39 protein-coding genes are annotated in these 55737 nt (G+C 71.2%); 26 read left to right on the forward strand and 13 right to left on the reverse strand.

The genetic code is table 11. The features are described 5' to 3' along the window. Window positions 1–85: 85 nt before the first annotated feature. Entirely contained in the window at window positions 86–1333 is a 1248-nt protein-coding gene (locus ABEA87_RS39610) for a cytochrome P450 family protein (RefSeq protein WP_345638711.1), read from the reverse strand. A 239-nt stretch (window positions 1334–1572) separates the two neighbouring features. On the opposite strand from ABEA87_RS39610, the gene ABEA87_RS39615 reads away from it, so the two are divergent. Both ABEA87_RS39615 and ABEA87_RS39620 read left to right on the forward strand, forming a co-directional pair. Continuing rightward, complete coding sequence (locus ABEA87_RS39615) at window positions 1573–2361, forward strand: dienelactone hydrolase family protein (protein WP_345638713.1); 789 nt, start codon at window positions 1573–1575, stop codon at window positions 2359–2361. A 143-nt stretch (window positions 2362–2504) separates the two neighbouring features. After that, complete coding sequence (locus tag ABEA87_RS39620) at window positions 2505–3920, forward strand: pyridoxal phosphate-dependent decarboxylase family protein (RefSeq protein WP_345638715.1); 1416 nt, start codon at window positions 2505–2507, stop codon at window positions 3918–3920. 28 nt (window positions 3921–3948) lie between these two features. Here ABEA87_RS39620 and ABEA87_RS39625 read toward each other — a convergent pair whose 3' ends face one another. Then, the gene (locus ABEA87_RS39625; protein ID WP_345638716.1) at window positions 3949–4482 is read right to left on the reverse strand and encodes a TetR/AcrR family transcriptional regulator; all 534 of its coding nucleotides are present in this window, start codon (window positions 4480–4482) and stop codon (window positions 3949–3951) included. A 287-nt stretch (window positions 4483–4769) separates the two neighbouring features. On the opposite strand from ABEA87_RS39625, the gene ABEA87_RS39630 reads away from it, so the two are divergent. Then, complete coding sequence (locus tag ABEA87_RS39630) at window positions 4770–6272, forward strand: FAD-binding oxidoreductase (RefSeq protein WP_345638718.1); 1503 nt, start codon at window positions 4770–4772, stop codon at window positions 6270–6272. A gap of 50 nt (window positions 6273–6322) precedes the next feature. On the opposite strand, the gene ABEA87_RS39635 is transcribed toward ABEA87_RS39630, so the two are convergent. Together ABEA87_RS39635 and ABEA87_RS39640 are read right to left on the reverse strand one after the other, a co-directional pair. Further along, a complete protein-coding gene (locus ABEA87_RS39635; protein WP_345638720.1) occupies window positions 6323–7549 on the reverse strand; it encodes a cytochrome P450 in 1227 nt (408 codons plus the stop codon). A gap of 168 nt (window positions 7550–7717) precedes the next feature. After that, window positions 7718–9235 carry a hypothetical protein gene (locus ABEA87_RS39640; RefSeq protein ID WP_345638722.1) on the reverse strand — a complete coding sequence of 506 codons (1518 nt, stop codon included), beginning with the start codon at window positions 9233–9235 and terminating at the stop codon, window positions 7718–7720. Window positions 9236–9389: 154 nt separating this feature from the next. On the opposite strand from ABEA87_RS39640, the gene ABEA87_RS39645 reads away from it, so the two are divergent. From ABEA87_RS39645 to ABEA87_RS39655, 3 genes are read left to right on the forward strand one after another with little or no spacing between them, the layout of a single operon-like run. Further along, the gene (locus ABEA87_RS39645) at window positions 9390–10193 is read left to right on the forward strand and encodes an FHA domain-containing protein (protein ID WP_345638723.1); all 804 of its coding nucleotides are present in this window, start codon (window positions 9390–9392) and stop codon (window positions 10191–10193) included. After that, window positions 10190–13849, forward strand: coding sequence for a protein kinase domain-containing protein (locus ABEA87_RS39650; RefSeq protein WP_345638725.1), 3660 nt, complete (start codon window positions 10190–10192; stop codon window positions 13847–13849). The genes ABEA87_RS39645 and ABEA87_RS39650 overlap by 4 nt, the downstream gene beginning before the upstream one ends. Before the next feature lie 37 nt (window positions 13850–13886). After that, a complete protein-coding gene (locus tag ABEA87_RS39655) occupies window positions 13887–14126 on the forward strand; it encodes a hypothetical protein (RefSeq protein WP_345638727.1) in 240 nt (79 codons plus the stop codon). 97 nt (window positions 14127–14223) lie between these two features. On the opposite strand, the gene ABEA87_RS39660 is transcribed toward ABEA87_RS39655, so the two are convergent. Continuing rightward, complete coding sequence (locus ABEA87_RS39660; RefSeq protein WP_345638729.1) at window positions 14224–22455, reverse strand: type I polyketide synthase; 8232 nt, start codon at window positions 22453–22455, stop codon at window positions 14224–14226. A 335-nt stretch (window positions 22456–22790) separates the two neighbouring features. On the opposite strand from ABEA87_RS39660, the gene ABEA87_RS39665 reads away from it, so the two are divergent. Then, window positions 22791–26327 (forward strand): alpha-N-acetylglucosaminidase TIM-barrel domain-containing protein, encoded by a 3537-nt coding sequence (locus tag ABEA87_RS39665; RefSeq protein ID WP_345638731.1) that lies wholly within the window; start codon window positions 22791–22793, stop codon window positions 26325–26327. 112 nt (window positions 26328–26439) lie between these two features. Beyond that, on the forward strand, window positions 26440–27702 hold the full coding sequence (locus ABEA87_RS39670) for an ROK family transcriptional regulator (RefSeq protein ID WP_345638733.1): 1263 nt from the start codon (window positions 26440–26442) through the stop codon (window positions 27700–27702). 22 nt (window positions 27703–27724) lie between these two features. Here the strand turns inward: ABEA87_RS39670 and ABEA87_RS39675 are convergent, their stop codons facing one another. Continuing rightward, entirely contained in the window at window positions 27725–28540 is an 816-nt protein-coding gene (locus ABEA87_RS39675) for an alpha/beta fold hydrolase (protein WP_345638735.1), read from the reverse strand. Between the two features lie 119 nt (window positions 28541–28659). On the opposite strand from ABEA87_RS39675, the gene ABEA87_RS39680 reads away from it, so the two are divergent. Next, the gene (locus tag ABEA87_RS39680; RefSeq protein ID WP_345638781.1) at window positions 28660–29550 is read left to right on the forward strand and encodes a LysR family transcriptional regulator; all 891 of its coding nucleotides are present in this window, start codon (window positions 28660–28662) and stop codon (window positions 29548–29550) included. A gap of 47 nt (window positions 29551–29597) precedes the next feature. Here the strand turns inward: ABEA87_RS39680 and ABEA87_RS39685 are convergent, their stop codons facing one another. After that, window positions 29598–30527, reverse strand: coding sequence for a dihydrodipicolinate synthase family protein (locus ABEA87_RS39685; RefSeq protein WP_345638737.1), 930 nt, complete (start codon window positions 30525–30527; stop codon window positions 29598–29600). A gap of 261 nt (window positions 30528–30788) precedes the next feature. Here ABEA87_RS39685 and ABEA87_RS39690 point away from each other — a divergent pair, with 261 nt between their 5' ends. Further along, complete coding sequence (locus ABEA87_RS39690; protein WP_345638739.1) at window positions 30789–33893, forward strand: beta strand repeat-containing protein; 3105 nt, start codon at window positions 30789–30791, stop codon at window positions 33891–33893. A 72-nt stretch (window positions 33894–33965) separates the two neighbouring features. Here ABEA87_RS39690 and ABEA87_RS39695 read toward each other — a convergent pair whose 3' ends face one another. Then, on the reverse strand, window positions 33966–34235 hold the full coding sequence (locus ABEA87_RS39695; RefSeq protein WP_345638740.1) for a hypothetical protein: 270 nt from the start codon (window positions 34233–34235) through the stop codon (window positions 33966–33968). Between the two features lie 231 nt (window positions 34236–34466). On the opposite strand from ABEA87_RS39695, the gene sigJ reads away from it, so the two are divergent. The 4 genes from sigJ to ABEA87_RS39715 all read left to right on the forward strand — a co-directional run bounded on the left by sigJ (window position 34467) and on the right by ABEA87_RS39715 (window position 39825). Beyond that, window positions 34467–35321 carry an RNA polymerase sigma factor SigJ gene (sigJ, locus tag ABEA87_RS39700; RefSeq protein ID WP_345638741.1) on the forward strand — a complete coding sequence of 285 codons (855 nt, stop codon included), beginning with the start codon at window positions 34467–34469 and terminating at the stop codon, window positions 35319–35321. Between the two features lie 68 nt (window positions 35322–35389). After that, entirely contained in the window at window positions 35390–36544 is a 1155-nt protein-coding gene (locus ABEA87_RS39705; RefSeq protein WP_345638742.1) for an NAD(P)/FAD-dependent oxidoreductase, read from the forward strand. A gap of 215 nt (window positions 36545–36759) precedes the next feature. Next, the gene (locus tag ABEA87_RS39710) at window positions 36760–37302 is read left to right on the forward strand and encodes an SUKH-4 family immunity protein (protein ID WP_345638744.1); all 543 of its coding nucleotides are present in this window, start codon (window positions 36760–36762) and stop codon (window positions 37300–37302) included. Between the two features lie 273 nt (window positions 37303–37575). Continuing rightward, the gene (locus ABEA87_RS39715; RefSeq protein ID WP_345638746.1) at window positions 37576–39825 is read left to right on the forward strand and encodes a hypothetical protein; all 2250 of its coding nucleotides are present in this window, start codon (window positions 37576–37578) and stop codon (window positions 39823–39825) included. A gap of 36 nt (window positions 39826–39861) precedes the next feature. Here ABEA87_RS39715 and ABEA87_RS39720 read toward each other — a convergent pair whose 3' ends face one another. Beyond that, a complete protein-coding gene (locus ABEA87_RS39720) occupies window positions 39862–40557 on the reverse strand; it encodes an alpha/beta fold hydrolase (protein WP_345638748.1) in 696 nt (231 codons plus the stop codon). A 138-nt stretch (window positions 40558–40695) separates the two neighbouring features. Then, window positions 40696–41733, reverse strand: a complete 1038-nt coding sequence (locus ABEA87_RS39725) for a LacI family DNA-binding transcriptional regulator (RefSeq protein WP_345638751.1) — start codon at window positions 41731–41733, stop codon at window positions 40696–40698. 761 nt (window positions 41734–42494) lie between these two features. Here ABEA87_RS39725 and ABEA87_RS39730 point away from each other — a divergent pair. The 6 genes from ABEA87_RS39730 to ABEA87_RS39755 all read left to right on the forward strand — a co-directional run bounded on the left by ABEA87_RS39730 (window position 42495) and on the right by ABEA87_RS39755 (window position 48280). After that, window positions 42495–44192, forward strand: a complete 1698-nt coding sequence (locus ABEA87_RS39730; protein ID WP_345638753.1) for an ABC transporter substrate-binding protein — start codon at window positions 42495–42497, stop codon at window positions 44190–44192. A 75-nt stretch (window positions 44193–44267) separates the two neighbouring features. Beyond that, window positions 44268–45260, forward strand: a complete 993-nt coding sequence (locus ABEA87_RS39735) for an ABC transporter permease (protein ID WP_345638756.1) — start codon at window positions 44268–44270, stop codon at window positions 45258–45260. Between the two features lie 23 nt (window positions 45261–45283). After that, window positions 45284–46258, forward strand: coding sequence for an ABC transporter permease (locus ABEA87_RS39740; RefSeq protein WP_345638758.1), 975 nt, complete (start codon window positions 45284–45286; stop codon window positions 46256–46258). Beyond that, entirely contained in the window at window positions 46255–47163 is a 909-nt protein-coding gene (locus tag ABEA87_RS39745) for an ABC transporter ATP-binding protein (RefSeq protein ID WP_345638760.1), read from the forward strand. Before ABEA87_RS39740 ends, ABEA87_RS39745 begins: the two co-directional genes overlap by 4 nt. After that, on the forward strand, window positions 47160–47471 hold the full coding sequence (locus ABEA87_RS39750; RefSeq protein WP_345638761.1) for a hypothetical protein: 312 nt from the start codon (window positions 47160–47162) through the stop codon (window positions 47469–47471). Before ABEA87_RS39745 ends, ABEA87_RS39750 begins: the two co-directional genes overlap by 4 nt. Continuing rightward, a complete protein-coding gene (locus ABEA87_RS39755) occupies window positions 47468–48280 on the forward strand; it encodes an ABC transporter ATP-binding protein (protein WP_345638762.1) in 813 nt (270 codons plus the stop codon). The genes ABEA87_RS39750 and ABEA87_RS39755 overlap by 4 nt, the downstream gene beginning before the upstream one ends. A gap of 121 nt (window positions 48281–48401) precedes the next feature. Here ABEA87_RS39755 and ABEA87_RS39760 read toward each other — a convergent pair whose 3' ends face one another. Further along, window positions 48402–49664, reverse strand: a complete 1263-nt coding sequence (locus tag ABEA87_RS39760; RefSeq protein WP_345638764.1) for a hypothetical protein — start codon at window positions 49662–49664, stop codon at window positions 48402–48404. Continuing rightward, entirely contained in the window at window positions 49657–50181 is a 525-nt protein-coding gene (locus tag ABEA87_RS39765) for a SigE family RNA polymerase sigma factor (RefSeq protein WP_345638765.1), read from the reverse strand. The genes ABEA87_RS39760 and ABEA87_RS39765 overlap by 8 nt, the downstream gene beginning before the upstream one ends. 470 nt (window positions 50182–50651) lie before the next feature. On the opposite strand from ABEA87_RS39765, the gene ABEA87_RS39770 reads away from it, so the two are divergent. From ABEA87_RS39770 to ABEA87_RS39780, 3 genes are read left to right on the forward strand one after another with little or no spacing between them, the layout of a single operon-like run. Further along, window positions 50652–50897 carry an FmdB family zinc ribbon protein gene (locus ABEA87_RS39770; RefSeq protein WP_345638767.1) on the forward strand — a complete coding sequence of 82 codons (246 nt, stop codon included), beginning with the start codon at window positions 50652–50654 and terminating at the stop codon, window positions 50895–50897. A 12-nt stretch (window positions 50898–50909) separates the two neighbouring features. Further along, complete coding sequence (gene fmdA / locus ABEA87_RS39775; RefSeq protein WP_345638769.1) at window positions 50910–52163, forward strand: formamidase; 1254 nt, start codon at window positions 50910–50912, stop codon at window positions 52161–52163. Between the two features lie 25 nt (window positions 52164–52188). Continuing rightward, window positions 52189–52623: a carboxymuconolactone decarboxylase family protein gene (locus ABEA87_RS39780; protein WP_345638770.1), complete on the forward strand. Its 435-nt coding sequence runs from the start codon at window positions 52189–52191 to the stop codon at window positions 52621–52623. Between the two features lie 76 nt (window positions 52624–52699). Here the strand turns inward: ABEA87_RS39780 and ABEA87_RS39785 are convergent, their stop codons facing one another. Then, window positions 52700–53179: a flavin reductase family protein gene (locus ABEA87_RS39785; protein WP_345638772.1), complete on the reverse strand. Its 480-nt coding sequence runs from the start codon at window positions 53177–53179 to the stop codon at window positions 52700–52702. Window positions 53180–53428: 249 nt separating this feature from the next. Between ABEA87_RS39785 and ABEA87_RS39790 the strand changes: the two genes are divergently transcribed. Genes ABEA87_RS39790 through ABEA87_RS39800 form a run of 3 tightly spaced genes read left to right on the forward strand, consistent with a single transcriptional unit; the run spans window position 53429 to window position 55706 of the window. Continuing rightward, the gene (locus tag ABEA87_RS39790) at window positions 53429–53848 is read left to right on the forward strand and encodes a GntR family transcriptional regulator (RefSeq protein WP_345638774.1); all 420 of its coding nucleotides are present in this window, start codon (window positions 53429–53431) and stop codon (window positions 53846–53848) included. Continuing rightward, window positions 53839–54720 carry an ABC transporter ATP-binding protein gene (locus ABEA87_RS39795; RefSeq protein ID WP_345638776.1) on the forward strand — a complete coding sequence of 294 codons (882 nt, stop codon included), beginning with the start codon at window positions 53839–53841 and terminating at the stop codon, window positions 54718–54720. The genes ABEA87_RS39790 and ABEA87_RS39795 overlap by 10 nt, the downstream gene beginning before the upstream one ends. Then, entirely contained in the window at window positions 54717–55706 is a 990-nt protein-coding gene (locus tag ABEA87_RS39800) for an ABC transporter permease (RefSeq protein WP_345638779.1), read from the forward strand. Before ABEA87_RS39795 ends, ABEA87_RS39800 begins: the two co-directional genes overlap by 4 nt. Window positions 55707–55737 lie beyond the last annotated feature (31 nt).

A 55737-nucleotide genomic window follows, 5' to 3' on the forward strand; every position in this document is an offset into this window, starting at 1 on the left:
TGGCGGCCACCAGGCCGCCACGCGCCGCTTGTCTGCGTGAGCTATCGGGGTTGTGGGCAGTGGCCGCGGCCGGCCCCGCCGGCGGTCATTCGGACTCGGGCGCGGGCCGCAGCACTACCGGTAGGGCGCGGTGACCGTGGGAGATGAAGCTGGGAATGGGCGTCAGCCCGGCGGCGGGTGCCGCGAGCCGCATATCGGGGAAGCGTTCGAACAGCAGCGGCAGCGCGGCCTCGGCCTCCAGCCGGGCCAGCGGCTCCCCGATGCACTTGTGCGTGCCGTACCCGAAGGCGAGGTGGCTCTTGAGGTCGCGGGTGACGTCGAACACGTCCGCGTCCTCACCGTGTACCGCGGGGTCGCGCCCGGCCGCCGCGTACGACACGAGGATCGGCTCGCCCTGGCCGATGACGACGCCGGCGCTCTCGCGCAGGTCGATGTCCTCGGTGGCGTACCGCAGCGGCAGGTTGGCGACCGGCGACTCGGACCGCAGGGTCTCCTCGATGACGTCCCGCCAGGTGGCCTTGCCCCCGGTCACCAGGGCGAGCTGGTCCGGGTTCGTGAGCAGCGCGTGGATGGCCTGGTCGAGCAGGTTGGACGTGGTTTCGTGGCCCGCGCCGATGACCAGCATGCAGGTGTCCAGGACCTCCTGGTCGGTCAGCGTGGAACCGTCCTCGTCCCTGGCCGCCAGCAGCAGGCTGGTCAGGTCGTCCGCGGGTTGAGCACGCTTGCCGGCGATCAGCTCGCCGATGACCCGGTACATCTCGAGCCCGTTGGCCTGAGCCTGTTCCGGGGTGAGGCTGGTGTCGAAGACACCGTCGACGGCACGGCGCAGCCCGGCGCGAAGCTCATCGGGTACGCCCATCAGCTCGCTGATGACCTGGATGGGTAGCGGGTAGGCGTAGCGCTCCCGCAGGTCCACCGGCTCGCCGGGCGGAGTGGCGTCGAGGTCGTCGAGCAGCGCCCGGGTGATGGACTCGATGCGCGGCGCCAGCGCCCTGGTGCGCCGAGCGGTGAAGGCCGGCGCCACGAGCCGGCGCAACCGGGTGTGATCGGCGCCGTACGCCGTGAACATGTTGCGGGCGGCCACCCATATGTGCAGCGGCCAGTCGAGGGGGATCTCGCCGTTGATGAAGGCGGGCCAGTGTCGGGTGGCGTCCTTGGACACGCGGGAATCGGTCAGCAGCCGCCGCAGCAGCTCCGGGCTGGTGACCGACCAGGCGAGGACGCCGCCGGGAAGCTCGACGCGGGTAGCGGGCCCGCGGGCGCGCAGCCGGGCTCCCTCCGCGTGGATGTCGGTGCCGTTGAGGTCGATGGGAAGTGGTCGCTCTACGGTCATGTGATGCTCCTGATTTCGATCGGGAACCATGCCGGGGCGTGGAGGGGTTCCGGCCAGCGTTGACCATGACGGCCATCGTGTCGCTCCTTGATCGCCGTTCTTGCACACCGTGCACAAATCGACGAGACGGGTCGAACCGGGTCCGTCCACTGTGGTCAGGAATGTCTCGGTACGGCTGCCGGCGGCGGTCGCGGAAATCCTGGGTCCACGCCACCCGTTTGGGGTTCACCCTCGCCGATATGTGTCATGACCCCAGCGCCAGCGTGCCCATGGCCGACCGCGATGAGGGACCTGTCAGCGGGACCGAGTTCGAACTGCCCACATCGGACGGACGCCGGTTTCCGGCCTATCTGGCGAGCCCCGGGCGGCCGACCGGATCCCCGATCGTCCTGCTTCCGGATGCTGGTGGCCTGCATCCGTTCTATCAGGAACTCGCCCGCCGGTTCGCCAGGCTCGGGCATCCCACGCTCGCCATCGACTACTACGGCCGCACGGCCGGGTCCCGCGCGCGTGACGACGGGTTCGACCACGTATCGCACCTTGAGCGGCTCCTGCGCCGGACCATGCTGTCGGATGTACACACCGCTGTGGGTCACCTCCGTACGGTTACCGGCGAAACCCCGTTCGTGCTTGGCTTCTGCCTCGGTGGTGCCACCGGTCTGTTGGCCGGTACCACCGACCTCGATATCGCCGGCGCCGTCGCGTTCTACCCGTGGCTGGGCGAACTGGGCCGCGAGCCGGCGTTGCCGGCAGAGTTCGTGGCCGGGATGCGGTGCCCGGTGCTCGGCCTGTTCGGTGAGGCGGACGAGGTCACGCCGGTCGCCGTCGCGCGAGCCTTCGACGACCACCTGGACCGGGCCGGCGTGCCGCACGACATCGTCATCTATCCCGACGCTGTCCATGGCTTCTTCGAGTGGCACTACCTGGACACGAACCGGCGACCGGACATCGTGGAGGATGTCTGGCCGCGGCTTGCCGCGTTCTTCGCCGCCCCGACGGAGACCGGCGTTCGCCCGCGCAGCGGGTGACTGCGCGATAGTGCTCGCCCTCGGGCCGCGCCGTCGTGGCTTGACATTCTGAGTAGGCCGACTCAATATGACTCGGTCATCTGAGTCATTGCGACTCAGAAAGCGTTCCGGGGTCACACAACCGTGACTCCTGGGGAGGATCGATGCGCCAGTCGGATTGGAAGGCGGTGTTCGACGCCGCCGGTCGCGCCGCGTTGGAGCACCTGGATTCGCTCGCCGAGCGGCCGGTCATGCCCGCGGCGGACCACGCCACGATTCGCGCGGCGCTGGATCGGCCGCCGACCGCGGCCGGCATCGACCCCGCGCGGGTCGTCGGCGACCTGGCCGTTGACCTCGAGCCGTACGTCGCGGCGCAGGCCGGCGGGCGCTACTTCGGGTTCGTTGTCGGCGGCCTGCACCCCGCGTCCTTCGGAGCCGAGCTTCTAGTGACGGCGTGGGACCAGAACGCGCCGATGTTCGCGGCCACGCCAGGAGTCGCGGTGGCGGAGGAACTCGCCGCCCAGTGGCTCGTCGAGCTGCTGAGGCTCCCGCGGCAGAGTTCGGTCGGGTTCGTCACCGGCGGGCAGATGGCGTCGTTCACCTGCCTCGCCGCGGCCCGTCACGAGGTGCTGCGCGCGGTCGGGTGGAACGTCGAGGCCGACGGCCTCACGGGCGCGCCGCCGGTGACCGTCGTGGTCAAGGCCGGCGCGCACGCGACCGTGCTGCGCGCGCTGCGGTTCCTCGGCATCGGCGAACGGGCGGTGGTCACCGTCGACTGCGACGACCAGGACAGGGTACGACCGGACGCGCTCGCGCGGGCGCTGCACGCGATCGACGGGCCGACGATCGCGGCGGTCGAGTGTGGCAACGTCAACACCGGCGCGTTCGACGACTTCGCCGCGGTGGCCGACCTGGCCGATGAGCATCGGGCCGCCGGCAATCCGACCTGGGTTCACGTCGACGGCGCGGTGATGCTGCTGGCCGCCGCGTCGCCCGCCATGGCCGGCAGCGTGGTCGGGCTGGATCGGCTGGACTCCTGGTCGACCGACGGCCACAAGCTGCTCAACGTCGCCTACGACTGCGGCATAGCGATCTGCCGCAACGCGGCCGCTCACCGCGCCGCCATGAGTGTCCAGGCCGCCTATCTCGAGCAGGGCACCGGCGCCCGCGACCCGCTGGACTGGGGTCCGGAGTTCTCCCGCCGTGCCCGCGGGGTGCCGGTCTACGCGACGTTGCGGTCGCTCGGGCGCGACGGGGTCGCCGAACTGGTCGAGCGGACCAGCCGACTCGCCCGCCGTTTCGCGGACGCGCTCAGGGACAGCGGCCGGGCCGTCATCGTCAACGAGGTGGTGCCCAACCAGGTTCTCGTGCGCTGGCTGGCACGCGACGGCGAGCACGGGCACCTGGCCGACGAGGTGATGGCCGGAGTCCGCGCGGAGGGCAGCGCGTTCTTCAGCGGTACGACCTATCGCGGCGAACGCCTCATGCGGATCTCGGTGTCGGACTGGGCCACCGACGAGCACGACATCGACCGGGCGGTGGAGGCGCTGCTGCGCCACGCCCGCCTCGCCGCCGGGTGACCCGCGGCGGCGCCGGCAGCCTCCAGCCTCACTGCTGACGCCAGCCGTTCACGAAGCTCCGCAACGCTTCCACGTGTGCGGACAACTCGTCGCCCTCGGCGTCGGCGCGCGCGATGGTGAGCGTGCCCAGGACCGCCGCGGTCATGACGTTCGCCAGCATGGCCGGCTCCGGTGCCGACTCACCCAGACCGCGAGAGCGCTCCGCGACGGCGCAGAAGCCCGCCCGCAGCCGCTCCCGATAGCGCCGCGTCGCGCGCGCGACCTCCTCGTCGACCGGCGCCGACATCGCCATCGTGGCCATGCATCCGAAGCCGCCGTCCGGACCTCGCAGCACCGACTCGATGCGCGCGAGCATCTCCAGCACGTCCTCCCGGCCGCGATTGCCGCGCTCGAGCGGATCGAGGACGAACTGCATGCGCCGCAGGTACTCCGACATCGCCTCGCGGTAGATCTCGGCCTTGGTGCCGAACGAGTTGTACAGGCTCGACGTCGACAAACCCGTCACGGTCGCCATCTGCTGTTGCGTCACGCCATCGAACCCGATCCGCCAGAACAGCGACATCAGGCGGCCCAGCGCCTCCGCCCGATCAAAAGTCAGCGGGCGACCAGACCGTGGCGCCTCCGATTCTGAGTTCACCGGCTCAGTATCACGCAATCGGCACGGTCGATGACGTGGCCGACGGCGCGGCCGCGGGGTGCCGGTGCGGAGCGGGTCGGGATCACCCGACCGGGTTCCGAGGAAAACTTCCAAAATTTCGAGGAAGCCTCCCGTATTAGCGTTGGTTTCGCGTCAGATGAGCGAATTGCCCTTTATAAAGCACTGACGTAATGATCGAGAGGATACCGACCATGCGCGACCTTTCCCGCCGCGATCTGCTCAAGGCAACGGCCGCCGCCGGCGCCGGAGCGGTCGTTCTACCGGCCGTCATGGCCGAAGGCTCGGTGGCCATCGCGGCCGACAGCTCGGGTTCGAGCTGCAAGGCGGAGTGCGAGCCGCCGGCGAAGCTCACCGGCCGCATCGTCCGTCCGCAGGACCCCAACTACCCGGAGGCGAGCCTCGGCTGGGACGAACTGTTCGTCCACTACCCGCTGGTCATCGTCTTCGCCCAGGAGACCCAGGACGTGGTCAACGCGCTGACCTGGGCGCGGCAGAACAACGTCGCGGTGCGGGTACGCAGCGGCCGGCACGCCCTGGAGGGCTGGTCGAACGTCGACAACGGCATCGTGATCGACGTCAGCGAGTTGAAGTCGACCCACATCGACACCGCCACCGGCATCGCGAAGGTCGGCGCCGGGCTCAACCAGGGGGAGGCGGTGGCCGCGCTCGCGAAGCACGACCTGGCGGTGACGACGGGGACGGAGGACAGCGTGGGCCTGTCCGGCGCGACCCTCGGCGGCGGCCTCGGCTTCCTCCTGCGCTACCTCGGCATGGCCTGCGACAGCCTGGTCGGCGCGGAGGTTGTCGTCCCGTCGGGTGTCGATGGCGCGAAGGCCATCAAGGCGGACCTGAACAACAACTCGGACCTGCTCTGGGCGCTGCGCGGAGCGGGCAACGGCAACTTCGGGATCGTCACCTCACTGACCTACAAGGCGGCTCCGCTCAAGTCCGTGGCCTACCTGACGGCGACCTGGGACGGCCTCAGCGACCTGCAGGGCATCTTCGACACCTGGCAGCGCACCGCGCCGCTGTCCGACTTCCGGCTCGGTTCCCAGCTTGAGATCCACAAGTCCCAGATCCTGCTGTTCGCGGTCCTCGCCGAGGGGACGGAGGCGGAGATCAGGCACCTGCTCGCCCCGATCCTCTCGATCGACACCCCCGACGTCGCCGTGCAGACCGGGAACTGGGGCACCATCTACGCCGGCTTCCAGACCCCGGTCGCGGACGAACCCGCGTTCTGGAAGTTCTTCTCGCAGTTCACCACCGACCCGTTCCCGAAGAAGGCGATCAGCATCATCCGCTCCTTCATGAACGAAGCGCCCTCGGACGAAAGCAACTTCTTCACCCAGGCCTTCGGCACCGGGGCGCAGACCAAGCAACCCCGCGGCGGCTCGGCATTCGTGCACCGCGACGCGCTGTTCTACTCCGAGCCCGGCGCGGGCTGGGGCGATCGCGCGAACCCGGACTGCGACGACCCCACCACCCCGATCGCCCAGGCCTGGATCGCCGAGTTCAGCCAGGCGTTGCGGCCCTACGTGAACGGGGCCTACGTGAACGTGCCGAACATCGGGATGCAGGAGTGGGAGACCGCCTACTGGCGGTCCAACTTCGACCGGCTACGCCGGATCAAGCAGAAGTGGGATCCCCACAACATCTTCCAGTACGAGCAGAGCATCCCACCCGCGTCCTGCTGACCCACGGCGTGCCCCCGAGCCAGCCTCGGGGGCACGCCGTCATCTCGGTTTCACTCGGCCGGTTGTGCCCAGGTGACCGGCAGCTCGTGGACGCCGTAGATGTTCATGTCGGTCCGCAGCCTCACCTCTCCGGCCGGGATGGCGAGCTTGAGGGTGGGGAAGCGACGCAACAATCCCTCGAAACCGGCGCGCATCTCGATCCGGGCCAGCTGCTGGCCGAGGCATTGGTGGACGCCGTGGCCGAAGGACAGGTGACCGCGAGCCTTGCGGTGGACGTCCAGGGTGTCGGGGTTCTCGAAGCGCTGGGGGTCGTGGTTGGCGGCCAACATCGAGACGACAACCGTCGATCCCTTGCCGATGGTCTCACCGCCGAGATCGATGTCCTCCGAGGCGTACCGGTAGAGGATGTCGACAACGGACAGGTACCGCATCAGCTCCTCGACGGCGTCGGGCATCAGGTCCGGGTTGGCGCGCAGTTCGGCCAGCTGCTCGGGGTGCTCCAGCAGCGCGAAGGTGCCCAGCGAGAGCAGGTTCGCGGTGGTCTCGTGGCCCGCGAGCAGCAGCAGGAACGCGATGCCGGTCAGCTCCTCGATGGACAGGTCGTCCTGGCGGGCCAGGTCGGACAGGATGTCCTCGCCGGGCGTGGCGCGCTTGTCCGCGACCAGTCCCGACAGGTATGTGCTCAGCGCGGTGTACGCGGCGATCTTCTCTTCGAGCGTCGGGCTCTTCACCAGGAACCTCGCGGAGTTGGCCTGGAAGTCCTTCCGGTCCTCGTAGGGCACGCCGAGCAGTTCGCAGATCACCAGCGAGGGCACCGGCAGCGCGAACTCCTTGACCAGATCGATCGGCGGGGTCAGGCGCGCCATCTCGTCCAGTTGCCGCGCGACGATCTCGATGATGTGGTCTTCGAGCTGCCTCATGCGCTTGACCGTGAAGGTGCCGGTGAGCCTGCGCCGCAGCCGGGTGTGGTCCGGCGGGTCCATGGCGATGAACATCCCCGGCACCTGCGGAGACGGCTCGGTACTCACGGGCATGTCGGGCATCTCGTACGGCACGTGGATAACGCCGAGGTCCAGGCGGGAGCTGAACCGGGCGTCGGCCATGAGCTGACGGACGGCCTCGTAGCCGCTGACGAACCAGCCCTCATGACCGTCGGGGAAGATCATGGGACTGACCGGGCGGGCGTCGCGCAGCCGGGTGATCTGGCGGGGTGGGTCGAAGGGGCCCGCGTCGCGCTCGATCGGCAGGCCGTGCGGGATGGAAACCGTCTGGCTCATCGGATGTCCTTTCGTGGCGGTTCTTGCGGCCACGATCGCCGACCGACCTGACACCGGACTGTCACGGCTCTGACACCGACCGCGCCGCTGGAGGTGATCTTAGACGCGGTCGCGACCGACAACGCCCGACGGCCGCTGGCCGCGCTGCCGCCCCCCGGGGCGCCACGGTCACCGGACTCCGGCCAGCAGCCCGGCCAGGTCGAGCTGGTTGACAGCGGTGTACGCGTCGGCGTCGGACCTGCCGGCGAACAGCGCGGCCACCTGGTCGGCGGTGGCGCTGTGCTGGGTGGCCGCGGTGAGCAGCGCCTCGCACTGGCCCGCCGCACCCGCCCCGAGCAGCCCGGTCATCGCTCGGATGGTCCCGTCGTGGGTCCGCAGGTGGGGGAGGGCGGCGTCGAGTTCGTCCTCGGTGTCGGTAGCCCCCCGATGCCATCGGCCGCCGGCCCACCACAGGCAGAACGTCAGCAGGCCATTGCGGTTGCGGGTATTGAGCACGTCGTCGGTGACCCAGGCCGGAGCCCCGGTATAGAGGTCGGGCAGCGGCTCACCATGGTTGTAGGCCGCTTCCAGCAGTTCTGAACCCCATTCCCCGCCGGAGAGCACCGCGCGCCCGCCGGGGAGCAGGAAGAGGACGGAACCGCTGCGGTGGAGGTCCTCGTACCAGGCGTGACCGGGGAAGATCTGTGGCCCGGGCTCCGCCCGGATACCGGCGTGGGTCGCCGAAAGCACCGCCCAGCGCGCCCAGACCTCGGGCAGCGGGGGGAGCGCGTCGGTGACGACCGCGGCCCGACCCGCGGCGGCATCGGCGGCGGCCGCGACCGCGGCCTGACCGGGGTCGCGCCCCTGCGCGGCGGGTCCGGCGACGTATCCGGCGAGCCAGACGGGCACGTGGTGACGGGGATAGCTCGCCAGGTCGTTGCGGTAGTACTCGGGAGGCATCAGTTGGTCGTCGGGGAAGGGTTCGTCGCCGTAGTCGTAGTCCACCGTCGTCTGGCCGCGATTGGTGACCGTCAGCAGCAGCCGCCACCAGGGCCCGGCCGGCATCCGCGCGGCGACCTCCCGCTGGCGGCGGACCAGATCGGCGATCGGCTTCGGCACCGGCACGAGTCCCGATCCGCCACCCATCCAGAATCGCAGCTGGGCGATTTCGGTGGAGACGGTGAGCGCGAACTCGGCCGAGAACCGCTCCCATCCGGAGGGTCCGAGCTGGGCCAGTTGCTGCACGATCGGGCCGATCAGCCGCGAGGCTTCACCGGCGGCCTCGGCGTCTGGCGGGGTGTCGACGACGGTGAATCCGCTGATCGCCGGCGGGCCCCCGGACTCGGCCCGGTTGAACTCTCGCTGGAACTCCGCCATGAACTCCGACTCGGACATGAACCCTGACTCGTCCAACCCGTCGACGGCGCCCTCCAGCTCAAGCTCGGCCGCGGTGAACTCAGCCAAGGCCCGTGGAGGGTATGCCGAGGACGACACCTCCTGGATGCGCCCGGAATCGCCGATGAGAAACAGCGACCGCCCCACCGGCAGTTCCAGGAATGCCATCGGGTCGCTCTCGTCGATGTCCACCGGCGCGTACACGCTCCAGCCCACGTCGAAGCGATCGGCCTCCAGCCCCTCGATGGGATAGTCGATGCCCTGGGAACGGATCCAGTCCACCACCAGCGAGATCGCTCGCTCCGCATCCATGCGCGTACCTTCCCGTGGGTTTCGGATCGAGCACACCGCGCACGGCACCCGGGTGTGCGGTCCTCACCGCGACATTGAAGCAGACAGCGACCGGGACTGGTCCCGGGCCGGATGCGCTAGCGTGCGGTTGGGCGGAGGGAAGCGTGAGGTGCCGATGAGAGAGTTCGTGCCGCAGGTGTTGCCGGCCGCCACCCGCAGCCTGGCCGATGGGGTGCCGCCGGCCCCGCCGGGCACCATCTTCGCGCTGGCCGCCGACGGTGGTTTCGCCGTTCCGCCCCGGAAGTTCACGCTTCACTTCGGCCGCGATCGGGACGACGTCCATGTGCCGATCGGCGTCGATGACCCTTACGTCAGCCGCCTGCACGGCGTGATAGTGGGTGACGGCCTGGAGTGGTCGATCCGCAACAAGGGAAAGCTGCCGATCCAACTGCCCGGCGACGCGATGCTGCTGTCCGGACACGAGCTGCCGATCGCGCCGGGTTACACCCCGCTGTTCATCGGCTCCCCGAGGGGCCGGTCACATCTGCTCGAGATTCACGTGGTCGGCTCCCGGACCGCCGACGCCTATGCCGAACACCGCGGCCGGACGAGGACGCCGGAGGTCTACGACCTGAGTCTGGTGGAGCGGCGGGTGCTGACCGCGCTCGCCCAGCGGTACCTACGCCAGGAAAGCTATCCACAACCGGTGTCCTGGAACCAGGTGGCGGGCGACCTCAGCCGGCTGCCGGACGGCAGGCAGTGGACGCCGAAGGTCGCGGCGCACATCGTCGCGGCGGTGCGCGAGCGCCTGGCGCTGGGCCCCGACCCCATTCCCGGGATCCGGCGCGAGGACGGGGTCGGCGAACCGGTCGGCAACACCCTGAACCACAACCTGATCCAGGCTCTGCTGCTCAGCACCACGCTCATGCCGTCGGACCTGCACCTGCTCGGCGAGCCGCCGGACGAGGTAGAAGGGTGAACGACACCGTGACGTGGCGGGTCGGCGAGGTCATTGACGGCCGGTACGAGGTGCTGCTCGTGCACGAGCAGGGTGGGATGGGCCTGGTGTACCGGGTACGACACCTGGCGTGGAACATCGACCTCGCGGTGAAGAGTCCCCGGCCGGAGCTGTTCTGGCGACCGACGGACCAGCAGCGCTTCATCGCCGAGGCACAGACGTGGGTCTCGCTGGGGCTGCACCCGAACATCTGCAACTGCTACTACGTCCGCGTGCTCGACGGCGTGCCCCGGGTCTTCGCCGAGTACGTCACCGGTGGCAGCCTGCACGACTGGATCAGCAGCGGGCGGCTGTACCACGGGAGCGCGCCCGAGGTGGTGACTCGGATCCTGGACGTGGCGATCCAGACCGCGTGGGGACTCGACCACGCGCACGGGCGTGGCCTGGTGCACCGGGATGTCAAGCCGCCCAACGTGTTGCTCGACCTCGAAGAGGGCACGCCGACCGCGAAGGTCACCGACTTCGGCATGGCCCGGGCGCGGGACCTCGCGACCACGGTCGGCACCGACGACGCGCGGCCGGGCAGCAGCGTTCTGGTGCCCGGCGGCAGCGGAATGACCCCGCTGTACGCGTCGCCCGAGCAGGCGGCGGGCGAGCCGGTGGGGCGGCGCACGGACATCTACAGCTTCGGGGTGTCACTGCTGCAGATGTGCGCCGGCAGGGCGACCTGGATGGCCGGCACCGGCGCGGGCGCGGCGCTGTGTGCCTTACGCGCGGACGGCGCGTCCGGCGCCATCGCCGTTCCGCCGGCCCTCGGCGACCTGCTCGATCGGTGCCTTCGCCAGAATCCCACCGACCGGCCGGGCTCCATGCGGGAGGTCGCCACCGAGCTGATCGACGTCTACCGGGGCGTCACCGGCCACGCCTATCCGCGCCCGGCGCCGGTCATGGCCGACCTGCTCACCGACGAACTCAACAACCGGGCGGTGTCGCTGCTCGACCTCGACCGGCCGCAGGAGGCGGACCGGGCCTTCGCGCAGGCGTTGGCGGCCGACCCGCGCAACGTGCGGGCGATGTACAACGCGGGGCTGATGAGGTGGCGCCGCGGTGCCGTCACCGACGACGCGCTCATCGCCGAGATCGAGGCGACCCGCGCGGACACCAGCGATCCCTGGGAGGTGCGCCACGCACTCACCCAGATCCACCTGGAACGCGGCGACCTGGCCACGGCGCGCCCGTTGCTCCACGAGGTGGCCCGCGAACGATCGGATGATCCCGAACTGCTCGCGGCCCTGCGACGGATCCGCTCCCACGAGATCCTGGACGCCCGCTGCGACCGCGAGTGGCGGGTGCCCTGGCCCCGGCGCCCGCGTGACCTCTACTCCGTCGCGCTGGACGAGTATTCGGTCGCGCTGGCCCTCGCCCCCGACGGGCGGTCGATGCTGTCCGGCGGCTGGGACGGCGCGATCCGGCTCTGGGACGTCCGCGGTGAACGGTGCGTGCGCACGCTCAAGGGGCATCGCCGGCCGGTGCACGCGGTCGACCTCACACCGGACGGGCGGATGGCCGTCTCCGTCGACGAGGACGAATCAGTGTGGTTCTGGGAACTGGCCGGCGACGAGCCCACGGGAGACCCCCTCTACGCCAGCCCCAACCCGCCGTCCTGGGACGGCCAGGACGGGATAGGTGAGCTCGCCCTGCGCGTCGAACACACCGCGGTCCGGCTCGATCCCGACGGGCGCTTCGCCGTCTACGCGGGCCTGGACGGCGTGCTCCACGCCTGGGACCTCCCGGCTCGGCGGATGAGGACGCTCGACGAGGAGGCCGCCGCACGGTTGGTGGCGATGAGCGCCGACGGCCGCCGGGTGCTCTCCGTCGGTCTGCGGGGGCCCGCGGACGAGCGGGAACGCGTCGTGCGGCTGTGGGATCTGGCCGACGGACGGTGCCGGCGCGAGTTGGTCGGGCACGAGTCTGCGATCGCCGCCATGTGTTTTCGTCCCGACGGTCGTTACGCCGCCACCGGGTATCACGGCGGCACCATCCGGATCTGGGATCTCGACGATGGTCACTGCGTACAGGTCCTGACGGGCGGGGTCACGCCCCACGCCCTCTGTTTCGACACCGGCGGCCGATTCCTCATCTCCGGCGAGGGCAGGGACATCCGGCTGTGGGAACTGGACAGCGGCCGGTGCCTGCGGACCTTCGAGGGCCACCAGGGCGGCGTCGCCGTCGTCCGGCTCGACGCCGACGGCCGGTTCGCGTGCTCGACCGGCCAGGACCGGACGGTGCGGTGGTGGCAGCTGCCCGGCCGGTACCGGGGCACGCCGCGGCTGAGCCGGCCGCGCCGGCATGTCGAGTTGAGCCGGCTCGGCGGCCGGGTGGACTCGCTGATCGCCAAGGCGGAACAGGCGATGGCGGGCGGCCGGTTTCCGGCGGCACTCGACCTGCTGCGGCAGGCGCGCTCGATCGAGGGGTACGAGCGGGCACCACGCCTCATGTCCGCGTGGTGGGCACTGGGTCGCCGCGCCGTGCGGACGGGGCTGCGGTCGGCCTGGTCGTCGAGGCTGCTGTCCGGGCACGCCAAGTCGGTCGAGGCGGTGGACCTGTCCGGCGACGGCCAGCTCGGGTTGTCCGGCGGCAGCGACGCGACGGTCCGGTTGTGGGACCTCGACGCCGGCACCTGCCTGCGTGTTCTGGAGGGCCACGAGCACATGGTGGAGTCGGTCCGGCTGAGCGACGACCGGCGCCGGGCGCTGTCGTCGAGCCGGGACGGCACGATCCGCCTCTGGGACCTCGACACCGGCGGGTGCCTGCACGTCCTGTACCGCAAGAAGGGGCTGACCCACCGTTCGCCGCCGGTGCGGTTCAGCCCCGACGGCAGGCGGGCCGTGGCCGGCGTTCACGACGGCACCGTCCGGTACTGGGATGTGGAGACCGGGGCGCCGATCCGGGAACTGAGGGGTGCCGCCTGGAGCGTCGACGACCTGTGCGTCGGTGACGACGGTCGCCTCGTCGTGACCGCGAAGGGCGGCGAGGTGGAGGTGTGGGGCCTGGCGGACGACGGTTCGGTGAGCCGGCTGCGCAGCCAGACCGATGGGCTGGTCGCCACGAGGTTGCGTACCGTTTCGCTCAGCGCCGACCAGGATCTCGTGCTCTCCGGCGACGAGGCTGGCTTCCGCCTGTGGAACACCGCGACGGGCAGGATCGCGCGAACGTTCGACCAACCGCCGCCCCACGGATTTCATACGGTTCGGATGACCGCGGACGGACGTTTCGCGGTGTCCGCGGCCTTCTGGTCGCCCTTGATGGTGTGGGACCTCCACAGTGGACAATGTGTGCGGGTCCTCGACGGTCACGAGCGAGGTGCCAGTTGCCTCGCGCTGACGCCCGACGGCCGTTTCCTGCTGGCCGGCAGCGGCAACAACGTGCGACGGTGGGAACTCGACTGGGACCTTGAGGCCCGGGACGCGGCCGAATGGGATGACGGCGCGGCACCGTACCTCGACGTACTCCTGCGCCGGACTGGTCCACAGTGGACGAAGCGGGACTTCGACGTCCTGCTGCGTCGGCTTCAGGACGTCGGCTACGGCCGGCTGCGCGCCGACGGTGTACTCGCCCGCCTCCAGCGAATGGCGACCGACCCGCCGGCTCGGCGACGGACCGAGGTGGAGCGCTAGCCGAACGCACGGTGGCCCTATCGAGATTGTGAGGATGATGGACCCGCGACGGATCGAACTCAACCGCCAGCACAGCCGGGAGATGGGCGGGCTGTTCTCGGCCTTCCTCGACGCCCACCCGGACGTCGAGTCCGAGGTTGACGGAGCCGATATGACGGCCGAGCAGGATGCCGCGTGGCGCGCCTACAGCGGTGAGCTGCTGCGCCGGCACCAGGCCGAGCGGGAGGCGCTCGCGTGCGTCCTCGAAGCCGAGCAGCGTCGGCGTGGCGCCCCGTGACTAGGCGGCGTGGCGCCCCCCGTGATTCCGTGGCGCGGCCGGCGCCCGGATGTACCCGTCCGGGCCCCGGCCCGAGCAAGGGAACACCGGCGGCGCGCTAGCGCGCCGCGTCGCCGATCGGGCGGCCGGCCAGCCAGTCCCGGATCACCGCCGCCACCGCGTCCGCGTGCTCCGTCAGCAGCGTGAAGTGGTCCCCGGGCACGTCCACGGCGTCGTGCGGCAGGGGCCAGTGCGGCCGCCAGTCCCGGCGGGCCGGCAGCGCGCCCAGCTGCGCCGTCGGCCGGGTCGCGCGTACCAGCAGCGCCGGCACGTCCAGCGGTTCCGGGTGCCACCGTTCGGACAGCCGGAGGTACGCCCCGCCCGCCAGGATCCGGGCGTCGTCGGCCAGCGCCAGGTACTCCTCGGCCGGGCGGGCCGCGCCGCCCTGGATGAGCGCGAGCAGCCGCTCGTCCCGCTGCGGGTCCCGTGGGTGGTGGGTCTCGATGAGCACCACGCCGGCCGGCGCCTCGCCGTCGGCCGCGAGCTGCCCGGCCACCGCGTGCGCCAGGCCGCCGCCGACGCAGAACCCGAGCAGGACCAGCGGCCGGCCGGCGGCGGCGCGGCGGGCCGTCTCGGCCAGGACGCGCACCAGCGTCCGGTGGTCGTCCGGCACGGTGGGGTCGGCGCCGAAGCCGGGGTACTCGATGAGGGACAGCCGCGCCTCGCCGGCGAGGGCAGCCGCGAGGCGGTCCGGCACCATCCGGATCCCGGCCGCGTAGCTGGGGAAGAACAGCAGCACTGGCCCGTCGGCACTCCCGGTCAGCTCGATCGGCGCCACGGCGTGCTCGGCGCGCTCCGCCTCGCCGAACACCGGCAGGGCCAGCGAGGCCAGGTGGCGCATGCCCGACGCGGCGAACGCCTGATCCGTCTGGCAGAGCCGGTGGAAAACCGCGGCCAGGCCGGTGGGCGGCGCGACGGCGCCGGTGGGTGGTGGGGCGACGCCGGTGGGCGGTGAGGCGGCGGCCGGCGCCGGCAGCCGGCCGGCCAGCTCGGCGTGCAGGTGCGCGGCCAGCTCCGCGAGCGTCGGGTGGTCGGTGACCAGGGTTGGCGCCAGCGGCGCCCCGGTGAGCAGCCGCAGCCGGTTGCGGATCTGGATGGAGGCCAGCGAGTCGAAGCCGAGGTCGGTGAAGCGGCGGTCGGCCGGAAACGACGCGGCGTCGGGGAAGCCGAGCAGCGCCGCCAGCTCGGCCCGCAGGAGCGCGGCCAGCGCCGGCTCCCGCTCGGGTGCGGGCAGGCCGGCGAGCACCGCCGGCCACGAGTCGGGGGCGTCCGCGGCGGGTCGCGCGCCGTCGGGGGTCGCCGGTGGCCGGGGCATCAGCGCGGACAGCATCGGGGGTACCGCGGCGGAGTCCCGCACCGCGCCGGGGTCCAGCAGGATGGGTGCCAGCACCGGCGCGCCCACCCGCAGGCTCCGGTCGAACAGGGCGGCGCCCTGCTCCGGCGAGATCGCGCGCAGCCCGTCGTCGCCGAGCCTGTCCCGGGCGATGCCGGTCACCCGGCTGGCCATGCCGCCGGCCGGCGGCTCGTCCAGCGCGGGCTCGTCCGGTGGTACGTCGCCCTGACCGGTCTGGCTTGGCGCGTCTGGCTCCGCGCGACGATTCGGACCGGCCGCCAGCCACGGTCCCCAGGCCAGCGACACGGCCGGCAGCCCGTGCGCGGCGCGGTGCGCGGCGAGGGCGTCGAGGAAGGCGTTGGCCGCCGCGTAGTTCGCCTGACCCGCGCGGCCCAGCAGTCCCGACGCGGAGGAGTAGAGCACGAACGCGGACAGGTCGAGTCCCCGGGTCGCCTGGTGCAGCGCCCAGGCGGCGCCCGCCTTCGGCGCCAGTACCCGCGCCAGCCGTTCCGGGGTCAGCGCGTCGAGCACCCCGTCGTCGAGCACCCCGGCGGCGTGCACCACCGCGGTCAGCGGCGGTCGGCAGCCGGCCACGAGCCGCCGTACCGCTGCCGGGTCGGCGACGTCGCAGGCGACCAGCGTGACCGTGGCGCCGAGCCCGGCCAGTTCGGCGCGCAGCCGCTCGGCGCCGGGTGCCGCCTCGCCGCGCCGGCCGGCCAGCACCAGGTGCCGCACGTTGTGCTCGGTGACCAGGTGCCGGGCGAGCAGGCCGCCGAGGGCGCCGGTACCGCCGGTGACGAGAACCGTGCCGGCCGGATCGATCGGGGTACCGGGACCGTCGCCGGCCGGGGCGTCGAGACCGCCGGTCACGGGTACCAGTCGCGGCACGTACCCGGTCCCGTCCCGGATGGCGAGCTGCGGCGCGCCGGTCGCGACCGCCGCCGCGAGCGCGGCCGGGGAGGCGGCGTCGCGGTCGAGGTCGACCAGCGTGATGCGGTCCGGGTTCTCCGCCTGGGCGCTGCGCACCAGTCCCCAGACGGCGGCACCGGCGAGGTCGGGATCGTCCGCGGTGGCGTCGCGGGTGACCACGACCAGCCGGGTGCGTGCCCGTTCCGGGTCGGCCAGAAACGACTGGATCGCGGTCAGCACTGTGGTGGTCAGCTCGCGCACCCGGGCCGGTGTCTCGTCGTCGAATGCCGTCTCTTCGCCGTGCGCCCGATCGCGGCCGTGCGCGGGATCGTGGCCGTGCGCGGGATCGTGGCCACGTGCCGGGGCGTCGAGCATCGCCTCGAGCACGGCGTACGCCGGATCGTCGAGGCCGGTCGACGCGGGCAGCGGCAACGGACTCCACTGTGGACGGTAGAGGGCCCGGCGGGCGACCGACGTGGCCGGGCTCTCCCGCGGCAGGGGCCGGGTGGAGAGCGACGCCACCTCGGCGACCGGCCGCCCGGCGAGATCGGTGACGGTGACGGTCACCCCGGATCCGGCCGGGCTCACCCGTACCCGTGCCGCCGCCGCGCCCGCCGCGTGCAGGCGGATGCCGGTGAGCGCGAACGGGACCCGCGGGCCGTCCCCGGTGTCCTGCTCCTCGGCCAGCGCGCTGGCGTGCATCGCGGCGTCCAGCAGGATCGGGTGGATGCCGTAGCGCGTCGCCTCGGCGGACCAGGTCGGCGGCAGCCGCACCTCCGCGTACAGGTCCGGCCCGTGCCGCCACGCCTTGGTGACCGCGCGGAACGCCGGCCCGTACCGCAGTCCGGCCGCGACGAGCCGCCGGTACCCGCCGTCCACGTCGATCGGCCGCGCGCCGTCCGGCGGCCACACCGTCGGCGTCGACCCTGCCGGCGTCGACCCTGCCGGCGTCGACCCTGCCGGCGTCGACCCTGCCGGCGTCGACCCTGCCGGCGTCGACCCTGCCGGCGTCGACCCGGCCGGCACCCCGCTGGCGGTAGGGTGCAGCAGCCCGGTGAGGTGCCGGGTCCACGGCTCGTGCGGGCCCGAACCGTCCGGCCGGGCGTACCCGTCGAACGGGCGCCGCCCGGTACCGTCCGGCCCGAGCACGACCAGTTGCAGCTGCACCGCCGCGTCCCCCGTCAGCGACAGCGGCGCCAGGATGGTCAGCTCGTCGAGGGTGTGGTCGATCTCGGCGCCGACCCGCACCGCCAGCTCGACGAAGACCGTCGCCGGCACCAGCACCGCCCCGTCGACCAGGTGGTCGGCGAGCCAGGGTTGGCGCCGGGTGGACAGCCGCCCCGAGTACCGGATCTCCGGTGCGTCCGGCGCGGGCAGGGCGGGCCCGAGCAGCGGGTGCCCGGCCGGCTCGCCCGGCCGGGCCGGCTCGGGGTCCAGCCAGTAACGCTGGCGCTGGAACGCGTAGGTGGGCAGGTCGACCCGCCGGGCCCCGCTGCCCCGGTACGCGGCGGCCCAGTCCACCGGTACCCCGCGCACGTGCAGCCGGGCGAGGGCGTCGAGCAGCGCCCGCCCCTCGGGTGCCTCGGAGGCGGCGCTCGCGACGGCACAGAGCGCACCGCCGGCATGGCGCGCGTCGCCAGCACCCGATTCCGGCCAGCTCTCCTCGGCCAGCGGGGCAAGCACCGGCGCCGGGCCCACCTCCAGCGCCGTCGCGACGCCGGTACCGGCGAGGAAACGCACCGCGTCGGCGAACCGCACGCTCTGCCGGGCATGTCGCACCCAGTACTCCGGCGACGTCAGCTGTTCGCCGACCGGGCCGCCGGTCAGCGTCGACACCAGGGCGATGGCCGGCGGCCGTAGGGTCAGCGACGCCACCACCTCCCGGAAGGGGCCCAGCATCGGGTCCATCAGCGGTGAGTGGAAGGCGTGGCTGGTGCGCAGTCTGGTGGTGCGCCGGCCCCGTCCGGCCAGTTCGGCGGCGACGGCCGCGACGGCCGGCTCGGTGCCCGACACGACCACCGACGCGGGGCCGTTCACGGCGGCGATGGCGACCCGGTCGGGCATCGATGCCACCAGCGGTTCGACCTCGGCCACCTCGGCCCGCACCGACAGCATCGCGCCACCGGGCGGCAGCGCCGCCATCAGCCGGCCCCGGGCGGCGACGAGCCGGGCCGCGTCGGGCAGCGGCAGCACGCCGGCCACCGTCGCGGCGGCGATCTCGCCGACCGAGTGCCCGATCAGGTACTCGGGCGCCAGGCCGCACGATTCCAGCAGCCGGAACAGTGCGACCTGGTAGGCGAACAGCGCGGCCTGGGCGACGTCGGTACGCTCCAGCGGCGCGTCGGGTACCGTACCGGCGACCGCCTCGGCCAGCGGCACGGGCAGCAGCGGGTCGAGGTGCCCGTGGACCTCGGCGAGGGCGTCCCGGAAGACGGGGAACATCTCGGCCAGCCCACCGCCCATCCCGGCGCGCTGTGCGCCCTGCCCGGTGAACAGCAGGGCCAGTCGGGCGCCCGGCTCGGCGGTGTCCCGCACGATGTCCGCCGGGTACTCGCCCCGGCCCAGCGCGTGCAGCGCCCGCACCAGGCCGTCGCGGTCGCCCGCCAGCAGGGCGGCGCGCCGGCGCAGGCCGGCTCGACCGGTCGCGAGCGACCGGCCTACGTCCAGCGCGCTGCGGGGCGCCGTGCCCGCCAGGTCGTCGGCGAGCCGGCTTGCCTGGGCGCGCAGCGCGGGCTCGTCGGCGGCGGACAGCAGCCAGGGCGGCGTGGGCCAGCCGGTCGCCGGCGCGGTGCGTTCGGGCTGGGCGCCGGCCTCCTCGACGATGACGTGCGCGTTGGTGCCGCCGATGCCGAAGGAGGAGACCGCCGCCCGGCGTGGCCGCCGCCCGGCCGGCCACGACCGCGCCCCCGCCAGCAGCCGCACCGCGCCGGCCGACCAGTCCACGTGCGGCGTCGGATCGTCGGCGTACCGCGACCGGGGCAGCTCGCCGTGCCGCATCGCCTGCACCATCTTGATGACCCCGGCCACCCCGGCGGCGGCCTGGGTGTGCCCGATATTGGATTTGATCGACCCGAGCCACACCGGGTCGTCCGCCGGCCGGCCCTGCCCGTAGGTGGCCAGCAGCGCCCGCGCCTCGATCGGGTCGCCGAGCGGGGTCGCCGTGCCGTGCCCCTCGACCGCGTCCACGTCGGCGGTGGACAGGCCGGCGTCGCGCAGTGCCAGCCGGATCAGCTCCTGCTGTGCCTCGCCGTTGGGCGCGGTCAGCCCGTTGGACGCGCCGTCGGCGTTGACCGCGCTGCCGCGCAGCGTCGCGAGGATGGGATGGCCGTTGCGCCGGGCGTCGTCCAGCCGTTCCAGCAGGATCAGCCCCACCCCCTCGCCCCAGCCGGTGCCGTCGGCGGAGGCGGAGTATGACCGGCACCGGCCGTCGGGAGACAGCCCCCGCTGCCGGCTGAACGCGATGAACGGCTTCGACGTGGCCATCACCGTGACGCCACCGGCCAGCGCCAGCGAACACTCGCCGTCCCGCAGGGCCTTCGCCGCCCAGTGCAGCGCCACCAACGACGACGAGCACGCCGTGTCGATGGTGACCACCGGCCCGCGCAGGCCGAGAACGTACGCGAGCCGGCCGGACACCACGCTGCCCGCCGAGGACGTGATGAGGTACGGCTCCAGTTCGTGCCCGTCCAGCCGGTCGCCGTAGTCGCCGTTCATCGCGCCGACGAACACCCCGGTGTCGCCGCCGCGAAGGGACAGCGGGTCGATGCCGGCGCGCTCCACCGCCTCCCACGCGACCTCCAGCAGCAGCCGCTGCCGGGGATCGGTGGCCAGCGCCTCCCGGGGGGAAATGCCGAAGAACGCGGGGTCGAAGTCGGCGATGCCGTCGAGGAAGCCGCCGCGCGTCGCGTAGGTGGTGCCGATCCGGTCGGGGTCCGGGTCGTACAGGTCGCCCAGGGGCCAGCCGCGATCGGTCGGGAAGCCGGTGGTGGCGTCGAGGCCGTCGGCCACCAGGCGCCACAGCTGCTCGGGACCGCGCACCCCGCCCGGGTACCGGCAGGCCATCGCGACGATGGCGATCCGGCCACCGTCGACCGTGACCGGGCTCGGTCGACGGTCCACAGTGGACGCGATGGGAGAGCCGAACAGCTCGCGATCCAGGTAGTCGACCACCTCGGCCGGGGTGGGTCGGTCGAAGGTGAGCGTGACGGGCATCCGCAGGCCGGTCGCCGAGCCCAGCCTCGCCCACAGCGTGAACGCGCCCAGCGAGCTGATGCCCAGATCGGTGAACGCCCCGTCCACCGGCACCGGTGCGCCGTCGGGCAGGTCCGACACGGCGGCGGTCTCCGTGCGGACCAGCTCCAACAGGGCCGAGCGCCGCTGGGCCGGGGTCATCCCGGCCAGCCGCGCCACCAGCGGTACCGCCTGGTTCACCGGTTCGGGCGCCGGTGCCGGCCCCAGGCGGTCGACCAGCAGCCTGCGCAGCACCTTGCCGGAGCCGGTCCGGGGAATCGCGTCGATGCGGTGGAACTCCACGGGAACCTTCATGGGCGTGAGTACCTGGGCACACGCCCGCCGCAACCCGACCGGCTCGGGCCCCTCGCCGGGGTCGCCCGGGTCCGCCACCACGAAGGCCACCGGCACCTCGCCGAACACCGGGTGCGGGCAACCCACCACGACCGCCTCGCGTACCCCGGCGCAGCCCAGCAGGACCTCCTCGACCTCGCGCGGATGGAGGTTCTGTCCGCCGCAGATGATGAGGTCACTGGTGCGCCCGGTGACCATCAGCTGGTCGTGCTCGACGAACCGGCCCAGGTCTCCGGTGCGGTACCAGCCGTCGACCAGCCGCTGGGCGGTCGCCTCGGGCTGGCCGTGGTACCGCAGCATCACCCCGGGCCCGCGTACCCAGATCTCGCCCTCGCCGCCCGGCCCCGCCGGATCGCCCGTCGCCGGGTCGACCAGCCGCACCTCGGTGCCCGGCACCAGCTCCCCGCACGCGCCCGGTACCCGGGGACCGCCGGGGCGCTCCACCGCTATCTTCCCCGAGGTCTCGGTGCTGCCGTAGCCGTCCAGCAGCGGGGCGCCCAGCAGCCGCTCGACGTCGACGCGCAGCGCGGCCGGGCACGGCGCGCCGCCGGACAGGCACAGCCGCAGGCGGGTGCGGCCGGTCCGGGCACCGGCGAGGGCCGGCAGCAGCTGGTGGTAGGTGGTCGGTACGCCGGACAGCACGGTGATGTCGCACTCGTCCAGCAGCCGCAGCAGGGTCGCCGGGGTGGCCGGCTCGCTGACGATGCGCGCGAAGGCGCCGGTGACGGTCACGCCGAGCACGCACAGCGAGTGGGCCAACGCGTGGAACATGGGCAGCGGCCAGAGCAGCCGGTCGTCGGGGCAGAGTCCGAAGATGGGTTGGTAGCCGGCGACCGTCGACCACAGGGCGCCGCGCTGGCTGCTCACCACGCCCTTGGGTCGCCCGCTCGTGCCGGAGGTGTAGAGGATCCAGGCCGGATCGTCGAGCCCCAGGTCGTCGCGCGGCGGCACGGGCGGCTCGGTCGTGGCCAGGCGTTCGAACGCCAGCGCGGGCACCGGGGCGCCCCCGATGACCAGCACGAGCGGGCCGACGCCCGGTCCGGGTGGTGCCGTGGCGTCGGGCTCGCCGACCCGGACTGGTCCGGATCGTGCCGCGGTGAGCCGTTCGATCTGGGGGAGGTGCCGCTGGTCGGTGACCAGCACCCGGGGCGCGCAGTCGTCGAGCAGTACCGCCAGCTCCGCGTCCGTGGCCTTGGGGTTGAGTGGAATGCCGATCGCGGCGGCGCGCACGCCGGCCAGCCAGATCTCGACCAGCTCGACGCAGTTGTCCAGCAGGAACGCCACGTGCTCGCCGCGGGCCAGCCCCAGCCCGGCGAGATGCCCGGCGAGCCGACCAGTCCGGTCGTCCAACTCGCGGTAGGTGACGCCGCGCGTGGCGTCGGCGAACGCGACCTTGTCGCCGATGGTGGCCGCGTGCCGGCGCAGCACCTCGGGCAGGGCCGTGACTGTGAGGTCCTCCGGCATGCGTCACCTCGTCGATGGAGCAAGGGGTCGATGGGGCAAGGGGCAGGTGGGCACTCACCTTACGCGGTGACCCGTTCTCCTCGGCGACGACAACCGGAGTCCCTCGGATCTTGGCATCCGGAAGCTATTGACGGGTTTCGGGGTGTTGGTTCATCCTCATCGATAAGAGGGTTTCGAAAGGAAGTTACATTAGTCGACCCCTGGCCGGCCGATCCGGTCGTCGCGCCCACCGGACCCGCGCTGCCCGACGCGCCGTGCCAGACCGGTCGCCAACCCTCGCCGTCACACAGCCCCCTCCCGGAAAAGAGCTGGCGATGTTGACAAAACGTCCGTGGGTGCCGACCACCAGAACCGGCCGGTTCTCCCGCGCCGTGACCGCCGTGGCCGCACTCGCGTCCCTCCTGCTCGTCGGCACCACCACGCCGGCGCAGGCCACACCGCGGGCCGCCGCGAAGGCACCGGCGGCCCCGGCGCCCGCCCCGTCGACCGGCGCGTTCGACACCCGCCCCGCCGCCGACACCCTGCACCGGCTCATCGGCGGCAAGGCGGGGCAGGTGCGGCTGCGGGCCGAGAGCAAGGGCAGCGGGCCCGACCGGTTCCTGATCGCCGACGAGCACCACCAGCTCGTCATCACCGGTACCAGCCCCGCCGTGCTGCTCACCGGCTTCGGCTGGTACCTGAAGTACGTGGCGCACGCGGACATCTCGCTCGACGGTGAGCAACTCGACCTGCCCGCGAAGCTGCCGCTGCCCGCCGCCCCGATCGAGCACCAGTCCTCGGTGGCGAACAGGTTCGCCCTCAACGACACCAACGAGGGCTACGCCGACCCCTACCTGAGCTGGTCCGACTGGCAGCACCGGATCGACGTGCTGGCCCTGCACGGCATCAACGAGGTGCTGGTGTACGAGGGGCAGGAGGCGGTCTACGAGCAGACCTTCGAGCAGTACGGGTACACGGCGGACGAGATGCGCGACTGGATCCCGGAGCCGGGCCACCAGTCGTGGTGGCTGTTGCAGAACATCTGCTGCGTCGGCTCGCCCATCTCACAGCAGCTCATCGACCAGCGCGCCACGCTGGGCCGGCAGATCGTCGACCGGCTGCGCCAGCTGGGCATGACACCGGTGCTGCCCGGCTACTACGGGACGGTGCCGCCGCAGTTCACCACCCATGACCCGGGCGCCGTCACGGTTCCGCAGGGCAACTGGGACGGGCTGCCCCGGCCGGACTGGCTGGACCCGACCAACCAGTACTTCGGCCAGGTCGCCGCGACCTTCTACCAGGTCTCCTCGAAGCTGTTCGGCGACTCCACGATGTACAAGATGGACCTGCTGCACGAGGGCGGAACGGCCGGCAGTGTGAACGTGACCGCCGCGTCGCAGGCCGTGCAGCGCGCGCTGAACACCGCGCACCCGGACGCCATCTGGGCGATCCTGGGCTGGGAGCAGAACCCGCTGCCGGCGACCCTGGCCGCCGTCGACCGGTCCAAGATGCTGGTCCTCGACGGGATGTCGGACACTTCGGCGGTCACCGACCGGGACACCGACTGGATGGGCACGCCGTACGCCTTCGGCACCATCTGGAACTTCGGCGGGCACACCAACCTGGGCGCCAGCCTGGCGGACTGGAACCAGAAGTTCCATGCCTGGGAGGCCAAGCCGGACACCGCGCAGAACGGCATCGCGCTGATGCCCGAGGGCATCGACAACAACCCGGCGGCGCTGGAGTTCTTCACCGAGATGCCGTGGGAGTCCGGGCCGGTCGACCTCAACCAGTGGTTCACCGACTACGCGACGGCCCGGTACGGCGCGAAGGACGCGCACGCGGACGCCGCCTGGCGAATCCTCGGTGACACCGTCTACAGCTGGCCGGAGAACGTGGACAGCAGGCACCCGACCTCGTTGTTCGAGAACCAGCCGAGCCTGACCACCACCTCGCCCGCGCTGCCGTACGACCCGGCCACCTTCGAGCAGGTGCTGGGCGACCTGCTGAAGGTGAGTCCGAAACTGCGTAACAGCACCGCGTACCGCTACGACCTGGTGGACGTGGCGCGGCAGGTGCTCGCCAACCGCAGCCGCACCATGCTGCCCGCCATCAACGTCGCCTACCAGGCGAAGAACGTCACCCTGTTCGAGCGGCTGACCGGGCAGTGGATGACCCAGCTGAAGCTGATGGACAGCCTGCTCGGCACCGATGACCACTTCCTGTTCGGCACCTGGCAGAAGCAGGCCGCAGACTATGCCGCCAGCCCCGCCGAGAGCGCCGCGCTGCAGTACGACGTGCGTTCCCTGGTGACCTTCTGGGCGGTCGGCACCAGCCTGCAGGACTACGCCCGGCGCGAGTTCAACGGGCTGGTCGGCGACTACTACGGCGGCCGGTGGCAGGCGTTCTTCGACGGCCTGGACACCGCCCTGAAGTCCGGTACGGCGGTGGCGCCGATCGACTGGGCCGCGTACGCGCAGAACTGGGCGCACGAGACCACCCGGTACCCCTCGAAGCCGCAGGGGAGCGCCTACGACGAGGCCACCAAGGTGGCGCAGGTACCGGCCGGCACCCTCAGCGTCAGCGCGAAGAGCCTGGCGGTGAAGCCGGGCGGCACTGTCACGCTCACCACCACATTCACCAACCAGAACCTGTTGAGCGCCACCGGAAAGGTGACCGTCGGGCTGTCGGCGCCCCAGGGCTACCGGGTGTCCGCCCGCACCTCCGCCAGCACGGCTCACGTCGGCGTGGCGGGCACCTTCCGCACCACGTGGACGGTCACCGTACCGGCCGGCACGGCGCCGGTCACGGTACCGCGGTTCACCACCACCGCCCGGTGGTCGTCGGGTTCGGCCAGCGACTCGGCGACCGCGAGCACCCGGGTGCTGGTCACCGGCGCCGTGGCCGCGCCGTACCAGACGGTGTCCAACAGCGGCGCGTCCTTCGGCCAGTCCGGTGACACGATCGGCATCGCCGGTGGGGGAGCGGACATGTCCGGCAGCGTCGACGAGTACGCCGCCGTGTACCAGCCGAAGGTGCTCACTGACGGGCACGCGGTGGTGGCCCGGGTCGACACGGCGGACGCGGTCACCGGTAACTCCCGGGCCGGCCTGGTCGAGGGCGCCGACCTGTCGAGCCGGGGCAGCGGCGGCTACGCCAACCTCGCCGTCACTCCCAACCACGGCTGCGTGTTCGGCTGGGACTCCGACGGCGATGGGCAGTTCGACAAGTCCACCGAGGTGGACGGCTTCGGTGCGGGCACGTACGTGCGACTGAGCCGGACCGGTACCAGCCTTTCCGGCGCGTGCAGCAGCGACGGTACGAACTGGACGGTGGTGGGCAGCGCCACGGTGCCCGGCACCGGTGACACCGCGGACGTGGGGATGTTCTTCAGTGCCGGCAACGCCGGCGGTGGCCAGCAGGGACTCGCCACGTTCGACGGATTCACGGTCACGCAGTACGCCCCTCGGGACGGCTCCGCCGACACGGTGCGCAGCCTGCACCAGCCGGTCACCGCGTCCGGCGCCGAGGCCGGGCACCCGGCCACCGCCGCCAACGACGGCAGCCGGTCCAACAGTCCCTACTGGGGCGGGCCGCTGACCGGCGACACCTGGTGGCAGGTGGACCTCGGTGCCGTGACGGACACCTCGAAGATCAATGTGCGCAACTACGTCGACGGTACCCGGTACTACACGTACCAGCTGGTCGGCAGCCTCGACGGTGAGCACTGGTTCACCTTGGGCGGCCGGATGGGCACCAGCCCGGTGATCGACGAGGGGGACACCTTCACCACCGAGGCCACCGCCCGCTACATCCGGATCATCGGGTTGTCCAACTCGGCCAACAGCACGTTCCACCTGACCGAGGTCACCGTATACGGTAGCCCGAACTGATCCTAGGCGCCGCGAATCGCTCACCGTCCATCATGGACGGTGAGCGAATCGCGGGCCAACCTTCGGCCGGCGGGCCGCACGAGGCCGGGACACTGGCAGGGAGGGATGGCAGGTGAGCAAGGAAGTGGGACCGGCCGAGGTCACCGGCAGTCCGGCGCTGCTGCGCGAAATCAACTGCGCCAAGGTGTTCACCGCGCTGCGCGGCCGGCCCCCGCAGCGGCTCACCGAACTGTCCGTACGCACCGGGTTGTCCCGCCCGACCGTGGCACAGGCGGTCACCCAGCTGGTCGAGGGCGGCTGGGCCGAGTACGCCGACGAGGCCGGGACCGACCAGACCGCGGCCGGGCGGTCCCGGATCGGCCGGCCAGCGCGGCTGGTCCGGTTTCGCGGTCGCGCCGGGTACGTGCTCGGCATCGACATCGGCCCGCACAAGATCCTGGCGGTGCTGGCGGACCTCAACGGCGAAGTGGTCGCCAAGCGGCGTCGGGACGATCAGTTCGCCGGCTCGGGCGAAGAGGTCCTGGCCGCCGTCCGCCAGACCATCACCGATCTGCTCGGCGCCGCCAGAGTGCGGCGCGAGGACGTCTGGTCGGTGGCCGTCGGTACGCCGGGCATCGTGGACAAGCCTTCGGGCGCGGTGCGGATGGCTCCCAGCCTCCCCGGCTGGCACGGCATCCGGCTGGCCGGGGCGCTCGGCCGATCCCTGCGCTGCCCGGTGCACGTGGAGAACGACGTGAACCTCGCCGTGATCGCCGAACGCTGGCGGGGCGTCGCGGTCGGCGTGCACACCGTGGTGTTCGTCCAGTGGGGCGCCCGGATCGGTGCCGGTCTCATCATCGGTGACCGGCTGCACCGGGGCTCCGGCGGGATGGCCGGCGAGATCGGCTACCTGAGCGTCTTCGGCGAGCCCGACATCGCCTCCGACGAGGCCGGGCTCGGTCCGCTGGAGCGGCTGGTCGGTGCCGCCGCGATCAGTTCCGCCGCCGGTAGCCGGCCGGGCCGGCCCGCCCTGCGGGCCGACCGCAGGCCGGAGGAGTTGGACGCCGAGGCGGTGTTCGCAGCCGCCCGAACCGGCGACGTCGCCGCGGCCGGCGCGGTGGACACCGTGGCGCAGCGCCTGGCGCGCGGGCTGTCCGCGCTGCTGTTGCTGCTCGACCCCGACATGGTGGTGCTGGGCGGCGGGGTCTCGGCGGCCGGCGAGCCGTTGCTGGACGCGATCCGCACGCACCTGCGTCCGCTGACCTTCACCGAGCCGGTGCTGGCCCTGTCCGTACTCGGCGACGAGGCCACCGCGCTCGGCGCGGTGCGCACCGCGTTGTCCGATGTGGAGAGACGGGTGCTGCCCCACGCGGCACAGCTCCCGGACCTCCCCTAGGCGGATCCCGCCTGCCGTGGCGTCAGTGAACCTCGCTGTGCGCGGCCGCAGCGATCTCACGAACGGCCGCGGCGATGGCACGGTAGTCCTTGCGCACCACCGTCGAGTGGTTGCTCGCGACCGTCGCGCTCACCTTCACGTTGGGGTTGCGCTTGAGCACCGGGTCCAGCGTGGCGCGCATCGCCGTGTGCCCTTCCTCGGTGCTGCCGAGGCTGGAGCCCGAGGCCACGATGAAGCGCATCGGGCAGGCGATGCGATCGAAGACGGGGTCGCCGGCGGCGACGATCTCGTTGAGCTCGATGTTGACATCGGCATGCTGATCGGCGGTCATCCGCGCGGACAGGCCCAGCCTGCGGGTCAGCGGCATGGTCCAGCGGAAGCGGCGGAACAGCTTGCGGATCTGCTCGCGCCCGTCCCCCTCGACGGTGGCGAGATAGTCCCAGGGGTAGCCACCGTCGACCATGACCACGCCGGCGACCCGGTCCGGATTCCGCGCGGCCCAGTGCAGCGCGAGCGCTGCCCCGTAGGACCAGCCCACCAGCACGGGCCGCCGCACCTCTCTGGCCTTCAGGACCGCGTCGATGTCCCGGAGGCAGGCGGCGAAGGAGTAGTCCGCCGACCTCTTCGACTTGCCGCGGGCGCGCTCGTCGTAGGTGAGGTGCCGCCAGGCGCTTCCGAGTTCGGCGGTCACGGGCCGCCAGTTGGCCTGGGTGGCGTAGGAGCCGTTGAGGTAGATCACGGGCCGACCGGGGCCGCGCGTATCGGTCACGGCCAGGGCGGTGTCCTCCACCGGCACCATGCCGGTCCAGGACGAGATCGGGTTAAGGGTGGCCGACATGCTGTGCGCTCCTTTTGAGTCTTTTGGCAGTGGCTACAGGATCCGTTGGGCCACCGAGAACGATCAACGACGACTTGGAACAGGAACCGTTAAGCGATAGGTTCACGGTCGGGGGCGTGATGGAGCTACGGGACGTCGAGATCTTTCTGGCCGTGGCCGAGGAGCTACATTTCGGCCGCGCGGCCGAGCGCCTGCGGGTCACGCCGGCCCGGGTCAGTCAGTCGATCAAGAAGCTGGAACGGCAGGTCGGCGGCCCGCTGTTCCAGCGCACCTCGCGGCGCGTCGCGACGACGGCGATCGGGCAGCAGCTGTACGAGGAGTTACGACCGCACTATCGAGGGCTGCACGAGAGCCTCGCCCGCGCCGCCCAGGCCGCCACCGGCACCACCGAGGTGCTGCGGCTCGGCATGATCGCCAGCAACCTGAACGACATCCGGCCGCTGCTGGACGAGTTCGCCCTTCGCCGACCCGACTGCCAGGTGCGGGTCACGCACCAGCACTTCAGCGACCCGTTCGGCGCTCTCCGCCGCGACGAGATCGACCTGCAGCTCACCTGGCTGCCCGTCAACGAGCCCGACCTGACCGTCGGGCCCGAGGTCTACGCCGAACCGGTCGTGCTGGCCGTCGCGGCAGACCACCCGCTCGCCGCCCGGCCGGACGCTCACTACGAGGATCTCGCCGACTACCCGCAGCCCGCTGTCACCGCACCCGACTACTGGATCGGGGCGGTGTCGCCGTTCCACACCCCGGCCGGGCGCCCGATCAGCCGTGGCCCCGCCGTCGCCAACTTTCAGGAACTCATCACCGCCGTCGCCGCCGGGCAGGGCATCTGCGTGGTGCACGCCCACGCGCGCCGCTACTACGCCCGCCCCGACATCAGGTACCTCACCGTCGCCGGCCTGCCATGGTCTCGATGGGCCCTGGTCTGGCGCACCGCGGGCGAGTCACCGCTCGTGCGCGCCTTCGCCGAAACGAGCGAGGAGTTCGGTCCGCTCGACGTCCCGCGGTGACACCCGAGTCGGGACCGGTGCCGCCTGCGCCATCGCGACCGCTCCGGCTACTGGCCGAACAGCTCCGGCAGGAGGTCGCCGGCCGCGCGGCGCGCCGCCGCGGCCGCGTCGTCCGGGGCGCCGCGCAGCGGCCACCGGGGGCGGGTCCCGAGGTCGGCCCAGCCGCCGACGGCCGCGAGGAACCGGTCGAGGGCCGGGTTGGACAGGCCGTCGGCCTGTAGCGGGGCGATGTGGCGCGCGAAGAACACGCCGATGCGTCGCTCGATGTCGAGGCCGGCGTCGGGGTCGCGCAGGATGAGGTCGTACCAGTGCGCGGCACCGGCCGGCGACATGGCGGCGATGTTGGAGTAGCTGCCGTGCGCGCCGAGCGCCATGCCGGACGCGAGCGTGTGCCCCGGCACGAAAATCGAGCAGTCCGGGACGGCCGAGCGCATCGCCTCGAACCACGGTCGGTCGCCGCCGGCCATCTTGACCCCGATCAGGCCCGGCACCGCCCCGGTCAGCCGGCGCAGCAACGCCGGTGGCACCGGAGTCTTGGCGTGTGGCGGGTTGTAGAGGACCAGCGGGATCGGGTCGGCAACCTCGGCCGCCCTGCTCAGGAACGCGACGACCTCGTCGTCGTGCAGCGGCAGCCAGTCGGGCAGGATGACCTGGAACGCGCCGGGCATCAGGTGCTTGGCGCGGCGGATCCGGGCGAGCGTGGTCTGCGCACCGGGGTGGCTGGCGCCGATCTGGTACGCCGTCCCGGCGTCGCCGCACGCGGCGGCCAACATCTCATTGATCCGGTCGTACTCCTGCTCGTCGAGCGTCGTGAACTCGCCGGCCGTGCCGTGCGCGTACACGCCGTCCAGCCCGGCGGCCAGGATGCGGTCGAGTTGGTCCGCCAGCCGGCCCTCGTCGATCCGGTCGTGGTCGTCCAGCGGCAGCAGGAGCGTGCCCCACACGCCACGCAGCTCGCTCGTGGTCAACGGCTTCATCTGTCCACCTCACCAACCCGGCCGGGAGCCACGGTGGATCTTACCGGGGCCGTCGCCGCCGCGCCTGTCTCGCGCCGTCCGCGACGGTTCCGCCACGCCCATCCGAGATCATGGTGGCGTTTCGCCCGCCTGGGGGCGGAACGCCACCATGATCTGACGATTCCAGCGCCGCGGCCAATTCCGAGTTGGTCGATTTAGAGATATAGGAGACAACTAGTCCCTATTGTCCCTGCCGTGGGTAGTGCTGGAGCCTCGAGGTCGATGAACCGTCTCCGTCGGGTGGCGGTAGCCAGCGCCGCCTTGTTGATCGTCGGCTGGTTGCCCGTGGTCGGCGCGGCCCCGGCCGTCGCCCACCAGGCCGAGCCGCCCCTGGGCAACGGCACGTACGCCGTCGCCCAGGACGACCCTCCCGCCGTGGCGTCCCTGGCCCTGGTCACGTCGGTCAGGCCGAGCGCAGTGACCACAGCCGGCCAGACGATCGAGTACTCGTTCCTGGTCACCAACACCGGCACCCTCAGCCTCACCGGGCTGACCATCGACGAGACCACGTTCACCGGCACCGGAACCCTGTCGCCGATCGCCTGCCCGGCCACCACGCTCGCGCCGGATCAGTCCACCACGTGTACCGCCACCTACACCGTCAGCCAGGACGATCTCGACGCCGGGGGCATCGCGAACACCGCCACCGCCACCGGTACCGCCCCGGGCGGCGCGACCGCCACGTCGCCACGGTCGACCGCCGTCGTGAACGCCGTCGCCGCCGCGGCGCTCGGGCTGGTCAAGACCGCCGAGCCGGCCACGGTGAGCTACGCCGGACAGCAGGTGACCTACCGGTTCCTGGTGACCAACACCGGTACCCTGGCCCTCGACCAGTTGACCGTGGAAGACCACGGCCCGTCCGGCACGACCGTCAGCTGCCCCGTCACCACGCTGCCTCCCAGCGGCCAGACCACGTGCACCGGGGTCTACACCGTCACCCAGGCCGACCTGGACAGGGGCGGCGGCATCACCAACACCGCGAGCGCGGCCGGCGCGGCACGGAACGGGGCCACGGCCTCGTCGCCGCCGTCCACCACCACGGTGACCGTCGACGCGGCCCCCTCGCTCGCCCTGGTGAAGTCGGCCACCCCACCGACGGTCACCGCGCCCGGGGACGTGGTCACCTACCGGTTCCTGGTCACCAACAACGGCAACCTCACGGTCGACGGCCTGGCCATCGACGAGACCGCGTTCTCCGGCAGCGGGACGCTGTCGCCGGCCAGCTGCCCGGTCACCACCCTGGTGCCGTTCGATTCGACCACGTGCACCGCCACGTACACCGTCACCCCGTCCGACCTCGCCACGGGCCGGGTCAGCGACACCGCGACCGCCGGCGGCACCACCCGCGCCGGTGCCACGGTCACCTCAGCCCCCTCGTCCGCCACGGTGAGCGGGTCTGCCGGCGCGTCGCTGTCGCTGACGAAGTTCGCCACCCCGTCCACCGTGACGGCCGCCGGGCAGACGGTGACCTACGAGTACGTGGTCACCAACACCGGCGGCGCGGACCTCAACGGCGTCGCCGTCGCCGACACGGTGTTCTCCGGCACGGGATCGCCGCCGGTCGTCAGCTGCCCGGTCACCGCCCTCACTCCCGGCGGACAGACGACCTGCGCGGGCACCTACTCCATCACCCAGGCCGACCTCGACGCCGGCGGTGTCGGCAACACCGCGGTTGCCTCCGGCACCGACCCGGGCGGCGCGACGGCCACCTCGGCGCCGTCCACCGCGACCGTCACCGCCGATCCGGTCGCGTCCCTGTCCCTGGCGAAGTCGGTGTCGCCGGGCACCGTCACGGTCGGGCAGGCGGTCAGCTACCGGTTCCTGGTCACCAACAACGGCAACACCACCGTGACCGGGGTGCATCTCATCGAGACGGCGTTCTCCGGCACCGGGTCGCCGTCGTCGATCGGCTGCCCGGTCACCACGCTGATGCCGGGCGAGTCGACCACCTTTACCGCGACGTACACGATCACCCGGGCCGACATCGACGCGGGCGGCGTGACCAACACCGCCGTCGCCGCCGGCACCTCGCCCGCGGGAGCCGCGGTCGCCTCGACACCGTCGAGCGCCATCGTGCGCGCCTCCTTCGACTACTCGGACCTGTCCCTGACCAAATTCGCCGAGCCGTCCAGCGTGTCGGCCGCCGGCCAGCGGGTGACCTACCGGTACGTGCTGACCAACAGTGGCGTGGTGACGGCGACGGACCTGTCGGTCAGCGACACCGCGTTCTCCGGCACCGGTACGCCACCGACCATCGGCTGCCCGCTGGACGCACTCGGGCCCGACGAGCAGATGACCTGTTCCGGCACGTACACCGTGACTCAGTCCGATGTGGACAGAGGCCGGATCACCAACACCGCCGAGGCCAGGGGGATCACGGCGACCGGCAACGGCCTGATCTCGCCGCCGTCGACGGTCACGGTCGACATTCCCGCGGCTCCGGCCCTGTTGCTGGTGAAGTCCGTCGACCCGACGGCCGTCACGGCGGTCGGCCAGGTGGTCACCAACCGGTTCCTGGTCACCAACCACGGCAACACCACGATCGTCCAGATAGGTATCACCGAGCACGCGTTCTCCGGCACCGGCACGCCGTCCCCGATCACCTGCCCCACCCGGGTCCTCGCGCCGGGGCAGCAGATGACGTGCACCTCGACCTATGCCGTCACCCAGGCCGATCTGGACGCCGGCGGCATCACCGACACCGCCGTGGCGTTCGGTGAGGGTCCGCGCGGCCAGCTCACCTCGGCGTCGAGCGCCGCGGTCGACGCCGAGGTCGCCGCCGCGCTGTCCGTGGTCACGTCCGTCGACCGCGCGGCGTTCACCGCCGCCGGGCAGAGAATCACCTTCTCCGTCGCGGTCACCAACACCGGCACCGCCACGCTGAGGGGCGTGACCGTTCGGGAGGTCGCCTTCACCGGTACCGGGCCGGTGCCCCGGCCCACCTGCCCGCCCGGTGCGGCGTCGCTGGCGCCCGGGCAGGCCGTCACCTGCACCGCCACGTACCCGGTGACGCAGGCGGATGTCGACGCCGGCTCGATCAGCAACACCGCCACCGCGACCGGTACGCCGCCGCCGGGCGTGGACCCGCCGGATCCGGCGCCGTCGACCGTCACCGTCGCCTTCGGCGGTACCAGCCGGGGCGGCCCGGCCAAGCCCGGGCGCCACACCGACGCCGACGGGCGCGCGCCCATCTCGCTGCCGGGCGGCGGCCTACCGACGACCGGGAGCGACCTGCGAACGCCTCTGATCGCGGCGGCCCTGTTCCTCGCGGGTGGCGGTGTGTTGATGCTCACCCGCGGCGGGAGCATCCGGCGCAGCCCGCGCTGACCGGCCGCCGGCACCGCCCTTGACACTCCGCGACGGGGCGCCGAACCTACGTTGCCCAGGCGGAACGTGGGGTCACGGCTGCTGGCCGTCCCGCCCCGATCGGGACGGACGCCGGTCGTGCTCGGCCGCGAGCGACCTGGGTGCCTGCTGACGCCAGGCCGACTCGACGAGACCTCGGACACGTTCCTCGCACACGTGGCCGAGGTCGACCTGAAGCCCGAGGAAGCTTCTCCTGGCGTCCGTGCGCCGGACCGCCCCGCAGTGGGCGGGATCGGCCGTCGCGGCGGCGTTCGCCTCCGGCTCGCTCACGCAGAACACGGCCGTGGTTTCGTCCTTTCCCATGCCGACGAAGGTCCGGCCTCGAACCTTGTGATGCGTGCTCGCCGAGCGTGGCCGGGTGAGACGGGTACGTGGGGAGGCGCCGTCCGGGCGCGTCGCCCCTACGCCCGTGGCACCATGGCCGGATGGGCGGCGTCACCCGCATTGGCCGGCCCGGCGCATCCGGGTGGTGATCGGGACGCGTGGCCCAGCGACGATCCGAGAGGCAGGGCGAGCGTGGAGCCGGCCGGCGTCTTGACGGAGACCGACTGGGAGGCGCACCGCGCCGCGGTCTTCGGGGCGGCCTATCGCATCCTCGGCTCCGTTGCCGAGGCCGAGGACGTCACGCAGGAGGTCTGGTTGCGCGCCACCGCCGCCGACCTGTCCGAGGTGCGCGACCTGCGGGCCTGGCTGGTGACCGTGGCCGCCCGGACGTCGTACAACGTGCTGAAGTCGGCGCGCGTGCGACGCGAGTCCTACGTCGGGCCCTGGCTGCCCGAGCCGCTGCTGACCGGGCCCGACGCCGCCGCCCAGGTGCTGCTGGACGAGTCGGTGAGCACCGCGCTGCTGGTGGTCGTGGAGGCGCTCACGCCCGCCGAACGCGTCGCGCTGGTGCTGCATGATGTCTTCGAGTTCCCGTTCGACCGGATCGCCGAGGTGCTGGGCGGCACGCCCGCCGCCAGTCGCAAGCTCGCCTCCCGCGCCCGGGCCCGGGTCGCGGCGGTCGAGGAGCGGCCTCGGGCATCCGGTGCCGAGACCGAACGCGTGCTCAGGGCGTTCAAGGCGGCGGCCGACGGGGGAGACCTGGCCGGGCTCGTCGCGCTGCTGGATCCCGGGGCCGTCTACGTCGCCGACGGTGGCGGCAAGGTGACCGCCTCGCGCCGGCCGGTCTGGGGCGCCGGGACGATCGCCCTGCTGCTGGTCCGGCAGATCGAGCACAGGCGCCCCGACGCGTTCCGCGTCATCGAGGTGAACGGGTACCCGGCCCTGGCAACCTACGACGGCGGCAGGCTGGTCTGGCTCGACACCGTGGAGATCGCCGACGGGCGGATCACGGTATTCCGGAGGCTGGTCAATCCCGAAAAGCTCGCTCACCTCGGTCACATCTGAACCCGCCGTCTTGTCTGCCTGCCGAACCCTCCGATTCGGCGGAGGGTCGGGCGCGGAGGAGACAACAGATGGCACACATGGTGATCATTGGTGGTGGTTTCGCGGGCGTGTGGGCTGCGGCGGGCGCGGCGCTGGCACGCGGAAAGAGGCAACTGCGCATCACGCTCATCGCGCCGAACGACCGCCTGGTGCTGCGGCCGCGCCTGTACGAGCCGGAGCCCGACCGGGCAACGGTGGAGCTGCGCAGAATTCTCGTGCCGATCGGCGTCGACCACCTGCGGGCCACGGTGACCACCATCGACACCGACCGCCGCGTGGTCATCGCCGATGGCCGACAGGAGATCGGCTATGACCGGCTCGTGCTGGCGGCGGGCAGCAGGCTGGTCGCACCCGAGGACCTACCCGGCGCCAGGCGGCTGTTCGACATCGACACCCTGGACGGCGCCCGGCGGCTCACCGACCACCTGCGCGACCGGGAGAGCTACACCGCCGTGGTGGTGGGTGCCGGATTCGTGGGCCTGGAGGCCGCGACCGCGCTTGCCGCGCGGGGCCGCGTGGTACTGGTGGACCGGTCGGACGTGGTCGGAGACCAGCTCGGCGCGGGTCCGCGCGAACAGATCGAAGCCGCACTGGACCGGCTGGGCATCGAATGCCGCCTCGGGACGACGGTGACGGAGGTCGGCGACGGCTTCGCCGTCCTCTCCGACGGTACGAAGGTCGAGGCGGACGCGGTGGTCTGGTGCGTGGGACTCCGGGCCAGCGAACTCACCCGGCAGGTCTCCGGCGAGCTGGACGGCCTCGGCCGGGTGCCGGTGGACCACCAGCTGCGCGCCCTCCCCGAGGTGTTCGTCGCCGGAGACACGGCCGCGGCGGCGTTCGACGCCGAACACACGGTCATGCAGGCCTGCCAGCACGCCACCCCGCTCGGCAAGGTCGCCGGGTACAACGCGGCGGCCGACCTGCTCGACCTGCCGCTGCGGGACTTCACCCCCGGCCCGTACGTCACCTGCCTGGATTTGGGCGGCGCGGGCGCCATCTTCACCCGGGGCTGGGACCGCAGGGTGATGGCCTCGGGTGCCGACGGTGCGTACATCAAGAGGCGGATCAACCAGCGCATCCACCCGCCGGTCGACGACGCCGCCCAGATTCTCGCCGCCTCCGACCAGGTCTATCTCGAGCTGCCCTTCCTGCCCCGCGACGAACCGGCCACGCCGGAGGCGTGAACCCGCGGGTGCCACGGGCCCGCGCGCCCTGGCCCGGTCATAATCGGTGGTGGCTCCGTTGGGCGGCACACGGACGTTGGGCGGCACACGGACGTTGGGCGGCACAGGGGCGTTGGGCGGCACACGGACAGGACAGGGGAGGATCCGGCGATGGACAATGTTCGACGCTCGCCGACGGTCGTCGACCGGCTACGCGCCGTTCCGGGTAGCGGGCGATGACGACGCCCACGGATGCCGGCTGGAGCGACGCCGCCATCCGGGAGGTGCGCCGGCTGTGGGCCGACCAGCTCCACCCCGTCGACCCGGGTCAGCCGTACCCGGGACTGTCACCGCGCACCCGCGAGTTTCTGACCACGGTGGGGCTGCCGGTCTTCGAGCCGACCATGGGCAACGGCACCATCCTCGACCTGCTGAGCCGGCCCGTGTCCAGGAATGGCACGGAGTACGTCGTCGTCGGTGAGGGCGTCGGGATGGATCTGCGGCACGCCATCGAGGTCGGGTCGGACCGCGTGTACTTCATCAGCCCCCCCGGATTCGACCATCTTCCCGAGTTCGAGAACGGCAACGTCGCACTCTTCGTGCTGTTCCTCGGCGTCTTCGAGAAGGATCTCGGGGACGGGCTCGGCTCGGTCGAGCAGGGCTCGGACGAGGCGTACGAGATAATCGGGCGGGCGCGAGACCTGCTCACCTCGATGGATCCGGAGGCGATGCGGGAGGGCAGCCTCTGGGAGTCACAGCTGAGCGAATACGAATACTGAGCCGGGAGAGGCTGCCAGAAACGCGACAATCGCGTTCATAGCCATAGTTTCTCCTCGATGCTACGCTCGGCCCCCTGAGCCAGTGCACATGACGGGGCGCGGCTGAAGATCTCCGGACGAATGTAACCGGATAGCGGCGGGGTGCGATGACTCGCGCCTGCTTGCCCTCGTCTTCATCGCCAGACCCTGATGCGCAGCCAGCACCTCTCGCGCGGAACCCGCCGGGGCTGACCGGCTCGCCCCAGCGATCGGCGGGCGGCAGGGAGGGGCGACGTGATGGTCGGCAAGGCGCAGAATCCGTCCGGTACCGATCGGCGCGGTGGTCACCCGATTGGCCGCCGGGTCGCCTCGCTCCTGGTCGCGTTGCTGGCGCTGCTGCTCCCGACGCTGTCGGTGCCGGCGGCCACGGGCCAGTTCGCGTCGGCGCGCGCCTACGCCGATCCGGGCGGATACCAACTCGAACCGGCGGGCGAGGACGACCCGCTGAACGTCTTCATCCAGCTGTACCGCCAGCGGCACACGTACCTGCGCCCGTCCGGCATGGAGCGCGTCGGCCCCGAGCGCAACGTGGCCGTGGTGCCGACCACCATCACCGTCGACGGCGAGAAGGTCACGGTGTACGTGACCACCGCCAACGGGGGCGGCCCGTACGGCAGCAGCCCGACCAGGGTCCTGGTCGACATCTACCGCGTCGATCCGAAGACCGGGGAGCCCTACCTCGTCGACCGGAACGGCAACCGGCTCATGGAGCCGGTTCCCAACAGCACGAAGACGAGACCCGTCGACTGGAAGACCTCGTACACCCCGAGCGACACCTACGACCTCACCTCGGACCCGGTGCTCAAGGGGAGGATCCGGCAGACGGTACACACCGAGTGGGTGCTCGACTCGTACGTCGGAAAGGTACTCAAGGCGACCGACGGCGCCACCGAGGGGCTGTCCGAACGGATCCCCTGCAACTCCGGTGGCAATGCGTGCCGGACGAACCTGGAGCAGGGCAAGATCCTCCCGAAGATGCGCAGCTTCAGGTACCTGACCAGCAGGACCAACCTGTCCCGACCGAAGCGTGCCGAGCTCAAGAAGAGCCTCGACCAGGAGGTCAAGGCCGGAGCGAAGACCAAGGATCAGGCACAGGCCGAGCTGGAGAGCCAGGACGCCGCCTCCTATGTCGAGGGCGCACACCAGAGGTGGAGCACCGTGGGGCAGCCGACCGAGGCACCGACCCTGACACCCGCCACCCGGGCGCGCAACGCGTTCACGCTACCGGGCGACTCACCATCAGGCGGTACGCTCACCAACGCGCTGTCCAATGAGCCCGGCTCGGACCCGGGCGGCATAGACTTCTCCAGCCTGCAACTGCGGTACCTGTCCGAGGACAAGACCGGGCAGCTGCACTACGCGTTCAGCGCGGCGTCGACGACCGGCGCGGACCACCGGATCACGGAGGGACAGCTGGCCGCGGCGCAGATGTCCGACGCGTTCTTCGTGTGGCTCAGCCTGCCCCCGTCCACGTTCTGGGTGAACCTGAACCCGCGCGAACCGGATCGCATCATCGATCCCAAGCTGGCCACGACGGACGTCGGGCGCATCCTCCTTACGGCCGACCTCAGGATGAAGAAGCTCGCCGCACAGCTCACCAACCCGAACACCAGCACGGGCAAGCAGTTCTGGGGTACGCCGAGCCCGAGCAGCGCCCAGGAGTGCGCCATCACCCGGCAGTGGATAGTGCCGAAACCGGCAGTGGTCTACGAGCAGGACGGCGGACTCTACATCGTGGACGCGCCCTTGGAGGTCAAGTCGGAGGGCGAGCTGTTTGACGGCACCAAGGGCGACCCGACGTGCCCCACGCCGAGCCGGCGCATGGAGTCGGTGTTCGACAAGGTGATCCTGCCGAAGGTGGAGGACGCGGTCAACCACTCACCCGACTTCGCCGAACTTCGTCGGGTCTACCTGGCGCGGGTGGCGGCGGAGTGGTATCGCCAGCGTCACACCGGCTCCCTGACGTCGATGATCGACAACGGCGACGTCAGCCGGTGGCAGGCGATCCAGGGCTGGTCGTCCCGGTCGGTGTTCGACGAGTACGTGAAGTCCTACACCCAGGGCGAATACCACGTCCAGAAGCAACTGGACTCGGGGAACATCCGCTACACGTTCACCTACACCGACGGAGGCGTCGACTTCGGGTCCGTGCCGTTCAGCAAGCTCACCCAGGCCGCGTTCCAAGCGCAGCACCCGGACCAGGCCGCCGCCGTGCGGCAGTCGTTCCGCAAGGCGGCGTCGGACCAGCACGGTACCGTCTGGTTGGGGGACACCGGCAGCGTGGCGGCTCCGGCCGTCGTGCACGGGGATCCGCAGGCGATCCCGGCCGACACAGATGCCTCGTCCACCGACGCGACGCCCTGGTTTTCCCTGAGAGGCTGGTTGGGTTGGACCCTCGGGGCCCTGGCGCTGCTGGTAGTGGTGATCGGCGTGATGACCGCAGCCGCGAGGCGCAGGAGGCAGGCCGCCGCCCAGGCCCACTAGGGTCCACCTTCGCCAGCGGCGCCAGGCCCCCGAAGGCTACTCGTCCTGCGTGGCCTTGGCGGCGGCACGGATGACGTCGAGGACGAAATCGGGATGCGACAGCATCGGGACGTGGCTGCTGTCGATGTCGTGGGTGTTCGCGCCCATGCGTTTGGCCGAAGCGCGTTGCCTGTCGGGGTTCACGGTGTGGTCGTTGTTGGCGACGACGAACCAACTCGGCTTCGTCTTCCAGGCCGTGCCGGGAACATGCTGATTGAAGAGGTCCACAACCGGCACAGCGCCGGTCGCGAGCACGAGTTGCTGCTCCGCCTCTGGGAGGTCGCCCGCGAAGTGCTCCACGGCCGAGGGCTTGAGCCAGATGCGCCCGTCGGCGACGTCGATGTGGTCGAAGATGGGCGTGGCGGGGAACTGCTCCAGATGCTGCTGTGACGTCTCCTCGTCGTCGGGCGCGAGCGCCGCGATGTACACCAGCGCGGCGACCCGGTCGTGGGTGCCCGCCTTGGTGATCAGCGTCCCTCCGTAGGAGTGACCGACGAGCACGATCGGGCCGGGGACGTGATTGAGAGTGAAGTTGACGCACGCGACGTCACTCTCCAGCGAGTTGAGGCCGTGCTGCGAGGCGAACACCTCGTGCCCTTCGGCTTGAAGCGTCGGGATGAGCTTATTGAAGCACGAACCGTCGGCCCAGAGCCCATGGGCGAACACGATGCTCGGCTTTGTTTGCGATGGCATGACCTGCTCCTCACGTCATCAGGCCCCCGGACGTGACGTCCAGGGGCAACCACGGATCCGGTCTACCGGCTGCGGCGAGATCAATGCAAGCAGGATCGACAATGAATCCCATGAATGTACCGATTGAGGCGGTCGTTGTTAGCCGCGTCCGGCGCCCGCGTCCGGGCGGGGCGGCCCGGTGCTGCCGCGTGGGATCAGGTGCGCGGGCTCGTCCCGGATGGAGACCACCGGATTCCCGGCGATGACGTCGAGCAGCAGCCGCGCCGCTCTGGCGCCGTATGCGGAGATATCGCGTGACATCGCCGTCATCGGCGGGCGGACCAGCTGGCACAGCACCGAGTCGTCCCAGGCGACCAGCGAGATGTCGCGAGGGACGGCCAGCCCCATCTCGCCGGCGACGGCGAGGCCCGCGATCGCCATGATGTCGTTGTCGTACAGGATCGCCGTGGGGCGCTTCCGCGAGCTGATCAGGCGGCGGGTGGCATGCGCGCCGCCCTCTCCGGTGTAGTCGGTCGGAATCGTCACCGGATCGGCCAGGCCCAATCGCCGGCAGACGTCGGTGAACGCGGCCGTCCGGACGCCGGTGTGCTGGAGGTCTGGCAGCCCGCCGACCCGCGCGATGCTGCGGTGGCCGAGCGTTGCCAGATATTCCACCGCCTCGACGACCGCGGCCCCGTCGTCGGACCAGGCGCTGGCGAGCGTGCCCGCTCCCTCGTCGGGACCGACCACCACGGCGGCCAGGCCCAGATCCTCCAGCGCGGGCACCCGTGGATCGTCGATGCGCAGATCGCAAACCAGTACGCCGTCGACCCGACGTTCACCCCACCACCGCCGGTACACCGCGATCTCGGACTCTGGATCGCGCACCACATGCAGAGTCAGCGCGAACGACCGCGCGGACAACTCTGCCTCCACGCCGCTGATCAGCTCCATGAAGAACGGCTCCACGCCGAGGACTCGTGCCGGGCGGCGCAGCACCAGCCCGATGCTGTTGGTCGGGGCCCCGCTCAGCGCGCGGGCGGCGCGGTTCGGATTCCAACCGATCTCCTCGGCGATCGCCAGCACTCGTCGACGCGTCGATTCCGAAACCCCGGGTTGCCCGTTGAGGGCGTAGGACACGGCACCGGTGGACACTCCGGCCCGCGCAGCGATGTCGGCTATCGTCGGACGCTTCACTGCGGTCCTCCCACCTTGGTGCCATCAAGCTAACACGGTTAAGCGCGTCGCTGCCAGAACAAAAGGTGGGGGAGGGTAGCGCCTCGCGCTCGCCTCAGGTCTCTGCGGAGCCGGCCGGCATGCCCTCGCGATCGGCCAGGAAAGTGGTCCTGTACTTGGGATGTGGCCAGAACTCACACGAATTCGGCCGGGTGCTGGCGTAACGAAAACGCATCAAGCGCCCCGCAAGAGATTGACTGATCTGGATTTCCGACCTAGTGTGCGTAGCACCTGAGCTTAATCGGTTAATTCAGCGCCGGGCCGGCCCGAAGTCGTTCCCAGGGACGGGAGACTGGACATGAGAACTGCCGCTGGTCCAACCCGGCGTGGGGGTCGATCGCACGCGGTCGGTCAGCCGATCCAACGGGCGTGGCGCCGCGTCGAGCAACACCCTGACGATCCGACGAGAGTCGATCGCCGCCAACCGAAACACCGGCTGAGACCGCCGCGTGGGGCACGGTGACGCACATGATTGTCGCCGGGGTCACGCCCCGCCGCGACCCCGGCTAACTCGCTGCCGACGCCCCGTCCGCCGCCGCGCTCCTCGTCTGCCAAGCGAGCTGAGTCCCGAACCCGCCACGCGTTCAACACCTCGGCCGGCCCCACCTCGCGACGGCGCCCCCCGGCGCCCATCGAGCCGCACGCATTGCGACGGTCATCGCCGACTCCTCGTTGCCGTGTGCCGGTCGCACCCTGCCCTCACTACGAACGAAGGGTCAACGATGTCTCTGAGCAAGAAGCGACTGTTCCTCGGGGCGACCGCGCTGGCCGCAGCCGCCGCGCTCGTCCTGACCGGTTGTTCCTCGGACGGCTCCAGCGGCAACTCGTCCGGCGGAGCGACGACCATCACGCTGTTCAACGGTTCGGTGGGCAACTTCACGGAGAACTTCAATCCGCTGCTGTCGACCGGCGCGGAGCTGCAGCCGTCGCAGGGCGTGCTCTACGAAACCTTGTTCTACTACAACATGGCGCGGGCGCAGAAGCCGGTGCCGGTGCTCGGCACCGCGTACTCGTGGAACGCCGATGGCACGCAGCTGACCATCACGACCCGCTCGGGCGTCACATGGACCGACGGCCAACCATTCACGGCCAAAGACGTCGCGTTCACGTTCACCCTCTTCCAGAAGAATCCCGGGCTCAACACGACCGGCGCCACCTGGACGGCCACGGCCACCAATGACAACACCGTCGTGCTGACGTTCCCGTCGACGTCGTTCACGCTCGAGCCGCAGCTGCTGGGCAACATGGCGATGGTGCCCGAGCACATCTGGTCAAAGATCGCCGACCCCGCCAAGGAGACGAACACCAGTCCGGTCGGTACCGGACCGTACAAGCTCAAGTCCTTTTCGGCGCAGAGCTACGTGCTCACCCGGAACCCGACCTACTGGGGCACCGGCGACGAGGCCCCGAAGGTCGAAAACGTCCGCTACATCTCGCTGGCCAACGCGGATGCCGCGACCTCGGCGCTCGAGTCGGGCCAGATCGACTGGATGGGCTCCTACCTGCCCACCCTGAAGAACATCATCAAGCAGCACCCGAACCTCAGCTACGTGAACACGCCGGATTCGGTGACCGACATCGTCGCCTGCTCCAACGCCGCGCTCGGCTGCACGGGGCCACAGACCGATCCGGCCGTGCGCCAGGCGATCTACTACGCGATGGACCGCACCCAGCTCAACACCCAGGCCGTGGCGGGTTTCGCCGAGCCAGCCTCGGCGGCGCTGCTCGTCCCGTCCGTGAACGGGGACAACATCGTCGATCAGGCCAACGCCTCGCTGCCGCAGACCGCGGACGTGGCGAAGGCCAAGAGCGTCCTGGAGGCGGCCGGCTGGAAGCTCGGCGGCAACGGCTACTACAGCAAGGGCGGCCAGGAACTCGACCTGAGCGTCAACGTCGTCACCGGCTGGACCGACTACGACACCGACTGCACCCTCCTGCAGGGCCAGCTCAAGCCGGCCGGCATCAAGCTGTCGGTCAACCAGGTCGCCCAGAACGCGTGGAGCCAGGCCGAGGTCAGCGGCAAGTTCCAGCTCTCGCTGAACTCCATCAACCCCGGCGCGTCGCCATCGCCGTACTTCATCTACAACAACTACCTGAGCACCTCGAACACCGCGAAGGCCGGCGAGAGCGCGACCACGAACGTGTCGCGCTACTCGAACCCGACGGTCGACGCGGCCATCAAGGATGTCGCCTCGACGAACGACCCGGCCAAGCAGAAGGTGGACTACGGCGTCATCCAGGCGCAGATCGTCAAGGACATGCCCTACATCCCGATCTACGTCAACCAGGCGCTGACGCAGTTCAACAACAGCCGCGCCACCGGGTGGCCGACGCAGGACAACCTCTACGCCTTCCCCGAGCCGTGGAAGGCGTGGGACAACGGCATCGTTCTCAAGGCGATCCGCCCGGCCAAGGGCTGACGTAGCGGGCTCGTTCCGGGGCCGGAAGGGCCACGGCCGCTCCGGCCCCCGGGACGTCGAGCAGAAAGCGGAGCGATGCGGTTCTATCTGCAGAAGGTGCTGTTCTACGTCGTCGCCCTCTGGTTCGCCGTGACGTTGAACTTCCTCATCCCCCGGCTGATGCCGGGAAACCCCGTCGACGTGCTCATCTCCAAGATGGGCGCCGCCGGGCAGCCGGTCACCCCGGCCACCCGCAAGGCACTGGAGATCCAGCTCGGCACCGGCGGCGGGGGCAACTGGTTCGGGCAGTACGGCCAGTACCTCAACGACCTGATCCATGGCAATCTCGGTGTGTCCCTGGTCAATTACCCCGCCACGGTCACCCACGTGATCGGTCAGGCGCTGCCCTGGACGATCGCGCTCATCGGCCTGTCCACGGTGATCGCCTTCCTGCTCGGCGTCGGGCTCGGCATGTTCGCCGGCTGGAGGCGCGGCTCCTGGCTCGACAACCTCATCCCCGCCACCACGGTGCTTCAGGCCGTACCGTACTTCTGGCTGGCGCTGATCCTGGTCCTGTTCCTGACCCGCTGGCACCAGTGGTTCCCGTACGCCGGGGGCTACGACGTGGCCTCGACCATGCCCGGCGTGTCGCTCCGGTTCGTCGGCAGCGCCATCTACTACGGCTTCCTGCCGGCCTGCACGATCGTGATCTCCTCGATCGGCGGTTGGATGCTCGGCATGCGCAACATGATGGTCGCCACGCTCTCCGAGGACTACGTCGTCGCCGCCGAGGCCAAGGGTCTGCGGCCCCGTCGCGTACGGCTGACCTACGCTGCCCGCAACGCCGTGCTGCCCTCGCTGTCGGGCTTCGCCATCTCGCTCGGCTTCGTGGTGGCCGGATCGATCGTCACCGAGCAGGTGTTCAGCTATCCCGGCGTCGGCCAGCTGCTCTGGACCTCGGTGTCGAACAACGACTACGCGCTCATGCAGGGCATCTTCCTGGTCATCTCGCTATCCGTGCTCGCCGCGAACCTCATCGTGGACCTGCTGTACGCGCTCATCGACCCACGTACCCGAGCCCGGGCCTGAGCAGAAGGGAAGCGTGAACGAGCATGGCTTCTACCACCTCTCTCGAGGGAAGCGTGCCGAGCGTCGCACCGAGCCCGGGGCGTACGAGCATCGCCGCGCTGCTGCCCAGCCGGTCTCCCAAGCTCGTCGTCGGCCTGGCGATCGCCGGCGTCATCATCGCCTGGGCCATCGTCGGACCGTTCCTGGTGCGGGATCCCAACGCGATCAGCACCGACTGGTTCGCGCATCCGTCGGCCGCACACTGGCTCGGCACCAACCAGACGGGCCAGGACGTCTGGAGCCAGCTGGCCTACGGCACGCGAGGTTCGCTCATCATCGGCTTCGTGGTGGGCATCATCGCCACCGTGTTCAGCGGCGTGTTCGGCGTCCTCGGCGGGTACATCGGCGGCGCCGTGGACGAGGGCTTCGCCTTGTTCACGAACGTTGTCCTCGTCATCCCCGGGCTGCCGCTGGTGATCGTGATCGGCAACTACGTGCCGCAGAACCATCGCGGGCTGTTGCTGATCGCGCTCGTACTGACGATAACCAGCTGGGCGGGCTCCGCCCGGGTGCTCCGGGCCGTCACCCTCAGCCTGCGCAACCGCGACTACGTCGCCGCTTCCCGGGTCTCCGGCGAGAAGACGTGGCGCATCCTGGTCGTGGAGATCCTGCCCAACCTCGTCCCGGTCATGGCGTCGCAGTTCGTGTTCGCGATCATCTTCGCGATCCTCGGCGAGGCGGGGCTGTCGTTCCTCGGCCTCGGCGCGAACGGCACGTTCACCCTCGGCACCATGCTGTTCCAGGCGTACAACGACCTCGCGCTCACGCAGGGCGCGTGGTGGTGGTTCGTGCCGCCGGGTCTCATGATCGCGCTGTTCGGCGCGGCGCTCTCGTTGATCAACTTTTCGATCGACGAGATCATCAATCCCAAGCTGCGCAACTCCACCCGCGCGGCGCGCAGGAAATGGGGCCTCACCGCCGCGCAGATCCACCGGTTGGAACAGGAGAACCTGAAATGAGCGCAGCCACCGAAGGGGGCGCGACCGCAAGCCTCGCCGACCCGGTCGTGACCATCGAGGACTTCAGCGTCGACTACCTGGGTGCGATGACCGCCCACGCGGTGCGGAACATCAACCTCACGCTCGGCCGTGGCGAGATCCTGGGGCTCGCGGGTGAGTCCGGTTGCGGCAAGTCGACGCTCGCGTACGGCATCACTCGCCTGCTCAGGCCGCCGGCACTGATCACGTCGGGGCGTGCGTCGTTCCACCCGCGCGAGGGAGGCACGGTCGACCTCTCCACGCTGCGCGGCAAGCAACTGCGGGCCTTTCGGTGGGACAAGATTTCGATGGTGTTCCAGGGCGCGATGAACTCGCTCAATCCCGTGATCAACATCCAGGCGCAGCTGGAGGACATCTTCATCACCCACCGACCGCGCATGTCCCGGAGGGACCGCGTGCGCACCTCCGGCGACCTGCTCGAACGCGTCGGCGTGGAGCGGTCTCGGCTGAAGTCCTTCCCGCACGAGCTGTCCGGGGGGATGCGCCAGCGCGTCATGATCGCCATGGCGATGGCGCTCGGCCCGCAGGTTATGATCATGGATGAGCCCACGACGGCGCTCGACGTCGTCGTGCAACGCGAGATCCTCGACGAGGTCACCCGGCTGCGCGCGGAGCTCGGTTTCGCGGTGCTTTTCATCACCCACGACCTGCCGCTGTTGTTGGAGATCAGCGACCGGATCGCGGTCATGAAGGCGGGCGAGATCGTAGAGCTGGGCGCCGCCCGCAACCTCTACACCGCGCCGCGTAACGACTACACCAAGCGGTTGCTGGCTTCCTTCCCATCGCTGACCGGCGAGCGCGGCGACTTCATCCGCACGGGCGTCGCCGACATCAGGCTGACCGAGACCGACCAGGAGAAGGTATGACTCACCAGGACCACCGCCGCTTGACCGCGGCGCCTCGTTCCTCGGCGCCGCTGGCGGCGTGGCTCACCAAGAACCGCCGCTTGACCGCGGCGCCTCGTCCCTCGGCGCCGCTGGCGGCATGGCTCACCAAGAACCGCCGCTTGACCGCGGCGCCTCGTTCCTCGGCGCCGCTGGCGGCATGGCTCACCAAGAACCGCCGCTTGACCGCGGCGCCTCGTCCCTCGGCGCCGCTGGCGGCATGGCTCATCAAGAACCGCCGCTTGACCGCGGCGCCTCGTTCCTCGGCGCCGCTGGCGGCGGCAGCATGACCACGCTGGAACTGCGCGGCGTCAGCAAGGAGTACCGGATCCGTGGCGCACGGGGTCGCGAGCGCAAGCTGCTGGCCGTACAGGACGTCAGCTTCACGCTCGAGTCCGGCCGGACGATCGGGCTCGTCGGGCAGTCCGGGTCGGGCAAGTCCACCATCGCCAAGCTGCTGATGCAGCTCGAACGCCCGACGCGCGGTGAGATCCTGCTCGACGGCGCGCCGATCCGCCGTCACGGCGCCGGGCTGCGCGAGTACCGGCACCGGGTGCAGATGGTGTTCCAGGACCCGTTCGCGTCGTTGAACCCGTACCACTCGGTCGCCCACCACCTGCGCCGGCCACTCCAGATCCACGATCGGGCAAGGACCTCGGCGGAGGTGGACGCCGCGGTCGAGCGGCTGCTGGAGCGGGTACGGCTCACTCCCGCCACGCAGCTGGCGGCGAAGCATCCGCACGAGCTGTCGGGCGGGCAGCGCCAGCGGGTGGCCATCGCCCGCGCCCTCGCGCCCTCGCCGGAGATGCTCGTCGCGGACGAGCCGGTGTCGATGCTCGACGTGTCGATCCGCCTGGGCGTGCTCAACCTGCTGGCGCAGTTGCAGCGGGAGGAGAACCTCGGCGTGCTCTACATCACCCACGATCTCGCCACCGCGCGGCACTTCAGCGACGAGATTCTGGTGATGTACAAGGGTCAGATCGTCGAGCGCGGACCCGCCGACGACGTGATCACCAACCCTCAGCACCCGTACACCCGCAGGCTGGCCGCGGCGGCGCCCAATCCCGAACTGCGGCTCGGGAACCGCGCCGCGGGATAAGTGCGAGGGGTAGGTGCCGTGGGATGGGTGCCGGCGACGGCCACCGCCGGCGGGCGCGGCGCACGCCCGCCGGCGGTGGCGGAGGACCACCGCCGCCGGGCGCGGCCAGGCGCGGGGCGCGTCAGTGACAGGTCCAGCGGACGGCGTGGATGACGCCCTTGGCGTCGACGTCCTGGCCACCGATGATCGAGCCGTCGTCGCTGATGGTGTTAGGGATGGCAGCGAGCGTCGGCGACGACGTGCTCTGCGGCACCAGGGTCGGCAGCGAGACGATCCCGGTGCTGGGCGTGTACACCGTCGCCGCCAGGTAGGCACCGCTACCCACGATCCGCCCCTGGGCGTTTCCCGCGGCGATGGACAGGTTCGCCTGGGGCAGCGGGGCGAACGCCGCGGTGGAGAGGCGGTACAGCACGGGCGTCATGCTCTTGCTCTTCTGGTCGGTGACCGTACCGGCCGCGACGATCACGCCGTCCCGGATCGAGTGCACCTCCAGGCCGTTGGCGCCGGCCACGATCCCGGTGGGTACGGGCAGCAGCTGGTAGCCGCCGCCCGGCCGCCACACGATGCCCCGACTCTCGTCGGAGGTCACGCTCGGCCGGACCGTGCCGACGATGGTGCCGTCTGAATCCACGTCGTCGGCCTGGCCCATCCAGTTCGGGCCGGGCAGCGGCAGCCGCACGGCCGTCGAGGTCGGCGAGTGCCACACGATGGGGTACTCCAGCGAGTCCCTCGTGGTCTCGGTGCCGGCGATGATCCCGTTGTCGGCGATCGCCCTGGGCTCGGCGCCGTACGGGCCTTTGAGCTTCGTCAGCCGGCCGTCCTGGTAGATCCAGCCGGTGCTGTCCAGCCCGGACGGGAACGACACCCCCACCGCGACTCCGGCCGGCGTGATGTCCGTGAGGTCGGGATCGGAGCCCGACATGCTCAGGGTCTGGTACTGCCCGTCGTGCCAGATGATGGGCTGGGTGGGACGACCGTTCTGGTACACCCTCCCGATCAGGTAGTGCCCGGTCGGATCGGCGCCGCCGACCAGCGCCTCCTGGTTGGTCTGCGGAACCGGCAGCCGGGTCTCGACGCAGGACAGCGACGTGGGGCCGGCCGCCGTGGACGGGGAGGTCGCGGCCGTGGGCGGGGAGGCGGCGCCGCCCGGCGCGGCCACGACGGACGACGCCGGGCGATCGGGTTCGCGTACCAGATGAAGGACAGTCGGCACGGCCACGACGACCGCTACCGCTACCACGGCGCCGGCCGACGCCTGGGCCGTGCGCCGGCGGCGCAGCCGACCGCGCCCCACCCGCATGGCCGTGCCCAGATCGACCGAGGGTGGCCCGCCCTCGTCATCCCGCAGCCCGAGCAGTGCCTGTACGGTCCGTTCCTCATCCATTCTGCAAACTCCCCATCGCTGCCATCGGATATCCCAACCTGTTGAGGGCCTGGCGAACGTTGGCCAGCCCGTGCGACGTCTGGCTTTTCACGGTCCCCGGCGAACAGTTCAGAAGCTCGCTGACCTCCGAGACCGGCAGGTCGCAGAGGAACCGCAGCACGAGCACGGCGCGCTGCCCGGCCGGCAGAGTGGCCAGCGCCGCGCGCAGCACCGCCCGGTCCTCGGGCCCGGAGCTTTCCGCGACCCCGTGATCCGGGGGCTGGCTGAACAGGCGTACCCGGGACCAGGGCCGCCGGCCGTTGTCGATGTGGGTGCGGATCACGATCGACCGGACGTAGGCGTCCAGGCTGGTCGCCTTGCGCGCGTGGTGCCATCGCGCGTACAGCTTGGTCACCGACTCCTGCACCAGGTCGTCGGCTCTGTGGTCGTCACCGCAGAGCAGATAGGCCAACCGTTTCAGAGCCGGAAGCCGAGCACTGACGTACTCGACGTAATCCTCGTCCGCTTCGGACCGCACCGCGTACCCTCCCCTGTCTTGTGCCCCTTAGACGAGACGCACCATGCCCGCGGTTGGCTCGCGGCGCCAAGTTCTCACCGCCGCGCGGCACAACACCACCGTGGAACTGTCGGCCGCACCGTGACCGCCCCGGCCCCGCGCCACACCTCCGTCATGATCACGATGCCCGACCTGCACGCCAGCGACGACGTCGCCCCGCTCGCCGTGCGCCGCGTGGCGTACGACCTCGACCGGGCGGGGTAGCCGGTTCCGGCCGCGCGTGACCCACCGGCGGTGGGCCGGGCCGATCCGGCGGCGCCCGCCGGATACCCGGTCGGGCCGCGGCGGGTCACAGCCGACACTGCCGCCCCACGGCTCACGACTTCCCGGCGTTGCCCTGCGCGACCGACCGCCGGCGGCCGATGCTGAGCAGGCGCGGCGGGAGGTCGCCCGGCGGCACCGCCGGCCGGGGTCGGGCGGAGGAGAACGGCATGGCGACGTACGAGTACCGGTGCCCGCGTCACGGCGCGTTCGAGGTACGGCTGCGGATCGGCGAGGCGTCGGCGAGCGTGCCCTGCGGTACCTGCGGCGGCCAGGCGGCCCGGATCTACTCCGCACCCGGACTCGCCGTCACCCCGCGGCCGCTGGCCCGGGCGCTGGATCGGGCGGCCCGTACCGCCGAGACGCCGGACGTGGTGACCCGGATTCCGGGCCGGCGACCGGCACGGCGACGTTGAGAGGCGGTAGCGATGCCCGAGGTCCTGTTCCCCCTGGACTCCGCGAAGAGGTTCGCGGATCAGCAACTGGTCGGCCACAACCGGTGGCATCCCGACATCCCGGCCGTGGTGACCGTGCGGCCCGGCCAGTCGTTCCGGGTGCACTGCCGGGAATGGTTCGACGGCGAGATCCACAATGACGACTCCGCGACCGACGTGCGGGACGCGCCGCTGTCGATCGTGCACGCGCTCAGCGGGCCGTTCGCCGTGCAGGGGGCCGAGCCCGGCGACCTGCTCGTCGTCGACATCCTCGACCTCGGACCGATCCCGCAGGAGGATTCCGGGCCGCTGGCCGGCCAGGGCTGGGGGTACACCGGAATTTTCGCTCGCCAGAACGGCGGCGGCTTCCTGACCGACTACTTCCCCGACGCGTACAAGGCGGTGTGGGACTTCAGCGGGCAGACGGCGACCTCCCGGCACATTCCCGGGGTCTCCTTCACCGGGATGACCCACCCCGGGCTGATGGGTACCGCCCCCTCGGCCGCGCTGCTGGAGAAGTGGAACCGGCGTGAGGCGGCGGTGCGCGCCTCGGATCCCGACCGGGTGCCGCCGCTGTCGCTGCCGCCCCTGCCGCAGGACGCGATCCTGGGGTCGCTGACCGGCGCCGAGTTCGACCGGGTGGCCGCCGAGGCGGCGCGCACCGCCCCGCCCCGGGAGAACGGCGGCAACCAGGACATCAAGAACATGACGAAGGGCTCCCGCGTCTTCTACCCGGTGTATGTCCCGGGCGCCAACCTGTCAGTGGGCGACCTGCACTTCTCCCAGGGCGACGGTGAGATCACGTTCTGCGGCGCGATCGAAATGGGCGGGTTCATCGACCTGCACGTGGATTTGATCAAGGGCGGCATGGACACCTACGGCGTCGCCGAGAACACCATTATCCTGCCGGGCAACATCCCTCCGCAGTACAGCCGGTGGCTCGCCTTCTCCGGCATCTCGGTCAGTACCGACGGCGAGCAGCGGTACCTGGACTCGCAACTGGCGTTCCAGCGCGCCTGCCTGCACGCCATCGACTACCTGACCAAGTTCGGGTACAGCCCGGAGCAGGCGTACCTGATCCTCGGCGCCGCCCCGATCGAGGGCCGCTTCTCCGGCGTGGTGGACATCCCGAACTCGTGCGCCACGGTCTATTTGCCGACCGAGATCTTCGACTTCGACGTACGCCCGTCGGCCGACGGGCCGACCCGGATCAACTCCGGCGGCGGCGCGCCGACCGCGAAGTTCTGAGCGCGAGCGGGGGAGCGGGGTATCCATGAGCGACACGTCCGACGCCGGGCAGCAGCGATTCGACCGCGGCATGGGGGTGCTCGAGAGCATCCTCGGGGAATCCGGGCGCGGGATCATCGACAGGCTCGCCGACATCTCGCCGGAGCTCGCGCGCCAGATCGTGGCGTGGGCCTTCGGCGAGGTGTACCCGAGACCCGCGCTGGCACTGCGCGACCGGCAACTGGTCACCCTGGCGGTGCTCACCACCCTGGGCGGTACCGAGACCGAGCTGGAGGTGCACCTTCAGGGCGCGCTCACGGTCGGGCTGCGGCCCGAGGAGATCGTCGAGGCGCTGCTGCACGCGGCGATCTACTGCGGCATGCCCCGGGCGATCAACGCCACCCTGGTGGCGAAGAAGGTGTTCGGCGAGCGCGGCCTGCTGCCGGTGGCGGCGGGGGATGGCACCGCCGGCGGAAGCTGAACCCGGGGCGCGCCGGCCCGCCGCCCGTCCACGCGGCCCATCCACGCCCGCCCGGTCGCGCCGAGCAGGCGTCGCGTCAGGAGACGAACGTCCGGTTGTGATAGACGAGCCGGCCGCCGACCGGGCCGAGACGCACCTCGGCGACCGAGGCGACGACGACGGTCGACTCGCCGACCGGGACCAGGTGCAGCGGTACGCAGCGGAGCGCGGCGGCGGCGCCGAGCAGGATCGGCTCGCCCGTCGGCAGCCTGCCCCATCCCTGCTCGGACGAGAATCGCGGGCCGGTACGGGAGAACGCTCGGGCCAACTCGGTATGCCGCGGCCCGAGCAGGTGCACAACGAAACTCGGCGCGGTCAGGACGGCCCGCGCCGACGGCGTGCCCCCCAGCGAGAACGACAGCGCGGGAGGCGTGACCGACACCGAGGCGACGCTGGAGACGGTCAACCCGGCCGGCCCGTCCGGCCCGTCGGCGGTGATGACCGCCAGGCCGGCCGGGTGCTGCCGGAAGGCCGCCTTGAGCTGCTCACCGACGCCAGATTCGAGGCTGATGTCCACGCGCTACCTTCTCGCTGAATGATCGAGTACCGGCAGGGTAAAACCTCAACCCCACTTCATGTCAACGCCCGGTCCCTCGCGCGCGTTCTGACCGCCGCGCCGCGCTGGCCGACGGGCCGCGTCGGGCTGGCTTGGGGCGGGCCCGCCGGACGGCGCGGTAGCAACCCGGCTTGACAGAAGCCCATCTGTGTGAGGAACTTGTCTTACTGTCGTAAGACAGTAGATGAAGTCATCTCAGAAAGCATCGCCGTGATCGAGTTCGTTCTGGACGGGCACTCGCGGGTGGCCACCTATATGCAGCTGGTCGAGCAGGTCAAACAGAGCCTGCGCGTCGGCCTGCTGCACCCCGGTGACCAGCTGCCCAAGGTGCGGGAAGTGGCACAGGGCCTGGCGATCAACCCCAACACGGTGCTGAAGGCCTATCGGGAGTTGGAGACCGAGGGGCTGTGCGAGGGCCGGCCCGGCGTCGGCACCTTCGTGACCGGCTCTCTGGCCGGACCGGCCCTCGCCAGTCAGGCGGAACTGCGGGAGGAACTGGTGACGTGGCTGGCCAAGGCCGAGGCGGCGGGACTGTCGCGCGCGGACGTCGTCGCGTTGGTCGAGACGACTCTGCGCAGCACGGACGCGGGTTCATTGCAGGACATCGGAGGGAGACCACAGTGGACATAGCGCTGCAGGCGGACGGGCTGGGCAAGCGCTACGGACGGACCTGGGCACTGCGCAACTGCACGCTGCGGCTGCCCACCGGCCGGATCGCGGCGCTCGTCGGGCCCAACGGGGCAGGCAAGAGCACGCTGCTGCACCTTGCCGTCGGCCTGCTCCGGCCCGACGAGGGTGCGGTGCGGATCCTCGGGCAGGAACCGTTCAACAACATCGGTGCGCTGGCCGACGTCGGCTTCGTCGCCCAGGACACTCCGCTGTACCGCGACTTCAGCGCGCGTGACCTGGTCACCCTGGGCGGCAAGCTCAACCAGCGGTGGGACGCGGCACTGGCCCGGGGTCGGCTCGCCCAGCTCGGCATCCCGCCGGACCGCCCGGTGGGCAAGCTCTCCGGCGGCCAACGGGCCCAGGTGGCCCTGGCGCTCGCCCTGGCCAAGCGGCCACGGCTGCTGCTGCTCGACGAGCCCGTGGCGAGCCTCGACCCGCTCGCCCGGCGGGAATTCCTGCAGGCGCTCATGGGCAGCGTGGCCGAGTCGGATACCACTGTGCTGCTGTCCTCGCACCTGATCGCCGACGTGGAGCGAACCTGCGACCACCTGATCCTGCTGCTCCGCTCCGAGGTCAAGCTCGACGGCTCGGTCGACGACCTGCTCGCCGAGCATCATCAGCTGATCGGCCCGCGTGACGCCGCCCCGCCCGGGGTGGAGGTGATCCGGTCCAGCCACACCGACCGGCAGTCGACGCTTGTGGTGCGCGGCAACCGGGTCTTCGACGATCCACAGTGGACTGTGAAGGACCTGACCCTGGAGGACCTGGTGCTGGCCTACCTCAACGACGACACCGCGACGACCGCACACGACGCCTGGGGGGTGCCCGCATGACCTGGCTTGTCTGGCGCCAGCACCGCCGAGCGGGGCTGGTGATGGTCATCGTGCTCGCGGCAATCGCCGCCTTCCTGGTCCCCACCGGGCTGCAGATGCGCCATGCGGCGAAGGGCTTCTCCGACTGTGTGGCCAAGCTCGGCCACGGGCAGGTCGTGGCGCCGCAGGCCCTCAACGACTGTCACCAGCTCAGCCAGGTGTTCGTCAACAGGTACACACCCATGACCTACGTGGCGATCCTCCTGCTGTTCGCGCCGGTGCTGGTCGGCATGTTCTGGGGGGCGCCGCTGGTCGCTCGTGAGGTGGAGCAGGGTACCCACCGCTTCGCATGGACCCAGGGGGTGAGCCGGCGACGCTGGACGCTGACGAAGGCCGCCCTCGTGGGTGGGTTCGTGGTGCTGGCCGCCGTCGCCTACGCGCTGCTCATCAACTGGTGGATTCAGCCGTTCACCGTCGGCAACGGCAGCCGGCTGGCGTCCGGGCTGTTCGACTCGCAGGGCGTCGTACCCGTCGCCTACACCCTCTTCGCGGTCGCGCTGGGCGTCTTCGCCGGCTCGTACTGGCGCAAGGTGCTGCCGGCCATGGGCGTCACACTCGCCGGCTTCGCCGTGGTCCGGCTCGGGGTGGCGTTAATCGCGCGGCCGAACTTCGGCACGCCGGAGATCGCGAAGATCCCGGTGGCCAGCCAAGCGATTTTCAACGACTTCAACGGCAACCTGGTGCTCGACCGGGCGGTGCGCCTGGCCGACGGCACGACGGTGATGAACGACGCCATGGTCTCCTGCCCCGGCGGACGGGCGCGGCCGGTGCCGGCCGGCGGCGACCCGTTGGCGGCGGCCTGCGGCAAGCCGGGCACCTACAACTGGCTGTCATACCAGCCGGCCGACCGGTTCTGGCCCTTCCAGTACATCGAGGCGGGCATCTTCGTCGTGCTCGCCGCGGTGCTGCTGTTGCTCGCCTTCCGGAAGGTCCGCCAGATCTCCTGAACGGACGGGGTTCAGCGGTCCGGGCCGCGCC

It is taken from the genome of Rugosimonospora acidiphila, from assembly GCF_039543385.1.
Taxonomy (GTDB): domain Bacteria; phylum Actinomycetota; class Actinomycetes; order Mycobacteriales; family Micromonosporaceae; genus Rugosimonospora; species Rugosimonospora acidiphila.

What these genes read in the sequence shown, in the direction of transcription:
- ABEA87_RS39770 (WP_345638767.1), top strand. Translation starts at nt 50,652, where the DNA reads ATGGCGACGTACGAGTACCGGTGCCCGCGTCACGGCGCGTTCGAGGTA.
- ABEA87_RS39780 (WP_345638770.1), top strand. Translation starts at nt 52,189, where the DNA reads ATGAGCGACACGTCCGACGCCGGGCAGCAGCGATTCGACCGCGGCATG.
- ABEA87_RS39755 (WP_345638762.1), top strand. Translation starts at nt 47,468, where the DNA reads ATGACCACGCTGGAACTGCGCGGCGTCAGCAAGGAGTACCGGATCCGT.
- ABEA87_RS39635 (WP_345638720.1), bottom strand. Translation starts at nt 7,549, where the DNA reads ATGAGCCAGACGGTTTCCATCCCGCACGGCCTGCCGATCGAGCGCGAC.
- ABEA87_RS39625 (WP_345638716.1), bottom strand. Translation starts at nt 4,482, where the DNA reads ATGTCGCTGTTCTGGCGGATCGGGTTCGATGGCGTGACGCAACAGCAG.
- ABEA87_RS39730 (WP_345638753.1), top strand. Translation starts at nt 42,495, where the DNA reads ATGTCTCTGAGCAAGAAGCGACTGTTCCTCGGGGCGACCGCGCTGGCC.
- ABEA87_RS39610 (WP_345638711.1), bottom strand. Translation starts at nt 1,333, where the DNA reads ATGACCGTAGAGCGACCACTTCCCATCGACCTCAACGGCACCGACATC.
- fmdA (WP_345638769.1), top strand. Translation starts at nt 50,910, where the DNA reads ATGCCCGAGGTCCTGTTCCCCCTGGACTCCGCGAAGAGGTTCGCGGAT.
- ABEA87_RS39620 (WP_345638715.1), top strand. Translation starts at nt 2,505, where the DNA reads ATGCGCCAGTCGGATTGGAAGGCGGTGTTCGACGCCGCCGGTCGCGCC.
- ABEA87_RS39695 (WP_345638740.1), bottom strand. Translation starts at nt 34,235, where the DNA reads ATGGGAAAGGACGAAACCACGGCCGTGTTCTGCGTGAGCGAGCCGGAG.
- ABEA87_RS39720 (WP_345638748.1), bottom strand. Translation starts at nt 40,557, where the DNA reads ATGCCATCGCAAACAAAGCCGAGCATCGTGTTCGCCCATGGGCTCTGG.
- ABEA87_RS39800 (WP_345638779.1), top strand. Translation starts at nt 54,717, where the DNA reads ATGACCTGGCTTGTCTGGCGCCAGCACCGCCGAGCGGGGCTGGTGATG.
- ABEA87_RS39615 (WP_345638713.1), top strand. Translation starts at nt 1,573, where the DNA reads ATGTGTCATGACCCCAGCGCCAGCGTGCCCATGGCCGACCGCGATGAG.
- ABEA87_RS39685 (WP_345638737.1), bottom strand. Translation starts at nt 30,527, where the DNA reads ATGAAGCCGTTGACCACGAGCGAGCTGCGTGGCGTGTGGGGCACGCTC.
- ABEA87_RS39645 (WP_345638723.1), top strand. Translation starts at nt 9,390, where the DNA reads ATGAGAGAGTTCGTGCCGCAGGTGTTGCCGGCCGCCACCCGCAGCCTG.
- ABEA87_RS39630 (WP_345638718.1), top strand. Translation starts at nt 4,770, where the DNA reads ATGCGCGACCTTTCCCGCCGCGATCTGCTCAAGGCAACGGCCGCCGCC.
- ABEA87_RS39675 (WP_345638735.1), bottom strand. Translation starts at nt 28,540, where the DNA reads ATGTCGGCCACCCTTAACCCGATCTCGTCCTGGACCGGCATGGTGCCG.
- ABEA87_RS39705 (WP_345638742.1), top strand. Translation starts at nt 35,390, where the DNA reads ATGGCACACATGGTGATCATTGGTGGTGGTTTCGCGGGCGTGTGGGCT.
- ABEA87_RS39680 (WP_345638781.1), top strand. Translation starts at nt 28,660, where the DNA reads ATGGAGCTACGGGACGTCGAGATCTTTCTGGCCGTGGCCGAGGAGCTA.
- ABEA87_RS39750 (WP_345638761.1), top strand. Translation starts at nt 47,160, where the DNA reads ATGACTCACCAGGACCACCGCCGCTTGACCGCGGCGCCTCGTTCCTCG.
- ABEA87_RS39640 (WP_345638722.1), bottom strand. Translation starts at nt 9,235, where the DNA reads ATGGATGCGGAGCGAGCGATCTCGCTGGTGGTGGACTGGATCCGTTCC.
- ABEA87_RS39740 (WP_345638758.1), top strand. Translation starts at nt 45,284, where the DNA reads ATGGCTTCTACCACCTCTCTCGAGGGAAGCGTGCCGAGCGTCGCACCG.
- ABEA87_RS39660 (WP_345638729.1), bottom strand. Translation starts at nt 22,455, where the DNA reads ATGCCGGAGGACCTCACAGTCACGGCCCTGCCCGAGGTGCTGCGCCGG.
- ABEA87_RS39690 (WP_345638739.1), top strand. Translation starts at nt 30,789, where the DNA reads ATGAACCGTCTCCGTCGGGTGGCGGTAGCCAGCGCCGCCTTGTTGATC.
- ABEA87_RS39745 (WP_345638760.1), top strand. Translation starts at nt 46,255, where the DNA reads ATGAGCGCAGCCACCGAAGGGGGCGCGACCGCAAGCCTCGCCGACCCG.
- ABEA87_RS39710 (WP_345638744.1), top strand. Translation starts at nt 36,760, where the DNA reads ATGACGACGCCCACGGATGCCGGCTGGAGCGACGCCGCCATCCGGGAG.
- ABEA87_RS39760 (WP_345638764.1), bottom strand. Translation starts at nt 49,664, where the DNA reads ATGGATGAGGAACGGACCGTACAGGCACTGCTCGGGCTGCGGGATGAC.
- ABEA87_RS39735 (WP_345638756.1), top strand. Translation starts at nt 44,268, where the DNA reads ATGCGGTTCTATCTGCAGAAGGTGCTGTTCTACGTCGTCGCCCTCTGG.
- ABEA87_RS39655 (WP_345638727.1), top strand. Translation starts at nt 13,887, where the DNA reads ATGGACCCGCGACGGATCGAACTCAACCGCCAGCACAGCCGGGAGATG.